The sequence below is a fragment of the Microcystis sp. M015S2 genome (assembly GCF_020245945.1).
Taxonomy (GTDB): Bacteria; Cyanobacteriota; Cyanobacteriia; order Cyanobacteriales; family Microcystaceae; genus Microcystis.
Genome location: NZ_JADBTX010000034.1, coordinates 1 through 57,671, shown reverse-complemented (window position 1 = coordinate 57,671; position 57,671 = coordinate 1). Strand labels below are relative to the sequence as shown.

At 43.5% G+C, this 57,671-nt stretch carries 49 protein-coding genes and 2 tRNA genes (1 of these 51 running past the window's edge); 23 read left to right on the top strand and 28 right to left on the bottom strand.

All coding sequences use genetic code 11. The features are described from left to right. The 4 genes from ileS to IM473_RS07735 all read left to right on the top strand — a co-directional run. Positions 1–65 carry the 3' end of an isoleucine--tRNA ligase gene (ileS, locus tag IM473_RS07750; protein ID WP_287658293.1) on the top strand. Its footprint begins 2,794 nt before the window's first position, so only the last 65 of its 2,859 coding nucleotides appear in the window; its start codon lies off the left edge, out of view; the stop codon is at positions 63–65. Positions 66–156: 91 nt separating this feature from the next. Further along, a complete protein-coding gene (locus IM473_RS07745; RefSeq protein WP_287658292.1) occupies positions 157–1,188 on the top strand; it encodes a restriction endonuclease in 1,032 nt (343 codons plus the stop codon). Further along, on the top strand, positions 1,172–2,938 hold the full coding sequence (locus IM473_RS07740) for a DNA methyltransferase (RefSeq protein ID WP_287658291.1): 1,767 nt from the start codon (positions 1,172–1,174) through the stop codon (positions 2,936–2,938). Before IM473_RS07745 ends, IM473_RS07740 begins: the two co-directional genes overlap by 17 nt. A 115-nt stretch (positions 2,939–3,053) precedes the next feature. After that, positions 3,054–3,470, top strand: a complete 417-nt coding sequence (locus IM473_RS07735; protein WP_002762767.1) for a RidA family protein — start codon at positions 3,054–3,056, stop codon at positions 3,468–3,470. Between the two features lie 40 nt (positions 3,471–3,510). On the opposite strand, the gene IM473_RS07730 is transcribed toward IM473_RS07735, so the two are convergent. From IM473_RS07730 to psbU, 10 genes are all read right to left on the bottom strand, one after another. Continuing rightward, entirely contained in the window at positions 3,511–5,391 is a 1,881-nt protein-coding gene (locus IM473_RS07730; RefSeq protein WP_004163413.1) for a DNA-directed RNA polymerase subunit gamma, read from the bottom strand. Between the two features lie 180 nt (positions 5,392–5,571). Further along, positions 5,572–7,083 (bottom strand): WD40 repeat domain-containing protein, encoded by a 1,512-nt coding sequence (locus tag IM473_RS07725; RefSeq protein WP_287658290.1) that lies wholly within the window; start codon positions 7,081–7,083, stop codon positions 5,572–5,574. A gap of 42 nt (positions 7,084–7,125) precedes the next feature. Then, a complete protein-coding gene (locus IM473_RS07720) occupies positions 7,126–8,706 on the bottom strand; it encodes a photosystem II high light acclimation radical SAM protein (RefSeq protein ID WP_287658289.1) in 1,581 nt (526 codons plus the stop codon). Between the two features lie 309 nt (positions 8,707–9,015). Continuing rightward, positions 9,016–12,546, bottom strand: a complete 3,531-nt coding sequence (gene smc, locus IM473_RS07715; RefSeq protein WP_287658288.1) for a chromosome segregation protein SMC — start codon at positions 12,544–12,546, stop codon at positions 9,016–9,018. A 173-nt stretch (positions 12,547–12,719) separates the two neighbouring features. Continuing rightward, positions 12,720–12,989 carry a YciI family protein gene (locus tag IM473_RS07710; protein WP_287658287.1) on the bottom strand — a complete coding sequence of 90 codons (270 nt, stop codon included), beginning with the start codon at positions 12,987–12,989 and terminating at the stop codon, positions 12,720–12,722. Positions 12,990–13,126: 137 nt separating this feature from the next. Beyond that, complete coding sequence (locus IM473_RS07705; protein ID WP_287658286.1) at positions 13,127–14,575, bottom strand: SAM-dependent methyltransferase; 1,449 nt, start codon at positions 14,573–14,575, stop codon at positions 13,127–13,129. A gap of 155 nt (positions 14,576–14,730) precedes the next feature. Continuing rightward, positions 14,731–15,804, bottom strand: a complete 1,074-nt coding sequence (locus IM473_RS07700) for a glycosyltransferase family 4 protein (RefSeq protein WP_287658285.1) — start codon at positions 15,802–15,804, stop codon at positions 14,731–14,733. Continuing rightward, complete coding sequence (locus IM473_RS07695; protein WP_287658284.1) at positions 15,801–16,895, bottom strand: HEAT repeat domain-containing protein; 1,095 nt, start codon at positions 16,893–16,895, stop codon at positions 15,801–15,803. Before IM473_RS07695 ends, IM473_RS07700 begins: the two co-directional genes overlap by 4 nt. A 206-nt stretch (positions 16,896–17,101) precedes the next feature. Further along, positions 17,102–18,769 (bottom strand): L-aspartate oxidase, encoded by a 1,668-nt coding sequence (gene nadB / locus IM473_RS07690; protein ID WP_287658283.1) that lies wholly within the window; start codon positions 18,767–18,769, stop codon positions 17,102–17,104. Between the two features lie 192 nt (positions 18,770–18,961). After that, entirely contained in the window at positions 18,962–19,369 is a 408-nt protein-coding gene (gene psbU / locus IM473_RS07685) for a photosystem II complex extrinsic protein PsbU (RefSeq protein WP_079208983.1), read from the bottom strand. Between the two features lie 532 nt (positions 19,370–19,901). Between psbU and IM473_RS07680 the strand changes: the two genes are divergently transcribed. The 5 genes from IM473_RS07680 (at position 19,902) to IM473_RS07660 (ending at position 24,929) form a co-directional block, all read left to right on the top strand. After that, positions 19,902–20,537, top strand: coding sequence for a peroxiredoxin (locus IM473_RS07680; RefSeq protein ID WP_287658282.1), 636 nt, complete (start codon positions 19,902–19,904; stop codon positions 20,535–20,537). Between the two features lie 591 nt (positions 20,538–21,128). Then, the gene (locus IM473_RS07675) at positions 21,129–21,425 is read left to right on the top strand and encodes a ferredoxin (protein WP_287658281.1); all 297 of its coding nucleotides are present in this window, start codon (positions 21,129–21,131) and stop codon (positions 21,423–21,425) included. 137 nt (positions 21,426–21,562) lie between these two features. Beyond that, positions 21,563–21,647: transfer RNA gene (locus IM473_RS07670), tRNA-Tyr, on the top strand. 8 nt (positions 21,648–21,655) lie between these two features. Continuing rightward, a tRNA-Thr gene (locus tag IM473_RS07665) sits at positions 21,656–21,727 on the top strand. 193 nt (positions 21,728–21,920) lie between these two features. Beyond that, positions 21,921–24,929 (top strand): alpha-mannosidase, encoded by a 3,009-nt coding sequence (locus tag IM473_RS07660; RefSeq protein WP_287658280.1) that lies wholly within the window; start codon positions 21,921–21,923, stop codon positions 24,927–24,929. Here the strand turns inward: IM473_RS07660 and psbN are convergent. Next, complete coding sequence (gene psbN / locus IM473_RS07655) at positions 24,926–25,057, bottom strand: photosystem II reaction center protein PsbN (RefSeq protein WP_002761150.1); 132 nt, start codon at positions 25,055–25,057, stop codon at positions 24,926–24,928. The genes IM473_RS07660 and psbN overlap by 4 nt on opposite strands. Before the next feature lie 168 nt (positions 25,058–25,225). On the opposite strand from psbN, the gene IM473_RS07650 reads away from it, so the two are divergent. The 4 genes from IM473_RS07650 (at position 25,226) to IM473_RS07635 (ending at position 28,290) form a co-directional block, all read left to right on the top strand. Further along, positions 25,226–26,074: a carbonic anhydrase gene (locus tag IM473_RS07650; protein WP_287658279.1), complete on the top strand. Its 849-nt coding sequence runs from the start codon at positions 25,226–25,228 to the stop codon at positions 26,072–26,074. Positions 26,075–26,157: 83 nt separating this feature from the next. Beyond that, positions 26,158–27,174: a glutaminase A gene (gene glsA / locus IM473_RS07645; protein ID WP_287658278.1), complete on the top strand. Its 1,017-nt coding sequence runs from the start codon at positions 26,158–26,160 to the stop codon at positions 27,172–27,174. A 390-nt stretch (positions 27,175–27,564) separates the two neighbouring features. Beyond that, entirely contained in the window at positions 27,565–27,924 is a 360-nt protein-coding gene (locus tag IM473_RS07640) for a YtxH domain-containing protein (RefSeq protein ID WP_287658277.1), read from the top strand. Continuing rightward, a complete protein-coding gene (locus IM473_RS07635) occupies positions 27,925–28,290 on the top strand; it encodes a hypothetical protein (protein WP_002735843.1) in 366 nt (121 codons plus the stop codon). Between the two features lie 205 nt (positions 28,291–28,495). On the opposite strand, the gene IM473_RS07630 is transcribed toward IM473_RS07635, so the two are convergent. Then, positions 28,496–31,261 carry a leucine-rich repeat protein gene (locus IM473_RS07630; protein WP_287658276.1) on the bottom strand — a complete coding sequence of 922 codons (2,766 nt, stop codon included), beginning with the start codon at positions 31,259–31,261 and terminating at the stop codon, positions 28,496–28,498. Between the two features lie 536 nt (positions 31,262–31,797). Here IM473_RS07630 and IM473_RS07625 point away from each other — a divergent pair. Together IM473_RS07625 and IM473_RS07620 are read left to right on the top strand one after the other, a co-directional pair. Then, positions 31,798–32,604 (top strand): TPM domain-containing protein, encoded by an 807-nt coding sequence (locus IM473_RS07625; RefSeq protein ID WP_002754361.1) that lies wholly within the window; start codon positions 31,798–31,800, stop codon positions 32,602–32,604. Positions 32,605–32,959: 355 nt separating this feature from the next. Continuing rightward, the gene (locus IM473_RS07620) at positions 32,960–33,664 is read left to right on the top strand and encodes an LmeA family phospholipid-binding protein (protein ID WP_287658275.1); all 705 of its coding nucleotides are present in this window, start codon (positions 32,960–32,962) and stop codon (positions 33,662–33,664) included. Between the two features lie 51 nt (positions 33,665–33,715). Here IM473_RS07620 and IM473_RS07615 read toward each other — a convergent pair whose 3' ends face one another. From IM473_RS07615 to IM473_RS07605, 3 genes are all read right to left on the bottom strand, one after another. Then, positions 33,716–34,954: a DUF445 domain-containing protein gene (locus tag IM473_RS07615; RefSeq protein ID WP_194017798.1), complete on the bottom strand. Its 1,239-nt coding sequence runs from the start codon at positions 34,952–34,954 to the stop codon at positions 33,716–33,718. 35 nt (positions 34,955–34,989) lie between these two features. Further along, positions 34,990–35,688 carry a bifunctional demethylmenaquinone methyltransferase/2-methoxy-6-polyprenyl-1,4-benzoquinol methylase UbiE gene (gene ubiE / locus IM473_RS07610; RefSeq protein WP_287658273.1) on the bottom strand — a complete coding sequence of 233 codons (699 nt, stop codon included), beginning with the start codon at positions 35,686–35,688 and terminating at the stop codon, positions 34,990–34,992. A gap of 106 nt (positions 35,689–35,794) precedes the next feature. Beyond that, the gene (locus IM473_RS07605) at positions 35,795–36,664 is read right to left on the bottom strand and encodes an MBL fold metallo-hydrolase (RefSeq protein ID WP_287658272.1); all 870 of its coding nucleotides are present in this window, start codon (positions 36,662–36,664) and stop codon (positions 35,795–35,797) included. 137 nt (positions 36,665–36,801) lie between these two features. Between IM473_RS07605 and IM473_RS07600 the strand changes: the two genes are divergently transcribed. Next, the gene (locus IM473_RS07600) at positions 36,802–37,122 is read left to right on the top strand and encodes a methyltransferase type 11 (protein WP_287658271.1); all 321 of its coding nucleotides are present in this window, start codon (positions 36,802–36,804) and stop codon (positions 37,120–37,122) included. A gap of 1 nt (position 37,123) precedes the next feature. Here the strand turns inward: IM473_RS07600 and IM473_RS07595 are convergent, their stop codons facing one another. The 5 genes from IM473_RS07595 to IM473_RS07575 form a co-directional block, all read right to left on the bottom strand. Further along, positions 37,124–38,110, bottom strand: coding sequence for a DMT family transporter (locus tag IM473_RS07595; protein WP_287658270.1), 987 nt, complete (start codon positions 38,108–38,110; stop codon positions 37,124–37,126). A gap of 67 nt (positions 38,111–38,177) precedes the next feature. After that, positions 38,178–39,221, bottom strand: a complete 1,044-nt coding sequence (locus tag IM473_RS07590; RefSeq protein WP_287658269.1) for an AI-2E family transporter — start codon at positions 39,219–39,221, stop codon at positions 38,178–38,180. 29 nt (positions 39,222–39,250) lie between these two features. Further along, positions 39,251–40,111: a shikimate dehydrogenase gene (locus IM473_RS07585; protein ID WP_287658268.1), complete on the bottom strand. Its 861-nt coding sequence runs from the start codon at positions 40,109–40,111 to the stop codon at positions 39,251–39,253. Positions 40,112–40,176: 65 nt separating this feature from the next. After that, positions 40,177–40,554 (bottom strand): hypothetical protein, encoded by a 378-nt coding sequence (locus IM473_RS07580; protein ID WP_287658267.1) that lies wholly within the window; start codon positions 40,552–40,554, stop codon positions 40,177–40,179. 274 nt (positions 40,555–40,828) lie between these two features. Beyond that, positions 40,829–41,824 (bottom strand): amino acid ABC transporter permease, encoded by a 996-nt coding sequence (locus IM473_RS07575; protein ID WP_287658266.1) that lies wholly within the window; start codon positions 41,822–41,824, stop codon positions 40,829–40,831. 85 nt (positions 41,825–41,909) lie between these two features. On the opposite strand from IM473_RS07575, the gene IM473_RS07570 reads away from it, so the two are divergent. After that, on the top strand, positions 41,910–42,425 hold the full coding sequence (locus IM473_RS07570) for a single-stranded DNA-binding protein (RefSeq protein WP_287658265.1): 516 nt from the start codon (positions 41,910–41,912) through the stop codon (positions 42,423–42,425). Positions 42,426–42,971: 546 nt separating this feature from the next. On the opposite strand, the gene IM473_RS07565 is transcribed toward IM473_RS07570, so the two are convergent. Further along, the gene (locus IM473_RS07565; protein ID WP_287690401.1) at positions 42,972–43,196 is read right to left on the bottom strand and encodes a hypothetical protein; all 225 of its coding nucleotides are present in this window, start codon (positions 43,194–43,196) and stop codon (positions 42,972–42,974) included. Between the two features lie 52 nt (positions 43,197–43,248). Between IM473_RS07565 and IM473_RS07560 the strand changes: the two genes are divergently transcribed. After that, positions 43,249–43,770: a hypothetical protein gene (locus tag IM473_RS07560; RefSeq protein ID WP_287690399.1), complete on the top strand. Its 522-nt coding sequence runs from the start codon at positions 43,249–43,251 to the stop codon at positions 43,768–43,770. A gap of 516 nt (positions 43,771–44,286) precedes the next feature. Here the strand turns inward: IM473_RS07560 and IM473_RS07555 are convergent. Then, on the bottom strand, positions 44,287–45,858 hold the full coding sequence (locus tag IM473_RS07555; RefSeq protein WP_147072914.1) for a Na+/H+ antiporter: 1,572 nt from the start codon (positions 45,856–45,858) through the stop codon (positions 44,287–44,289). 135 nt (positions 45,859–45,993) lie between these two features. On the opposite strand from IM473_RS07555, the gene IM473_RS07550 reads away from it, so the two are divergent. Continuing rightward, positions 45,994–46,533: a DUF3038 domain-containing protein gene (locus tag IM473_RS07550; protein WP_287658309.1), complete on the top strand. Its 540-nt coding sequence runs from the start codon at positions 45,994–45,996 to the stop codon at positions 46,531–46,533. 145 nt (positions 46,534–46,678) lie between these two features. Then, a complete protein-coding gene (locus IM473_RS07545) occupies positions 46,679–48,016 on the top strand; it encodes a DUF4335 domain-containing protein (protein ID WP_287658263.1) in 1,338 nt (445 codons plus the stop codon). 56 nt (positions 48,017–48,072) lie between these two features. Here IM473_RS07545 and IM473_RS07540 read toward each other — a convergent pair whose 3' ends face one another. Together IM473_RS07540 and lexA are read right to left on the bottom strand one after the other, a co-directional pair. Beyond that, complete coding sequence (locus tag IM473_RS07540) at positions 48,073–48,339, bottom strand: TIGR02450 family Trp-rich protein (RefSeq protein WP_002737176.1); 267 nt, start codon at positions 48,337–48,339, stop codon at positions 48,073–48,075. A gap of 129 nt (positions 48,340–48,468) precedes the next feature. After that, the gene (gene lexA, locus IM473_RS07535) at positions 48,469–49,083 is read right to left on the bottom strand and encodes a transcriptional repressor LexA (protein ID WP_079209078.1); all 615 of its coding nucleotides are present in this window, start codon (positions 49,081–49,083) and stop codon (positions 48,469–48,471) included. Between the two features lie 453 nt (positions 49,084–49,536). Between lexA and nifJ the strand changes: the two genes are divergently transcribed. From nifJ to IM473_RS07520, 3 genes are all read left to right on the top strand, one after another. Further along, positions 49,537–53,091 carry a pyruvate:ferredoxin (flavodoxin) oxidoreductase gene (gene nifJ / locus IM473_RS07530; protein ID WP_287658262.1) on the top strand — a complete coding sequence of 1,185 codons (3,555 nt, stop codon included), beginning with the start codon at positions 49,537–49,539 and terminating at the stop codon, positions 53,089–53,091. Positions 53,092–53,093: 2 nt separating this feature from the next. Next, positions 53,094–54,119: a dihydroorotate dehydrogenase-like protein gene (locus tag IM473_RS07525; RefSeq protein ID WP_287658261.1), complete on the top strand. Its 1,026-nt coding sequence runs from the start codon at positions 53,094–53,096 to the stop codon at positions 54,117–54,119. Positions 54,120–54,417: 298 nt separating this feature from the next. Then, a complete protein-coding gene (locus IM473_RS07520) occupies positions 54,418–55,626 on the top strand; it encodes an ATP-dependent 6-phosphofructokinase (protein WP_287658260.1) in 1,209 nt (402 codons plus the stop codon). 818 nt (positions 55,627–56,444) lie between these two features. On the opposite strand, the gene IM473_RS07515 is transcribed toward IM473_RS07520, so the two are convergent. The 4 genes from IM473_RS07515 to IM473_RS07500 are packed head-to-tail and all read right to left on the bottom strand — an operon-like array spanning position 56,445 to position 57,443. Next, positions 56,445–56,735, bottom strand: coding sequence for a hypothetical protein (locus IM473_RS07515; RefSeq protein WP_061431800.1), 291 nt, complete (start codon positions 56,733–56,735; stop codon positions 56,445–56,447). Then, positions 56,723–56,950, bottom strand: a complete 228-nt coding sequence (locus IM473_RS07510) for a DUF8778 family protein (protein ID WP_287658259.1) — start codon at positions 56,948–56,950, stop codon at positions 56,723–56,725. Before IM473_RS07510 ends, IM473_RS07515 begins: the two co-directional genes overlap by 13 nt. 34 nt (positions 56,951–56,984) lie before the next feature. Continuing rightward, positions 56,985–57,209, bottom strand: a complete 225-nt coding sequence (locus tag IM473_RS07505; protein ID WP_002742721.1) for a DUF2283 domain-containing protein — start codon at positions 57,207–57,209, stop codon at positions 56,985–56,987. A gap of 3 nt (positions 57,210–57,212) precedes the next feature. Next, positions 57,213–57,443 (bottom strand): hypothetical protein, encoded by a 231-nt coding sequence (locus tag IM473_RS07500; protein WP_002742722.1) that lies wholly within the window; start codon positions 57,441–57,443, stop codon positions 57,213–57,215. Between the last annotated feature and the right edge of the window lie 228 nt (positions 57,444–57,671).

Sequence of the window (57,671 nt, the reverse complement as noted above, 5' to 3'; positions counted from 1 at the left end):
GAAAATTTGCCGATGATCCCACTATTTGCGAGCGCTGTAATGCCGCTTTAAAAGGAGAGTTCTAAGCTAAATTAAAAGGGTGCTTTATTGTCGAATAAAGTACCCTTAGTTGCTTCTACAAACTTAAACTTATGGAAATTCAAGATCAAGAAAAATATGGATGTTAGCGATCTTAAGAAAACTGCCTTGATATATTGGCCAGTTGAATTAGCAGAAAAAGAAAAACTATCTAGTATAATTCCCTTACTAATACGAACTCAAGAAAGTTTTATCAGTATATTAAGAATAGCATCTAAAGATCCATTCTCATGGATAACAGCCTTAGATTTATGTGATGAACTTTATCCTAATCTATTTTTAAAACATCTCTGTGTTCTATCTGATATTGGTGGAGAAAATTTAAAACGATTCTCTTCAGAACTTTCTAGGGATTTTTATTCTAAAGATTTTGAGTTTATATTTCGAGACAAAATTTATCAATACCAGTTTGTTTCTTTGAAAAATAGAGCTACATGGAATAATAAAAATTTGGGATTAGACGGGGAGGGGATATTAAAACCTTGTTCTCTTAGCCAAGAAATCCGAGATGTTATTATGCTAATAATGTTCGGTGGTTTGGCAACCTCTATAAATGTTCCTGATGAAATAGAAGAAAAATGTATTATTGGTGCTATGATAGGTAACATTAGACTTCTGGAAGAATATATTAAGCATCGTTACATCTGGGTTAGTAAAATTACTGGGGGAGCAAAATCGAATAAAATGGGTCAGCTTGCTCAAGAATACATTAGAGAAAAATTGAAAGTATATTTACCTGAGTGGGATTTTTCTAGAAAATCTATACCAGGAATAAGTCAAAATGAGGGTAGAACACTAACCAAATTTGATATAGTGGGAATACCACCTCATGATCAACCACCTTACTGGGGTATTGAAGTATCATTTCAATTTACTACTAACAGTGTTGTAGAAAGGAAAGGAAAATTGGCTAGAGATAGACGAGAAATTTTAAACAGACAGCACCATAAGGTTGCTTATGTAGTTGATGGAGCGGGAAATTTTGACAGAAGTTCTTTTATACAAGACTTAATTGATTTTAGTGACTGTGTTGTTAACTTTAGTGAAAATGATCTTAAGCGTTTAGCTAAAACTATGGAGGATTCAATTAAAAATGAGCCACAAAAGTGAAAATTGTCTACCACTAAAAATTATTGAAATACAGCCCTCTGCGTTAGAAGATAATTATCAAAATATAGGCAAAAACTCTAATGTCTATTTTCTTCATCTTCCGACTATTAAACAATGTAAAATCAAAGAAATATCTAATCTTAAAGATTATTTAATTAGTTTTGCAAATGAATTAGATGATAAAAGTGTATTGTGTATATTGTCCAATGCAGAAATTGCCTGTCAAGTCATATCGTTTTTAGAAAAATCTACATATTTCAAGCTATGGGTTGCTATCAAAAGAAGTCAAGCATTAATGGATGAGAGCTATATGTTAGACAACCATGTATCTTTGACGATGTTTACTAAATACCGTTCACCTTTAAAGCATAATAAAACTTTAATTCAGTATTCTTATTGTCCCTCCTGTAATAAAACGACAAAAGATTATGGAGGTAAAAAACATTTATATAGTCCATTGGGAACATTAATGTCAGATGTGTGGAGGGACATAAGTTATTCTCATCAAAAAATACCTCAAGATATTCTTGAAAGAATAAAGGATCTTTTTGGGTTAGAACCATATCAATTTGTGTACTATATAGATCTACAAAATTATTTTGCCACCATCGACAATAATCAAAAAATAAAACCTCTAGAAAATACAACTAATAATGTCATATACAAACAACCAAGTAATTTGATTAAAAGCAATCTACTAATTAATGATGATTGCTTAAATTATCTACGATTATTACCCAATAATTCAATAGATTTTGTTTTTGCCGATCCTCCTTACAATATCCAAAAAAAATATGATATATGGAATGATTGTCAGGATAATAATCAATACATAAAGTGGTGTATTGAATGGGTCAATGAACTGGCTAGAGTATTAAAGAATGGAAAAACTCTAGCACTCCTCAATATTCCTATATACTTGGCTAAATACTATGAATTTAGTCAAGGAGTTTTAGAATTTCAAAATTGGATAGTTTGGGAAAGTCTTAGTCTTCCTGTAAGACAAATAATGCCTGCACATTATGGTATTTTGTGCCTAGGCAAAGGTGAACCAGAAATTAAAAAAATTAGTAATGAAAGTATTTATGATTATAATTTTTCTTTAAAAGAATGGTATTGTATTAGAGAGCAATGTATCAAAAAAAGAAATAAAGATAAAACAGTAGATAGAGAACCGTTAACTAATATATGGTGGGACATTCATAGACTAAAGCATAATTCAAAACGTGTAGATCACCCATGTCAACTACCTCCAACACTAATGAAACGTATTCTCACTATATTTACCGAGGAAAATGATTTAGTATTAGACCCTTTTAATGGCTCTGGTACAACTACTCTTGTTGCCTCTATCATGAACAGACGATACATTGGCATTGAAATTTCTGAGCAGTATCATTCTTTAGCTGAACAAAGACATACAGAGTTAGAAAATGGTGTTGATCCATTTGCTAAAAGAGATATTATTCCTAAGGCTAAAAATAGTAGAGTTAATCGTATTAAAAAACAAAAATATGATGTTTCTAAAAAAACTTTACAGCTAGAAGTGAGAGATATAGCGGTAAAAATAGGACGAAAACCAACCAGAGAAGATATAGAAAAGTACAGCCAATATCCTTTCAGATACTTTGACGAATATTTTGCTGATTGGGGAGAAGTTTGTAGTGCTGTCGGTGATAAGGGTATGCAAGAAAACAAGGACATAGATAACTATCCAGACTTTAAGCAGCTTGAGCTACCATTTGAGTGATTCTTAATAATGTTGACTTATTTCTCACAGGATCGCTTAGTCAAAATTAAACCCCCTAACCGGCGAAAATTAACTGCAAGCGATCAAAAAACTGGGAAAATATTCAATTGATTCAATGTCATCTTTTTTAACTATCCTGCCCATGAATAATCAGGTCATCCGTACTGATAAAGCTCCGGCCCCTGTGGGTCCCTATAATCAAGCGATCGCCGCTCCTGGTCCTTTTCTCTTTGTTGCGGGACAAATTCCCCTAGATCCCGTCACGGGTGAAATCGTCTCCGGGGAAATTAGCGCCCAAACCGAACAAGTTATGGCCAATCTAGAGGGCATTTTAACCGCTGCCGGAGCTAATTGGTCAAATGTGGTGAAAACTACCGTCTTTCTCTCGGATTTAGCCAATTTCGGGGCGATGAATCAAGTTTATGCCCGTTATTTCCCCCCGGAAACTGCCCCGGCCCGGGCCTGTGTGGAGGTGGCCCGTCTTCCCAAAGATGTGCTAGTGGAAATAGAATGTATTGCCGCTTTAGCCTAAAAATTAAGGTGGGCAATGCCCACCCTAAGGGAATCTCTCTCTAGACCACCAAAGCTTCTAGAATCGTCTTATTGTAGATAATTCGCCCTACAGTAGTACGCACATACTGAGAAATTATCTCACCATCCTTCTCGCGGGTTTTGCGCTCCCGATAATATTTCCAGATGCTGCCATCGGGGAGAGTTTCCGTTTCCAGGACTTCCTCATCGGGTTTATTGGTTTTCACCTTTTCTCCGACCGGTAAACGCAACCACACAGAAGCGTGCAGATCCACCAATCCCTGATCAAAAGCGCGAATAGCGTCATCCATGCTGGCGAAATAACGACCCCCACCCTTTTGGGCCTTGGGATTTTCGGCCGTGAGATAATAACAACCCAAAACCATATCCTGAGAAGGGGCAACAATCGGGCGACCGGTCGCCGGTGAGAGAATATTATGACAAGCTAACATCAATAATCGCGCTTCCGATTGTGCTTCCAGGGAGAGGGGAATATGTACGGCCATTTGGTCGCCGTCAAAGTCAGCGTTAAAAGCGGGACAGACGAGGGGATGTAACTGAATCGCCCGGCCCTCCACCAGTATCGGTTCAAACGCTTGAATGCCCAAACGGTGCAGGGTAGGAGCGCGGTTTAACATCACCGGGTGTCCCGTGATTACTTCATCCAAGACGTGCCAAACATTGGCATCCCCCCGTTGGATCATTTTCTTGGCTGCCTTGATATTATTGACGATGCCTAATTTAATTAAACGATGGATAACGAAGGGTTGGAACAATTCGATCGCCATTTCCCGGGGTAAACCGCATTGATAGATCTTCAATTTCGGACCGACAACGATAACCGAACGTCCCGAATAGTCAACCCGTTTACCGAGGAGATTTTGACGGAAACGCCCCTGTTTACCCTCGATAATATCCGATAAAGACTTCAGGGCGCGATTATTGGCCCCCACCACCGTGCGACCACGACGACCGTTATCAATTAAAGCATCGACGGCCTCCTGTAACATCCGTTTTTCGTTGCGGACGATAATTTCCGGGGCGAGAATTTCTTGCAGACGGGATAAACGGTTATTGCGGTTAATCACCCGACGGTAGAGATCGTTCAGGTCAGAGGTGGCAAAACGGCCGCCGTCCAACTGCACCATCGGGCGTAAATCGGGGGGAATCACGGGAATTACGCTTAAAACCATCCATTCTGCCTGAGAACCGGTGGCGATAAAGTTATCGATTACCCGGAGACGTTTAATTAATTTTGCCCGTTTTTGCCCTTTACTTTCGACAATTTCCGTCCGCAGTCTTTCCGCTTCTTCTTCTAGGTTAATTTCCTGTAAGAGTCTTTGGATAGCCTCGGCCCCGATACCCACTTCAATGCCGACTAATTCCGAATCCTCCGCGTAGATTTCTTCTTCGATCTCTAACCATTGATCTTCGCTGAGGAGTTGTTTATAACTAAGATTGCCCGCGTTACCCGGATCGAGAACCACATAGGCATTAAAATAGACGATCTGCTCCACGTCCCGCAGGGGCATATCGAGCAGGATACTGAGATAACTGGGAATACCTTTGAGATACCAAACGTGAGTGACGGGGGCAGCTAATTTGATAAAACCCATGCGATGACGACGTACCCGGGACTCGGTGACTTCCACCCCGCAACGTTCACAGACAATTCCCCGGTGACGGACGCGTTTGTATTTACCGCACCAACATTCCCAGTCCTTGGAGGGGCCAAAAATTTTCTCGCAGAATAACCCATCCATTTCCGGTTTGAGAGTCCGATAGTTGATCGTTTCTGGTTTGGTTACTTCTCCGACGACTTGACCGTTAGGTAGGGTTCTTTCTCCCCATTGTCGAATTCTCTCGGGGGACGCTAAACCGATTTTGACGTAATCAAATCTTTGATCTGTTGGAGTCTTCATTCTCAATTTTTTACTATGGGTAATGATTCTGGGATAAGCGATCGCTCTCGCGTTCTCGATGCCCCGATGACAACTATTGGGCAGAAACGACAGTTAACTCAGTCACTTTTTCTTGGGGTCAAACTGGCCTGACCGAGTCCGGGACATTACATTATACAATTTTTCTAGTTTGATCGACCATTAAGTGATATTTTCCCAGATGGTGATGCTGCCGTCGGCCGCAGCCGCCGCTAGGTGGCAATAATCGGGGCTGAGAACTAAACTGGAAATTGGCGATGATCGCTCATTGGCATGGATGAGAGTGGCGATCGCCTGTTGATAATTGGCTAACCAGATTTTAATCTCTCCGTCGGTTCCCCCCGTAAATAACCACTGACCCTCCTCTGCGAATACCAAGCTTGTCACCTGACCATTATGGGCATTAATCACCCGAATTGGCGCAAAATGACCGCTTTTCTCGGGGTCGTATTGCCAGATTTTCACCGTACCATCCACACAACCGGCGGCAATAATCTGACTATCGGCAGCGATCGCCAGACTCTGCACCGAAGAAACGTTACCGGATAAGACGGCGATTTTTGCTCCCGATCCCAACTGCCAGAGGGTGACAGTGCCATCACCTCCAGCTGCGGCGATAAAATCTTGATTAGGAGCCACTGCTAGGGCATAAATTGCCCCTAGACTGTCATAGGAGCTAAATTCTTCGGTTTCCTGCTCTAAATTCCACTGTTTTAGGGTTTGATCGTAACTACCACTCACCAAAAAATGCCAACGGGGGGCAAAATCCAGGCCATGAATCGAACCGAGATGACCGAGGAAAATTTGATTTAATTCCAGATTACTGGCATCGGCGGCTAAAGTCCATAATTTAACGGTTTGATCGAATCCTCCCGTCGCTAGATGATAATCGCCGTTTCCAGTCACTGCTAGGGCTAAAATGCCCTGATCATGAGCTTCCACCGTATTAATCAGGGTTCCCCTCGCAAAATCCCAGATTTTTAGGGTACGATCCCAACTAACGCTCATTAAAAACCGTTGATCCTCGGTAATTGCGATCGCTGTAATCATTTCCCGATGGGCGCTCAGACGGCGATAATAGTGCCAATGGGGGATAGGGACGGGGGGGGAAGTGGGAGTTAAATTAAGGGCGGGTAGGGTGATTTGTGGCTCATTTTCCGCTTTTGTGGCGGGAATATCGGCTGATTCTTCGTTAATCGGCAAAATCTCTCTATGTAAGCGACTGTAGGATTTTTCCAGATGTTCGATGCGTTCGAGCAGCGCGTTACGGTTGATATATTGAATAATTTGATTGTAGGACTGTTCGAGGGCGAGAATATTCTCCTCTAATTCTGCGACCACACGGGCGTTATTCCTGGCCGCTGCGGGACTGAGGGACTGTATTTGTGCCGATAAAGCTTCTTTTTCTTCTTCCCACTGCTCCTGTAAATGACCGGTTATCTCGGTTAAGCGTTGAAGTTGCCTGGTTCTTTCTCGGAGACGATTGAGAATATTCAACCCGAAAGTCACGACTAGGAGGAACAAAGGCAAAAACCCCGCACCCATGGCGATAAGGGTAAGCAGGGTTAATCCTAGGGCGATATATTCCGCTAATTCTAGCCCATGGAGGCGATGGTCGGTCATTTTGCAGTTACCGGTAAAGGGATTTTGATCATCTCCTGATTTCAGACTCATGGTAACGCTAATTGCCGCCTTGGGATTGACTAAAATTAATTTTTAAGCAGGAATTAAGACTTTTTCCTTAGTTTCTATGGGTGCGGTCAGAGCGGATTCTAAATCGGCTTTCCCTAGTCTTGCTTCCAAAATTTTCAGCACTTCCCGTCCAAAATCATCGGGATTTTGTCGCCATGCTTGCAGACAAACTTCACCAAAAAATGACCCCAAAGGTTCAGGATTCCAGAGCAGTTTTTTGGCTGTCCAGGGCATTAAACTCATGGGATCGTAGTCGGGTTTAAGAATTTCTTTTTTGATGGCGTATTCTTCTAGATGGGTGTGGGGTTGTAGTCCGATAAAAAAGATGGCTGGTTCCACTTTATCGACTCCAAAAATGTTTTCTAATTCCCGATGATAGGCGATAGTTTGACGAATAGTTTCTAGGGTTTCATCAATAACATTAAAAGAATAATTTACCGAAACTAGATCATTAAAACCCGCCGCTTTTAAGTCTCGACAATTTTGCAGAACTGTCCGCAAATTATAGCCCATACGCATTTTTCGGACTAATTCCTGAGAACCACTGGTGATACCAATTTCAAAGTAGTTCATGCCTGTTTTTACCATTAAATCGCACAGTTTCGGGGTGAGATTATCGGCGCGAATATAGGCAGCCCAATGGATATCTTTCATCCCAGCGGCGAGGATTTTTTCTAATAGTTCTTCTACATCGTCGATAAATTTTCTGGCGGGGATAAATTGGGCATCGGTAAACCAGAAATTGCGAATGCCGCGGTCGTATAATTGGCGTATTTCCTTAACTACTTCATCGGCGGGATTAATCCGTACTTGTTTCCCTTCGACAACGGTATAGATGCAGTAGCAGCAGTTATGGGGACAGCCGCGCTTGGTTTGTACCCCGATATAAAAGTCGTTTTCTTGGAAATAGTAGGAAAATTCTGGCCAAATACTGGCGATATAGTCGTAGTTACAAGCGGATTTTTCTAACGGGGTGGGGGATTCGTGGATTAAACGCGGCCGGGGTGTGGTTTCTCCGACGACATAACAACGTTCATCGCTAAAGTCCCGGCCAGAGAGGAATTTTTCTAGCAGCGTTTCCCCTTCTCCCACTGATACAATTGTTCCTGTGGGCAGTTTGGTTTTTAGTTGTTCATAGAAAACACTGACGGCACCACCCCCGACGATAACTCGCGCTTCGGGATGGTATTTTTTGGCCTGCTGCAACCCGCGGCGAATTAGTGCCTGATTGCGCCATAATTCGCCGTAGTAGGCTGTTGTCACCTTTAAACCTCCTAAAGCACCTCGCAGCTTGATTAGGGGGTTTTTAGCGTAGTAAAATTCAAAGGCGTTTTGCAGGGGATTACCACCGCGACCACCGACGGGAGCATATATTTGAATATCCCGCCAGGAGAATACTAGCAGGGTGGGCCGAAATTCGTCAACACAGCGATCGAGTGCTTGGTTAAAGTCTAAGGGTGGGACTGCACCAAGGTCAAAAATCCTTTGTTCGATGTCGGGGAATAGTTTATGAACGTGGTCGGAAAGATAAACGACACCGATGGGGAAAATGGGGTTACAGGGGAGTCTAACGTAGAGGATGCGTTGTGCTTGCGGTTGAGTCATGAGATTTCTGAATGGGACGAGGACGCATTCTGAGTAATCTTAATATAACTTAACTTTGTCCGGCTTGTCTGGCAGTTATCAGTTATCAGTTATCAGTTATCAGTTATCAGATGTGAGTTTTCAGTTCACTGATTACTGTTTACTGATAACTGAAAAGCTTCCCACACCCCACTTCCCCACTTCCCCACTTCCCCCCTTCCCCACTTCCCCACACCCCACTTCCCCACACCCCAATTCATAATTCATAATTCATAATTTATAATTCATAATTCATAATTTATAATTCCCACACCCCACTTGCGTCTAAGGTTAAACTTTAATTCCTAGTACCTGTGTATGGGTTCCCCGCGCTTGGGTGACACCGATGGTTCTTTCCGATGCTTCAATCATCGGCCGACGCAAACTAACGACAATAAACTGCGCTTGTTGTGCTTGTTTTTGAATCATTTTGGCCAATTTCTCTACATTGGCCCCATCTAAAAACATATCCACTTCATCAAACGCATAAAAGGGAGAAGGACGATATCTTTGTAGGGAAAAAATAAAGCTTAAAGCGGTTAAAGATTTCTCACCCCCAGACATGGAACTTAATCGCTGTACGGGTTTTCCTTTCGGATGGGCCACCAGATTTAAGCCACCATTAAAGGGGTCATTTTCGTCTTCTAATTGCAAGTAACCATCACCATCGGACAGGGTAGCAAATATATTCTTAAAGTTTTCGTTAACGGCAGTAAATGCTTCCTGAAAAGCATTAAATCTGAGGGTGGTAAAGTTTTCTATGCGTAAAAGTAGTTCGGTTCTTTCTCCCTCTAGAGTTTGCAGTTTTTCTGATAGTTCATCTAATCTCTCTTTAGTTTTTTGGTGTTCTTCTAAAGCTAACATATTCACAGGTTCTAAAGCTGCTAATTTCTTTTGTAACTGCCGAATATCGCTTTGAATTTTCTCGAAATCTCGCTCACTTTCGGGAATTTCGGGCAAGGGATTGGGTAAGTCGCTTTCTAGTTGACTAATTTCTGTCTGTAAAGTGGTTAGTAATGCTTGTCTTTCCTCTTGATTGTTGACTAACTTTTCCGATTGCCAGATAGCCTGTTGTTGTTGGTTTTGTTGTTGTCGCAAAACTGTCTCTAATTGGTCTCTTTTTTGCTTGGTTTCCCCTAGTTGTTGCGATAATTGCTGTAAAGCTTGATTGATTTCTAAAATATGGTGATCAAGTTTTTCTATCTCCAGATTACCGATATTTCTCTGATTAACTGCATCGGTAATTATCTTGTCAATCTCAATAATTCTATCCCCAGACTCTTGACTTTTTTCTTCTAGTCTGATCTGTTGACTTTGTAAATCTTTCAACTGTTCGCGGACTGTCGCGAGGTGATTTTCTTGGGTTTGTAACTCTAATTCTTGAGCGCGAATTATTCCCTGTACCTGTTGCCATTCGCTATGGGTATGATTGGCCTCTAAAGCAGTTAATTTTTCCTGTTCTTGCTGTAAAGATAACTCTAACTCAGGAATTTCTCTGGTTAATACCTCTAACCGTTGACGAGAAATAGTAATTTCCTCTTGCTGGCCCGATAATTGACGGGTTAAATCCTCTTTTTCTGTGGTTAAACGTTGTAAATCCTTGCTTAATTGTTGTAGAGATAATTGATTTTCCCGATGACTTTGACGGGTTTCGGTTAACTGTTGGGTTAACTGACTGATAAGATTATTAACTTGAGTAATTTTTTCTTCGTTGCGGGTAAGAATGCGATCGATTTCTGCTAATCTTTCCCGTAGAGATTCCACTTCACTAGACTCCTTAGGAGAAATTTTACCAAAACGCAGCCCCGATCGCGTCGGTTGGCTGCCTCCAGTCATAGCGCCAGTCATCTCTAATAACTCGCCATCCAAAGTAACGATGCGATATTGATTGATATAATAACGGGCAGAATCTATATCCTCGAAAACCACCGTACTGCCAAAAATATAGTTAAAAACCTCCCGATACTGGGGTTGAAACTTAACCAAATTCACCGCTAAATCCAGATAACCCCGCGCGTGACGCAGAGAGGAAATATCCTGGGGACGGGGAGGACGAATTTTATTCAGGGGTAAAAAAGTGGCCCGACCGATGCGACGCTGTTTTAGCAAGGCAATTCCGGCAGCCGCAACGCTATCATCTTGGACGACTACATGACCTAAACGACCTCCGGCGGCGATTTCAAGAGCAATTTGATAACGTTCTTCTACTTCGCCCAATTGTGCCACTAATCCGCAGATTCCGGGCAAATCTGACTGTAATAATATTTGAGTGGCATAGGTTCCCTGGGCCTCCTGTTGCGCTTGCTTGGTCGCTTCCAGTTTATCTAATTCCCTCTGTTTGTCCCGTTGTTCCTTGAGCAGACGTTTTTGGGTGTCCTGACTGATAACGCGATTTTGTTCGGCAATGGTGAGTTTTTGGGCTAAATTTTGGATATCGGGGGCCAATTGATTAATTTTTTGTAATATTTCTTGACTTTCTTCTGTTTTTGTGCTAATGACTTGCTCTAATTCTTGCAGACGTTGACCAGCTTCTACTATATTAGTTTGCAATCGATCGCATCTTTCGGTCAATTGGGCCCGTTGGCTAAGGTAGGGGTTTAATTGTTCCTGAAGACGGGTAATATTGCGGGAAAGGTCACTTTGTTCTTTTACCCAAGCTTCTGACGCTTCCGCGAGACTACTTGCTTGCAGACGATGGTTTTCTAGGGTTTCCCTTGCGGTTTGGGTTGTCAGTAGGAGATTGGGTAAAATTTCAGTTTCTAAACGGCTTTTTTGGGCAGTAATCTGATTTAATTCGAGATTGTAGCGATTAATATCCTCTAAAAGTCTGTTTTTCTGTGCCTGAGACTCTTTTTCAAGGTTTTCTAACTCTTTTTGTCGTTCTTGCTGTTGTTGTCGTTTGGCCTGTTGACTCGCTAATCGGGAAGTCAGGGACAGGTGTTCATCTTCCCCGAAAGCTTTAACCTGTTGATTGAGTTTCTCTAATTCTTGACTATTTTGGGCGATTTGTTCGGATAAATTGGCGATAGTCTCGGTTAAAACCTGTTTTTCCCTTTCCCCAGCTTGAATTTGTCCTTGTACTTGCTGGCAGCGCTGCTGGAGATTTTGCCAATGGAGGACAATTTCCCATTGTTGTTTTTCTTGGACTTGGGCCTTGAGTTTTTGGTATTTTTCGGCTTTAATGCGATCGAGTGCTAATTTCTCGAGAGATTTTTGCAATTCTGTGGCAATAATTTGGCAGCGTTCTTCCCTTTCTTTAACCGAATCGATATTCTCCTTAGTTTTCTCAATTTTGCGGTCAAATTCGGCTACTCCTGCCAATTCGTCGATAATTTCCCGTCTTTCCTTGGCATTCATGCTGATAATTCGGGTTACGTCCCCCTGTAACACCACGTTGTACCCTTCGGGATAGATGCGTAAACGGTTTAACTGGTCGTGAAGTTCGCTAACCGTACAGGTTTCCCCATTGATATAGTAGGTAGAAGTATAGCTGCCACCCTTAGCCACTTTTAAGCGTCGGGAAACCGTCCAATCCCTATCGGTTGCGTCGGGAATATCGCTAACATCAAAAGTCACCGAAACACTCGCTTCGGTGCTATGACGTTGACTGTTATAGCTATGATTGACTAAATCCGGTAATCTTTCGGCCCGCATTCCCTTGGAAGTAGCTAATCCCAAGCAAAATAGCAATGCGTCGAGAATATTCGACTTTCCCGAACCATTTGGACCAGAAACCACCGTAAACCCCGGTAAAAAGGGTATAGGAGTCGTTCCCCCGAAGGATTTGAAGTGTGAGAGTTCGACCTTTTTGATGTAAACCATGGCGATAAGCAAAAAGTAGGCAAGCTATCAGCTGTCAGCTGGAATCGATAAGGGATAACTCCGGTTTATCCTTGACAATATCCTCAGACTTGACCGGAGATGAGTTTGATTAGTTGCGTAGTTGGAAAATTTTATGACAACACCCTTATAGAAAAATATAGCTGATAGCCCCCTTAGATGACTTGAATCCATTCCTTGACTTGGTACTCTGTCCAGATGCCATTTTGCCAGTAGGGATCCGCTTCGATTAATTCTCGCACTTCTGACTCACTGGCTGCCTGATAAATTGCGAAAACTTGGCTTAAATCTGCCGTTGGTCCGATAGTAATGAGAATTCCCCGTTCTTTCTGTTGATTTAATCCCTCTAGATGCGCTTGACGATAGGGAGCGCGTTTTTCCACCACGTTTTCACAATAACTACCCCAGATAACAAATTTCGGCATATTTGACCTGTACTCTCTTGATCTGTTGCTATTTTACGATCGAATCGTCAATCAGACTAAATCGTTACAGTGCGATGCCGAAGGCACTGCATAGCAGATCACCGATCTTGTCGGGTGGGTCATTAACGCAGCTAAAATTAAAGCTTATAGGATAACAACTTCTCGGCTAAAACTGATAAATTTAAACTATTTAAAATACGGGTTTTTATCGGTCGTTTTTCATCCCAAAATATTAAGGATGAATAAAATTCTCTGCCTAGGGAAGAATTGAGAAGCTGTAAGGTTTTTTGAGCGGTATCTAAATCATCGAAGCTTAGGAAGTAAACAGTATCATCGAAAATAACGGGTTGATTTTGATAGGGTAATATCAGGTTAAAATTCAGTTTTTTATAAAGTCCAGAAATGGCAATTTTAAAAGGTGAGAAGCTGTAAGAACCCACGCCAAATATGCAAAAGTCTGGCTGATTTTGATAAATTTTGCTCTTTCTGTCTAGAAAATAATTTTTATGATCAACTAAATATTGCCAAGTTTTTGGTGCTATATCGCGTATATTTTCTGTAGATTCACCGATAAACTTCTGAGTTACCAAAATGTATTTATTGATAACCTCTAGGCGATTTTGTGCCACATCTGAACCTTTCAGGAGAGGATAAAGATAGGTGGGTTCAATATCAACGACTTCCTTTAAACCATTGAGAAAAATTCCATTAACTAACTGCAACTCCATGACTTTTGAGCAATCATGTTTAATTCCTGAACGCCATTTTTCCTGAGGATGCCGATGATATAAATATTCTAATCTAGTAAAAGCATTTAAATCTCTGACTAGGATATTATTTTGATAACCAATGCGCTGAAATTTCCCTTCTTCAAAACTATTGAAAACATCACAAAAGTAATTTTCTGAATGAGAATCAAATTGACAAAATAGAAGACAAGCATCTACATTTGCTTGAAAATATTTTTGAGTATTGATCGGATAAATTGCCGAGTAAACGAGATGAATTTTGTGAGTATAGATATAGTTTAAAATTTTTCTAGATACGGCCGTTTTACAAATAATTGCCAGATAAGCTGAACGTCGATCAAGACATTCGATCAGCTTAATTAACATCCACTCTGAAATATCAAAATTACTTTTTCCCGTCATGGCATCTAAACCATGATAGCCTTGAAAGTTGCTTTTGTGAGGTAAATTTTTTCCGTTAATAAGCCCTTGTTTTGAGTTGGTTATCCAAGGCAGATTCCCCAAAAATAAAATATTTTCTGTCCATGGTTGAGTCAGAGAATACCAGTCACAATCAAAAAAATTCTTCTGTTCAACTTGTATTCTTTGATCTTGGGATATTTGCCGATCTTGATTAATCTGAGTGATATAATTAGGATTAATTTCAAAGCCGAGGATTTTTTCAGTTTGTTTAAAGGTAAGTGCTGCTGCTTTTAAAAAGTTACCTATACCACAAGTTGGCTCAATAATAACATCGGGTTTAACATGAATTTGCCATAATTTTTGACAAATCTTTTCGGTTAACTCCGGGGGAGTTTGAAAGTCTCCATATTCAATTTTAACCTGAGAAGCTTGCATGACTAATTCTCTCTATAAATGGCTATTAATCCTTCTTCTTGACCGGCAAGATCGATTACCCTAGCTTTTTTCACTTTGTGTTCTTTGTGCCTCTGTGGTTGATCCCGAACCCTTCTGGGATAAAGATTTAACAGGACTAAACCAAGAGAGCCTATTTATTTTTGACTGCGAGCAAAAATTTCTTCAAACCAATTAATAGCTCGATTTGCCAAAGCTTCTAGGGAATATTTTTGCTCGACTACTGCACGACAAGAATATCGATCAATCCGGTCTAAATTTTTAATTCCTGTAACTAATCCCTCGATACTATCGGGTTCAACTAAAAAACCAGTTTTTCCATCTTCAATAATTTCTACTGGACCACCGCGACGATAGGCAATTACGGGAACACCACAGGCCAAAGCTTCAATAGCCACGTTACCAAAAGCCTCAACCCAGCGCGGGGTCATCAACAGGCCAAAACAGTCGCCTAGCTCTTTTTGTAGGCTCTCGGTGGGCAAAAACCCGCGATAATCGACTAAATCGAAACTGTAGGTATCCTGTAAATTTTGCCAGTAGAGAGGATCGGAAATATGACCGAAAACGCGTAAAGGCACACCTAACTGTTGACAAGCAGCGATCGCATCTTCCAAAGCCTTTTCCGGGGCAATCCGTCCCACCCAGGCTAGACAGGGGGAGGAATCGGCCCGAAACTGATACAAAGATAGGTCTAAACCATTAGCCAAACAGCGATAGGGGGGAGAGAGGGAGAAAGTTTCCGCTTGGGCGAGGGTGTGAAAAGCGAGTAAATGGGGAAAACTGCTATAGGTTTTTTCAATAATATGATCCATCGCCAAAGAAACGGAAGCCATGCTGACTAAATGGGCGACGGGAGTGGCAAAAAAAGGAGTGAGATAAAAAGGGAGCCAATCGTAGGCAAAATTAACAATCAAATCATACTGACTTTGTACTGATTGGGCGTAGTGCCACATATTGGCCAAAACGGCATTTTCGGGCATTAAAATCGGGGCTTGCTGGCCCTGACTTTGGGCGGAAATCTGGGCATTTCCTGCTATAGTGATTAAGGGAATATCATGCAACTGCGAGGCTTCTGGAGCCACTACCCGCACCAGATAGCCTTGCCTGGTCAGAGTACGAGCGAGATTATAAAGAGTTAATTCTACGCCACCGCCGCCCCCCGAACCCAGAAATCCCACGGGGGTGGAGATAAATAACAGTTTTCGACTCAATTTTGCACCTCAGTGGGTGTGGTTTCAGTGAAGGAAGTATCCTGTACGTCATCATCTTCCGGTTCACCAGTGGTTTCTAGGGGAGCAATATCTAAACGGGGAGCTAATTGCAGATTTAACTGTCTAATTGCCCAGCGTGCCGTTTCTTGCACTTCCTCATCGGAATCATCGAGGGCATGACAAATTAATTGACTGATCTGAGACATGATATCGTAGAGTCTGGTTAAATCCCGAATAGCATTTTTCCGCACCTGGGGATTTTTATCCTGGAGAGAGATAGCCAAAGCTTGGTTCATCGGTCGCAGGGAGCGGGTGCAGATTTGAGCGAGGGCTTCTAGGGTTAAACTGCGTTCGTAGGAATCCCCATCCACCATGCTATCGACTAAAGGCTGCATTGCCCTAGAATCGGACATCTGTGCCAGCTTCCAAACCGCCCGTCTACGGGTACGGGGATCGTTATCGCGAAGACTTTCAATTAAACTCAGGATTAAGTCGGCGTTCGGGATACGGGAGGTAGCTTGTACGGGCAAAGAAGGCTCGAAATCCTCTTCACCACCGCCATTAATGTCACTGCCCGTCTTGGTGTCCGCATCGAAGGAATTGCCATTGCCCCTAGAAAAGTTGTTGAGTGGGTTTTTAGGATTGACATAAGTTGTCTTTTTGCGGCGTTTTGAGGCTTTGCCCTTGGGACGGTATTGAAGGAAAAGCGATAGTAAAGCTGCCAATAAAGCGATGGATAACAGGGCTGAGCCAGCAATTAATGGTATTGGCAAATTCTCATTTTTGGCGGCTGCGTTGGCGGCCGCGGCGTTTTGACCTAAATACTTCTGCATATTAGCGATCGCATTTTGAGCAAATGTATTGTTCGGACGTTGTGCCAGAGCTTGTTGAAATTTTTCTAGGGCGAGTTGGTAATTTCTTTGGGCTGTGGCTTCGTAACCAGCTTTCATCAACTGATCGTAAGTGGCGACAGTCTGGGGTTGCTCTAACCTAGGTGGAGTTTGAGCGTTAGCCTTGGATAAAGCCTGAAAATCATGACCCCAAATGCTCACACCGATAGCTAACAACAATAAAAAATTAGGTTTGATCATAGAATTTATGTAACTGTTTAGGGGTGGGTAAAAGTATGATAGCCTAAAAGCCATAAATGACAAGCACTGAACCCCAGAGATGGGTCATAGACCACGATGATGGGGAAAAGCCACCAGTCAGCGTCGGGCAAATAGTGCCGCTACTGGGATCGGGGATAGAGTCCACTGTTTAGAGCTTAGGGATTATCTGTGAAAAACTGGCTTAATTAAGCTTGCACAGGCGTTTTGCGCCACGTTCGACCTTGAATAGTCGTGTGGAATTGCCAATTAGCTACAGTTTCTGGATAATCGCCCCGATAGTGACCGCCTCGGCTTTCTGCTCGTAATAAGGCACTTTCCAGAATTAAGTCGGCGATATCTAGAAGATTTAATGTCTCGATCGCTATTCTTATTTCTAACTGCACCGAGGGACACAAAAATAATTGTCCTTTGTCGGGGAGAAGATTCTGGAGAAATTGGCCCATCTTTAAGGAATGTAACTGTTGTTTCCACTGCTGCACCTGTAGGATAGCAGTTTCTAACTCATTTTGAAATCGGCAAATTCCCGCATTTTCCCACATTAAAATCGGTAATTCTCTCCGTACTTTTTGCCAGTATTCCTGTTCTTCCTGCCAATTTTCTGCGATTTCTAGGGGTTTTTCTGGTCTTTCCCCCAGAAAGTTTTCTGGCTCTAGACCTATTTCAACTAAACTTGCCGCAAAGACAATACATTCCAAGAGAGAATTACTGGCTAAACGATTGGCTCCATGAACACCTGTACTAGCGGCTTCGCCGATCGCATACAAACCGGGTAGAGAAGTACGGGCGTTTAAATCTGTGGCCACTCCTCCCATCCAATAGTGAGCGGCGGGGGCGACGGGAATCACATCCTCAAGCACATTAATGCCCCATTTTTGACAGATGCGGATAATATTGGGGAAACGATAACGCAGACGCTCCGGTTCGATCGGTCTTAAATCTAGATATACTTTGGCATGGGCGGGATCGTCGGAGGTTTTCTGCAAATGGCTAAAAATCGCCCGACTCACCACATCCCGGGGGGCCAATTCTCCGGCCGGATGATAATCGAAGGCAAAACGCCGCCCCTGGGCATCAATTAAATGCGCTCCTTCGCCGCGCACCGCTTCACTAATTAAAAACCGCGGCGCCCCCGGCACAGTCAAGGCGGTGGGGTGAAACTGAAAAAATTCTGGGTCGCGAATCACTGCCCCAGCACGCCAAGCCAGGGCGACTCCATCCCCGGTGCTAACGGCGGGATTGGTAGTTTGGGCGTATACTTGACCGCCGCCTCCCGTAGCCAGAATGACTGCTTGCGCTCGCAGCCAACAGAGATGATCTTGATGGAGTAAACAAATACCTTGACAGCGTTGCCCTTCCGGGTCAAGCCAGAGTTTCAGCGCAATCGCTTGGGGAATAATGGTAATATTGGAGCGCTCGGTCACTTTTTCCATCAGGGTACTGATGATCGCTCTCCCAGTGCGATCGGCTGCGTGTAGCACCCTGGCCTGGGAATGGGCAGCCTCAAGAGTGCGGGCTAAGTCGTCTCCAGAGCGATCAAAACTAACTCCTAACCGCAGCAAATCAGCGATCGCTTGAGGGGCCTTCTCAACTAAAAACTGGACGGCATAGCGATCACATAAGCCCGCTCCGGCCTTCAGGGTATCTTCTAAATGGAAAACGGGGGAATCTGCCGGGGACGTGGCCGCCGCAATTCCTCCCTGCGCCCAATCACTAGCCCCGGTTTTTAAATCTTCTTTGGTAATTAAACCCACCTTTAAGTTAGGGGGTAAACACAGCGCGGCATACAATCCCGCCGCTCCCGAGCCGACCACTAAAACATCTTGATAACTCGGCAGTTGCCAGGAAACGACCATTGAGGGATGAATTGATAAATTCTATTTATTCTAGCATTTCATTTCTCTATAGTTCTGGCAAAAATCGCCAGTTTTTACCTTGGGGCAGTATGCCAGATTCTTTCTTTTGCCTCTTGCCTTCAGAAGCTGATCACTGAAAAAGGTGAGCGATCGCCCACCTAGAAATTTTTTTAAAACCGTAATTAACTGGATTTAGTAAACTCCGGGGTTAAAACGGTCATCACCCTCGATAAATTCTTTAGAAGGCTCAGTAACGGTAAATTTCTCCAGATTAGCCTGTAAACGCTCTTTTTGAGTGGCCGAGAGTCCGGGGATATTGAGGACATCTTCCACTTCTTCGTAGGGGGCGTTTTTGATGATTTTACCGGCTAAATTGGGATAGAACCCTCTCAAGTCCCGGAAATCGCGAATATCACTGTTATTGAGGTCGATTTTCGCCCCAAATTCTGTAGTTAGTTTGGCATCGGCCGCATTTAAGACCGCCACAGGAAGAGAGGGAAGGGCGATCGAGGTGAGATTGAGAGCTTGAGCGGGAACTTTGCCCCAAAAACTCCCGATAATCAAGGCAATTACCGCCAGCAGACGAAAAAGATTCTTCATTGCAGTTGTGGTCTCCTAAAACCAAGGCAAATTAACGATCAGGACAAGAAATGAAGCCGTCAGCCTTCAGCTTTCCGACTAGGCATAGGGTGGGGAATTGGGACTTACCACCGCAGCTGACCTATTAGCTGAACGCTGATAGCTAGTTAAAAAAGTTATATCATGCCATTAGACCGGATCTTAACCTAGTTTGCCGCCCTAGGGGAAGGGTTTTGAGGGTTGGGGGATGGGGTTTTAGGGTTTTAGGGGTTTTAGGGTTTTGCGGTTTTGGGGTTTGATGACAAAGAACAAGTTGGTTAGGACAATCTAAATCGCTAAAACCCTTTTCTGGCAAGGATTTTCCTGCCGCCATCTGGCTGCTGCTACAGTTGAATTTCCCTATTTCCCTATTTCCCCACTTCCCCCATTTCCTCATTCCCCTATCCCCTAACCCAATTATTATAAATCCCTAAAATTATCGCTGACGAACAGCACTCCTATGGCATCATAGACTGTTGCTTGTCTTGAAATACATAATAAGGAAGACACAATTATGGCTCTCCAATTGGGTGATATCGTTCCAGATTTTACACAAGATTCTAGTGAAGGTCCGATTTCTTTTCACCAGTGGGTAGGAGATAGCTGGGTGGTGCTGTTCTCCCACCCGGCTGATTATACCCCCGTTTGTACCACGGAATTAGGTACGGTGGCTAGTCTTAAGTCAGAATTTGAGCGACGCAATGTGAAAGTGATCGCTTTGAGTGTGGATAGTGCCGAATCCCATCTGGGTTGGATTAATGACATCAACGAAACTCAAAACACTACCGTTAACTATCCGATTATCGCCGATGGCGATCGCAAAGTGTCGGATCTCTACGGCATGATTCACCCCAATTCCCTCAATAATCTGACGGTACGTTCGGTGTTTATCATCGATCCCAACAAAAAATTACGTTTAACCATTACCTATCCTGCCAGCACGGGACGCAATTTTAACGAGATCCTGCGCGTGATTGACTCCCTGCAGCTCACCGATAACTATCAAGTGGCTACCCCGGCTAACTGGACCGACGGTGGCGATTGTGTGGTGGTTCCCTCTATTCCCACTGAAGAAGCTCGCAGCAAATTTCCCAAAGGGGTTGAAGAAATTAAACCCTATCTACGCATGACTCCCCAACCTAATAAGTAATTAGTGATTGCTAATCGGTGAACCATATCCTGGAAAACTGACAATCCGAAAACCATAAAATCGTCAGGGAGGGTTAGCCATCCGTTACAACGGATGCTACCCCTGGCCACAGGGGATTTATCTCCCTCTATCATTTATTGGTTTGATTGTCAATATATTTTTTCCTAGTTTCCCTAGATGTGTTAGCGGCAGTAGTGCCGAAAAGCAATTTCTTGGCTGGGTTAAAGACAATTCATCGACATCTATCTTAACTATAAGTTAAATTAATATTTGACAAAAATCGGCTTAAGACGAAAAGAACAATTAACATTATGGCTCCAAATGCTTAGTAGGGGTTAGTTTAGCTAGATTGTAGAGGGATGAAATTATCTAGAGATCGAGCAAGGAGCGTCCAGAATTCTGGGTTAGATCTATAAGTAAATTTTATTTTAAGTTTATTTAAGACTGTCATTACTAATGCAAGGCTGAGTCAGGCAGATTTTCCCGTAGTATCAAAAATGAAACTCGCTCCAATCGTTCACTCTGAGGACGGGCGAGAGGCAATTGTAGAGACTGCCGCTTTCACTAGCATTTAATTAAGAGGAACAACCGATGGCAACCTATAAAGTCACCCTGATAACACCCGATGGCAAGCATGAAATTGATGTTAAAGATGATGATTACATTCTCGATATAGCTGAAGAGCAAGGAGTGGACTTACCTTATTCCTGCCGCGCAGGAGCTTGCTCCACCTGTGCAGGTAAACTTGAATCCGGTACTGTCGATCAATCCGATCAATCCTTCTTAGATGACGATCAAATTGAAGCGGGTTATGTCCTCACCTGCGTCGCCTATCCCACCTCTGACTGTGTGATCCTCACCCACCAAGAAGAAGCTGCTTTGAAGTAATCTCTCTCCAGATCGTCAGAAAACTCCCGTTAAAGCCATGGCTTTAATGGGACTTATTTTATGGCTCAAAAATTTTTTTCCCTAAACACTTGTGTGTTTTAGCTAAGGGTGCTATGATTGTTAATCGTGGAATTAATGGGTCGGTGCCCGAGTGGTTAATGGGGGCGGACTGTAAATCCGTTGGCTACGCCTACGCTGGTTCGAATCCGGCCCGGCCCACCACGATCAATGCCCGTGTAGCTCAGTGGTAGAGCACACCCTTGGTAAGGGTGAGGTCATGAGTTCAATCCTCATCACGGGCTTTCTCTAAAACCCTCTCCCCAAAGAGGTTTTCTGCCTAATACTAGGTTTTTGCTTTCCCTGCTCATTCTCAATCAGCCGTTGAAGGATGAGATTAAGTAAGTCTTCAGCACTATTGCGTTAACAAAAGTTCTCTTCTAGGGCAATTAGTCCTCGATCGCCTAAAATAGTCAAAATTAACTTATTTGTTGGCTCATGTCTCCCCTCGACAACATCGCTAAACTGTCTCACCTCACCCGCAGAGATGTTCAGAAAAATTGGTTGATCGCTACAGCAGCGGGAAAACCAATTCAACCCGTCACCCTCAATGAAAAACAATACATTATTTGGCCGGCCGGCAGACAAATCCAATATCTAACTCAAAAAATTATTGTCCCCGAACATTTAGCCGGTTATCCTTTAGCGGGAATGGAACTGAGATTAATCTTAACTTGGTGGGCGGAAGATGTCAAAATTTATGTTAATAATCAATTTATCCAAGCAGGAGACCTCTTTGATTCTTCCACCCGCATTTTACTTTCCAACTCGGTCTCTACCGGTCAAGAAATTCTTGTTACTCTCCGTTTAGTCAGTCCCAATCATGATATTGGTGGTTTGATGAAATCCCAGTTAATCTATGAATATAGCCAAGCGATCGATCCTAGTTTTGTTGCTGATGAATTAACCATTATTCATAATTATCTACAAACTTTTTATCCTGAAAACGTAGCGGCTTTTACCGCTACTCTCGATAATATCGACTGGGATAATGTCACCAACAAAGATAAATTTAATCAATCCCTAGAATCAATTCGTCAATCCCTGCAACCCCTCGCTCAACCTCTCAAAGAACGCAGTTTTCATCTTCTCGGCCACGCACATTTAGATATGGCTTGGTTGTGGCCGTTGGCAGAAACTTGGCAAGTGGCACAAAACACTTTTATCTCGGTTTTAAACCTGCAAAAAGATTTTCCTGCCCTCATATTTGGTCATTCTAGCCCCCTAATTTACGACTGGATAGAAAAACATCATCCTGACCTATTTCAAGCAATTCTAGAGGCATATAAAGGGCATTACTGGGAACTTTTGGGCGGGATGTGGGTAGAACCAGAAGTCAATTTAATCTCTGGGGAATCCCTATTTCGACAACTGCTTTATGGACAACAATATTTTCAAGCAAAATTTGGACAAATCACTGAAACTGCTTGGCTGCCAGATACCTTTGGGTTTCCCTACCAATTGCCGCAAATTCTTAAATCCTTTGGCATAAAATATTTTGTAACCGGGAAACTGCATTGGAATGATACGACTAAATTTCCCCACGGTTTTTTCTGGTGGCAATCTCCCGATGGTAGTAAAATTCTTTCCCTCATGTCTCCTCCCAATGTTGCCGGAGTTATGGATACTAATCCAATTATTATGACCGATCATGCTCTCAATTGGGAACAGCAAACCGGCTTAAAAGATATTTTTTGGCTGCCGGGAGTTGGTGACCATGGCGGCGGTCCGACTCGTGATATGTTAGAAGTAGCCCAACGTTGGCAAAAATCTCCTTTTTTCCCCCAGTTAAAATTTAGCCAAGTAACAACTTATCTGGACAGTCTAGAGACAAGTAATCTTCCTATCTGGGATGATGAATTATATCTAGAATTCCATCGCGGTTGTTATACTACCCACGCTGACCAAAAAGCCTATAATCGTTACTGTGAAATCCTCTTGTATCAAGGAGAATTATGGTCTTCTCTGGCTAATATCTTACTAGAGATTCCCTATCCGAAAGTCGAGATAGAATCCGCTTGGAAAAAGGTTTTATTAAATCAGTTTCATGATATACTCCCGGGTACTTCGATACCCGAAGTATTTAGGGATGCTAATCAGTTATGGCGGCAAGTTATCAGCACAATTGAAGCAATTTTAGAGCAAGCTTTACAGGCAATTGCTAATCAAATTAATTTACCTAATCCCCCCCATCCCCAAGCAAAACCTTTTCTAGTTTTTAATTCTCTTAACTGGGAAATATCCCAAGTTATCTCTTTAGCTGTAGAATCTGTAAATTGCTCGGTTTATGACTTAAATAATTGTCTCTGTCCTTCGCAATTATCCCACGACAATCACCTATTATTTCTCGCTGAAAATATTCCTGCTGTGGGTTATAAGTTATTTTGGTTAGTTCCCAATCAGCAAACAACGGAGAAAAATTTAACTAACTGCCAATTTATTTTAGATAATGGCTTACTTAAAGTTACTATTAACTCGGAAACGGGGGATATAGATAGTATATTTGATATAATTAATCAAAGAGAAATCCTGCAAGCTGCGGGGAACCAATTACAGGCATTTAAAGATCAAGGACAATATTGGGACGCTTGGAATATCGATCCGAATTATCAACAATATCCTTTACCAAAAACAGTATTAAAATCGATCGAATGCTTAGAATATGGCCCCTTGCGCTGGCAGATTCGCGTGATCAGAAGTTTAGCTGATTCGCAATTTTGTCAAGATTATATCTTAGAAAAAGATTCTCCTATTCTCCAGATTAAAACTATTGTTAATTGGCAGCAGGAACATACTTTAGTAAAAACCGCTTTTCCTCTCACCCTAAACAGCAATTTTACCACCTATGAAATTGCCTGTGGTGCGATCGAGCGTTCCCACGAACCAGAATCACCAAAATGGGAAGTTTACGGTCATAAATGGGCGGATTTAACCGATACAGAGGCAAACTACGGGGTTAGTCTTTTAAATAATAATAAATATGGCTATGATGCTACTAACCGGCAACTGCGATTAACTCTGTTGAGAAGTCCCCGATGGCCCGATGCCGAGGCGGATCTGGGGAAACAAGAATTTACCTATGCAATATATCCCCATCAAGGTAACTGGAAAACGGCGAAAACTGTCCATCACGCTTGGCAGTTAAACTCACCTGTCACCGTTGTTTTTATTACTAATTCTTCTCAATCAAACCAGTTGCCACCCGTGGCACAATGGTTAAAATTCTCGGCCGATAACTTAATTTTAATGAGTTTCAAACAAAGTGAAACATCCTTTCGGGGTTGGGTAATGCGCGTTTATGAATGTCAGGGAGAAAACGCTGTTATTGATTGGCAAAATCAATTACAATTAACAATAAAAGAATCGATCGACGGTTTAGAAAGAGCGATCGATCCTATTGAGCAAATTTCTCCTTGGCAGATAGCCACATGGTTATTAAAGAATTAATCTTCGTGATCTTCAAAAGGATCGCTTAATTCTGCTGCCGGCGGTCCAAAAGCAGTATAAAGAGCTAAAGCGGTAATCCCCACCAAAGCGGCAGCGATCGAAATACCCAAAATTGTTGCAGTTTCCATAAAATAAAATTTGCTTAGATACAGTCCGTATCCTATCTTAACAAGATATAACCGATCTCGCAGCCGACAGCGATCGCTAATCTGGCCGGTTGCATTGCTGTTATCTCATGCCCGATAATGGTGAAAGGATCGACTAAATAGCGATCAAACTAAACTAGAAGAATTATTATGAAGAAACTCCTACAGGGACTAGAAAAGTTCCAGAGTGGTTATTTTGATGAACATCGGCAATTATTTGAGCAACTCTCCCACGGACAAAAACCGAGAATCCTGTTTATCACCTGTTCCGATTCCCGTATCGATCCTAACCTAATTACCCAAGCGGAGGTGGGGGAATTATTCGTAATTCGTAATGCGGGAAATATAATTCCTCCCTACGGAGCAACCAATGGTGGTGAAGGTGCATCTATAGAATATGCTATCAACGCTCTCGGCATCGAGCAAGTGATTATCTGCGGTCACTCCCATTGTGGAGCGATGAAAGGTTTGTTAAAATTGCAGAGTCTGGCCGATGAAATGCCTTTAGTTTACGATTGGTTAAAACAAGCAGAAGCTACTCGACGTTTAGTTAAGGATAATTACAAGGAACTAGAAGGGGAAGAACTGATCGAGGTGACAGTAGCAGAAAATGTTCTCAATCAGTTAAGTAATTTGCAAAGCTATCCAATTATTCGTTCCCGATTACATCAGGGTAAATTGTCCCTACACGGTTGGATTTTTCGGATTGAAACCGGCGAAATTTTAGCCTACGATCCCATCCTACATGATTTTGTCGCTCCCCATAGTAAAATTACCCATCCCGAACCGGAAGAAAATTTACCCCCCAGTCGTCATCTTCCCAATAGTCATCCCTTCAAGATTTCTGAGGATTATATCAGGACTCATGCGGACTTAAAAAAAGCGACTCCTGCGGTTAATACTGTGGCCAAAAAGAATGGCTCCTCAACCCAAAAACCGGGGTATAATTATTTAGAACCCTCCCAAGCTGATCGCATTTATCGCGGTTCGAGAAGTTAATTAGGGATTACAGAAATTCTCTAGAGATGTGCTTATTCCCCGTCTCTAGAGGGGCAATTAAACGATAACTGCTATACTCCTCTATGGCTTCCCCAAAAGATTTTATTAGTCCCGTCAATTCCGAGAAAGAGTTAGTCTATCCTTTTCGGAACTATCTTAACTATCTGCACGCAAAATACTCTGATTTACAGACGGGGAATATCGCCGATTATATTCCGGAATTAGCCCTAGCAGCTCCAGAATGGTTTGGTATTTCTGTAATTAGCACTGACGGTCAGATTTTTGAGGTGGGCGACTGCCAGCAAACCTTTACAGTACAATCGATTTCTAAAGCTTTTGTCTTTGGATTAGCTCTAGAAGATCACGGACGGGAATACGTTAATAGTAAAGTCGGTGTTGAACCCACGGGAGAAGCTTTTAACTCGATTATTCTCGATGAAAAAACCAATCGTCCCTATAATCCTATGGTTAATGCTGGTGCGATCGCTACCACGGATTTAATCACCGGACAGAATGCCACGGAAAGGCTAAAACGTATTTTAGAGATGTTTAAACGCTATACGGGTAGGGATCACGAGATTAATGTCCCCGTTTTTCTCTCGGAAAAATCCACCGGCAATCGCAATCGGGCCATGGCTTATCTGATGCTAAATTTTGGCATGGTTAGCGATAAAATTGAAGAAACCCTCGATCTTTACTGTCAACAATGCGCCATCCTCGTCCATGCTCACGATTTAGCCCTCATGGCTGCTACCTTAGCTAATGGGGGTGTCAACCCAATCACAGGAATACGGGCGATCGATGAACACTACGTTCAAGATGTGATCAGTGTTATGCTTACCTGTGGAATGTACGACGCTTCAGGAGAATGGGCCTATCGGGTAGGATTACCGGCAAAAAGCGGTGTCGGGGGCGGAATTACGGCAGTAGTTCCCCATCAGTTGGGAATTGGGACCTTTTCGCCCCTTTTAGATGAAAAAGGCAACAGCATCAGAGGAGTGAAAATTTGTCAAGATATTTCAGAGGATTTTGGTTTACATTTATTCAATGTGGCTAAACCAGAAAGAGATTTAAAAACATGGCTTGAAGGTAATAGTTGATATTGATAGCTGTCCCCGACAAGAGCGCCTAACGGCCCTGGGAAATTAATTTGGCCAGAGGTCTGTGGAAAAAAATGTCATAAACCTCTTGACAAAAGCAGCGGATTGTGTGTATTATTACTATTGTGTGAGGAGTATAAGTTCAGCATAAGAAGAACCTTTGGGGTCGAAACACGGCAAGACTCCCAGAGGTTCTTCTTTTTCACTTCCTTATTTGCTCAAAGTCAGCCATAAAATCAGGTTTTACCCGATCGCTAGTTTTTTCTCAAGTTATCCCTTCTAGGTCTGTTGCCCCTTGCCAAGAGCAACAGTCCAAAATTTTGCCGAAGAAACTGCACAAGAGAAGTGTAATTGCTCGTAAAATTGGGAATTAAGTACAAGGGCAATCCTATGGCAGATAAAAATAACGGTAACGGTGGCTTATTCCTCGTCGGGGTTTTAGTAGGCAGTGCGATCGGAGTAGCGGCGGGTTTATTAGTAGCGCCGAGATCTGGAAAAGAAACCCGTCGAATTCTGCAAAAATCCGCGCGGGCTTTGCCTGAATTAGCCGAAGATCTGACCACGACGATGCAATTGCAGGCCGATCGCCTATCGGAATCGGCCCGGCGTAATTGGGATGATACTTTAATCAGATTAAAAGAGGCGGTGACAGCCGGAATCGAAGCTAGTCAAAGTCTAGCCACCGACAATCCTTTCCCCGACTCGCAAGAATCCCCCCAAGGCGATAATCAACACTCGAATCACTACTAAATGACCGAACCTATTTTCTGGCTAGGATGTTCTTTACTGCTGGTCGCCGTTAGTTTAACGGCGGTTTTCATCGCCGCTTTACCTGCCCTGCAAGAGTTAGCCCGGGCAGCCCGGAGTGCCGAAAAACTATTCGATACCCTCCATCGGGAATTTCCCCCGACTCTAGAAGCAATTCGCCTGACAGGGGCGGAAATCAGCGAATTAACCGACAATATCGATGAAGGGGTCAAAAGTACCCGCCAAGTTGTCCAAGGAGTCGATCGCAGTCTCGGTAGTGCTAAAGCTGGTCTTAGCAAGCTCGATCGTGGCAGCCGTCGCCTCTTGATCGGTTTTAAAGTCGCTTGGAATACTTGGAAACGCAGTTAAGGAGATGGGGCAGTGGGGTGTAGGGTGTGGGGAAGTGGGGAAGTGGGGAGATAGGAGAATTTCGACTAATACCCCAAAACCCTCAAACCCCAACTCCCTAAAACCCCAACTCTCAACTCCTAACCCCACCAACAAACTTTTTCAGCAAACCCTAAATATTTGTAAACTTTTTCGTCTAAGTTACTTTTCTGTGGTAAGCAAATCTTTACTGCTCCGATTCGGGGGTTTCTTGGGAGGTGTCATCGTTCTTGGTTTTTGGTTCTTGTCCTTTAAAAATCGTGATGGATCGCCAAAAACCCTCTAAAAACTGATTGAAGGTCGTTTCATTGATTTTACCCGTCAAGAGCAATCCCACAATCACAATCAAAGCAAAGATAAAAATAATTGCCAAAACGCTGGTAATAAACTGTACCACTGGCACAGTATTGGCAAGCACCGCAAAGATAAAAGCAACCACAGCTAAAACCAGCAACAAAGCGAGACTAGGTTTCAGGAGATTGCGATTTTCTGGCGTTTTGGAACCTATAGGGCGATTTTCTCGGCTTTTGCGGCTAAGTTGCTGTCTTTCGTCGAGATCTCCTTCTCTTTCTGTCTTAGATTCCACCCCTTCTAAGATATCGCGGATATTGTATTTGCCGCGCAAACCGGGGAGAGTTGCTTCGACGCTGCCTTGGCGATCGAGTTTTATCAGATAGAGATAATCGACGGGAACTTCTACCCCGGTGGGTTTTTCCCCTTGCAATTCTCGAATCACTAACTTTTCCTGTACGGCTAAATTAGGGATAGTAGCGTGAATTTTCTGAAAATCTGTCTTAATAATAGCTAAAAGCGCACTAGCACGCTCGCCCTCGGCTTTTATGCTAATGTAGTTATCTTCCTCGTCGGCACGCACCAAAGCTTTGTTAAGATCCATTGTCAGAACCACACCACTACGCCAACGCATGGTTTTATAGATCATCTGGTGATTGCGGACGATAAAGCGGGAAATGATGCTACCGGGCAGGATATCATAACGGTACTGGAAGTGTAAAGGTGCGTTTTCGTAGATATCCACATCTGGTTCATCGATGGGTAGAAGATCGGTGATTAGATAGCGATCGGGACTGTAACCATCAAGGGGAAAACAGAGTTCAAATTTTCCCATCAAATCCATCAAAAATCGGCGTTTATTTTCGGGATAACGTTGGGGTTGTTTGAGAATATTGTGCAGTTCTGGCAGTGAGAGAATGCCCTTTTTTTGCACCATCAAATCGTGATTATTGAGAATATCGTAAACACCGTCAGTTACCCATTCCGGGTTCAGGACATTGGTTTCATTCAGTCGCGGATCATCTTGGTAGTTGAGGACAATACCGAGATCGTGGAGAAACTGCACTAAACTTTTTTGAGCGCTGGCCTCTTGAATCTCGGCTTTCTGACACATTTCCTGATACTTTTCGTAGGAAATAAAGTCATAACTCTCTTGCATTGCTTCTAGTTGAGTTTTGATCTGAAACCAACTATTAGGAAATAAATCTTTGATATGGGGAATAGCATCGATTTGGGAGGCGATTTCTTGCACAAGTTGCTCGATTCCCACACCGGTTTTACAGGAAGTGGCGATTAGCTTGGTAATTTGGGGATATTTTTTCTGGAGGGTGCGGATCTTAACTTGGGGGGGATGTTCATCGGCACAATTACCCACGATAATCACGGGAGAATTGCCTCCGTAGGTTTCAATGAGTTTTAACCAGTATTCCAGACGGTTTTGCTGTTCGTTTTTGCGGTTGTCGAGGACAAGCAGATAAAGACTGCGTTTAGTCAGAAAAAACTGATGGGTGGTTTGCATCACTTTCTGACCGCCAAAATCCCAGAGATTGAGGCGAATATCGGGTTTTTGGGGCAGTTGCCACTTTTCAATATTAATGCCGGGGGTCTTGGGTTCTTCGGAATTAAAGGTATTGTGCCGTAACCGCTTTAACAGGGAAGTTTTCCCCACATCCCCCTCCCCCACCAATAAAACTTTAAGCTCGTTAAGAGGGCGTTTTTTTCCTTTATACTTGAGATAACTGAAAATCGCCTGCGGGTTGCCATCCTCCCATGTTGTTTTACCCCATCCCTGACGAATAATTTCAAGAGGAACGTTGGTAATCGGGTTATTTTTGAGGACTAATCGCTTCAGGTTGACTAGGTGAGCGAGTGCTTCTGGAATCTCCCTCATTTGGTTATTGTTGAGATAGAGGCTTTGCAGGGAGGTGAGTTGAGCGAGTGCTTCTGGAATCTCGCTGATTTGGTTATTGTTGAGATAGAGGCTTTGCAGGGAGGTGAGTTGAGCGAGTGCTTCTGGAATCTCGCTGATTTGGTTATTGCTGAGATAGAGGCTTTGCAGGGAGGTGAGTTGAGCGAGTGCTTCTGGAATCTCGCTGATTTGGTTATTGCTGAGATAGAGCATTTGCAGGGAGGTGAGGTGAGCGAGCGCTTCTGGAATCTCGCTGATTTGGTTATTGCTGAGATAGAGGTTTTGCAGGGAGGTGAGTTGAGCGAGTGCTTCTGGAATCTCGCTGATTTGGTTATCGCTGAGGTCGAGGGATTGCAGGGAGGTGAGTTGAGCGAGCGCTTCTGGAATCTCCCTGATTTGGTTATAGCTGAGGTCGAGGTGTTGCAGGGAGGTGAGTTGAGCGAGCGCTTCTGGAATCTCGCTGATTTGGTTATAGCTGAGATCGAGGGATTGCAGGGAGGTGAGTTGAGCGAGCGCTTCTGGAATCTCCCTGATTTGGTTATTGTGGAGATAGAGGACTTGCAGGGAGGTGAGTTGAGCGAGCGCTTCTGGTATCTCCCTGATTTGGTTATAGCTGAGATCGAGGGATTGCAGGGAGGTGAGTTGAGCGATTTCGGGGGGAATTTCTGTTAAGTTTCTGCCGGACAGAGCCAACTCCCTCGCTCTTTCGTCCTTTGCCTGTTGAATCAACTCTAATACTTCCTGTGCTGTCATGGACCATCCCCCCGCTACTATATTTACTCCATTTTGGCAAAAGATCCAGTTAATGCCACTGGTTGAGACCTCATCAGCTTGAGTTGAGTTTCTGGAGAGTGAACTGAAAACTCGCATCTGATGACCGATAAGGGACTTGCGTGGGAATAATATCCTAGCCAGAAAATCGCTCTGTAGAAGAATCAGGCCGGCCAGATGGCATATTATCAAAGCGCAAGTCCCTTAGCTGCGGGGACTCTCAAAGGCTCTCCCCCTACTTAGGGTGATCAGCAAACCTGGGCGATCGGAGGGCGCAGGTTCCTTGCGCCCCTACAGTAACGGATTTTGTCCACAATGTAGGGGCGAACTGCGTTCGCCCAAAAGGTACATTAATGTAGGGGCGAACTGCGTTCGCCCAAAAGGTACATTATCAAAGCGCAAGTCCCTAACTGGGTGACTAAAGTTGAGAATTCCCTTAAGATAAAGTAAATAAGTGTAAAGAAACTGAAAGTTAGCCTACACCCTTGCTGAAAAAATTCTCATTGTCTAGAAGTGCTATGCTCAATCGTTTTTGCCGAGGAATCTCGATCGCTCTTGTAATTGGTGTCATTAGCTGTCTGGGTTGGATTATCTGCCCAAATCAAGCTCTAGCGGTGAATAATCCCGAATTACTGCCCAATCAAGCCACTCCGATCGTTGATTTAGCCAATTATCTACCCGCAAAACAGGAAGAGGCATTAATCCGAGATATCGAGACATTTCAAGGGGAAACGGGCTGGAAAATGCGAGTTTTAACCCAATATGACCGCAGCCCCGGCCGGGCCGTGATTAATTTCTGGGGATTGGATGATAAAAGTATTCTCCTAGTGGCCGATGGTCGCGGCGGTAATCTACTATCTTTTAGTATTGGTGATGCCGTCTATGAATTTTTACCCCGCACTTTTTGGATCGAATTACAGGCCCGTTTCGGTAATATGTATTTTGTCCGGGAAAATGGCGAAAATAACGCGATCGTACAATCCTTAGACACGGTAAAAGGCTGTTTAGTTAAAGGTGGTTGTGCGGTAGTCCCCGGCCTACCGAAGGAACAGTGGATTTTAACTTTAATTACCTCAATTGTCGGCGGTTTAGTCTTCGGTTTTGCCGGTATTCCCCGCAAAGAAGGACAGGTTTTCGCTTGGCAATGGGTTTTAATTGTCTCTCCCCTCTGGTTTATCCTCTTTGTTGCTTTTGGCATCGGACCGGTGGTTACTCGCACCAGTGAATTACTGCCCCTTTTCCGCAATTTAATCGGTTTTGCTCTCGGAGTTTTAGTCGCCTATCTTTCCCCTCGTTTTAATTCCCTCAACGCCTCAAAAACCTAAAAATTAGCGGCTTTTCAGTGATCAGTGATCAGTAATCAGTGAAAAGAAAGTAGCGAAGTTTTTATCTATAACTGATACCAAATCTGGTTATTAAGTTGTTGGTTATAATTAAATTAAAAATGAATTTTAGGTTCGATCCCCCCTTAATCCCCCCTTAATCCCCCCTTGATAAGGGGGGCATCTGATGATTTTTAACGCCTACCTACTTAAAAACTGATTATTTATTCCCCTTTGCCTTTTGCCTTTTGCCTCTCCTCAACGGATTTAGTATGATAGCTGACGGCAGCCCCTCATGGTTCGATCGATCTAGCTCTGTTACAATTAGAAACATTGTGGAGTGAGTGAGATAACGTTTATGTGGGTCAATACTCAAAGTGAGATTATTAGTAAGGTTTTGCCGCCAGCAGTACGTCTGTTCTTAAAAACGCAAGTAGAACAGATAGAAGATTTAGAAATGCAGCTGCAAGGTCATGATCGGCAAATTTTGCGCGGTTATATCCCCGGGGTATTTTTAGCCGTAGGAAGAGCGATTTATCAAGGTTTACATCTAGGTAAAGCGCAATTAAGAGGGGAAAATATTCGTCTTAATATCGGGCAGGTTTTGCGAGGGAAACCCCTAAAAATTTTGGAACCTATTCGGGTTAGCGGTGAGGTGGAAATTAACGAACAGGATTTAAATAATTCGATCGCCTCGACTATTTTAATTAATGCTTTTGCCGATTTACTAATTTTTTCCCTAGAAAATAACGGAGTTGTTAACGCCAGAGAAATTATCTCACAACAGCGTTTTAACTGGAAAAATGTTCTCTTAAATCAGGGTTATTTCTCTCTTCTCGGCCATAGAGAAACAGGTGCAGAAGTAATTTTTAGCGCTGATATTACCTTAAAAGATGCCCGCACTTTAGGGATTAGTCCCCGACAATGGCAAGGTTTAGCCCCAGATTTATCTATTGATTTGCAACCCTTTACCGTCGATTTAGGTAAAGATGTGGAGATTAAATCTTTTATTCTCGACGATCAAACTCTTTTCTGTCAGGGAAGTTTTTTGATTTTACCTTAAAAATAAACGGGATGATTCCGGTGGGTTAAACTAAGTTAACCCACCTAATTATTACCCCGGATTCTGTGCGATTAAAATAACTGTTTGCATTAGTCCGACGAGAAGACCGAGAATCCCACCGAGATTAACAATTCCCTGTAATTCCTGTTTAACAATTCCTTGAATAGCATTTTCTAGATCGGCCGGCGAAGTGGCATTTACCCGATCGCGGATTACCTGATCGATGTTGAGAATCGGGATAATTTGGGCGACTAATTTCTCTAAATCTTCCTCTAGATAACGCTCTAAAATTAACGCTAACTCTTGACTAATTACCCCTAATGATGTAGTCATTGACCCCGAAGATTGCAGACGATTAATAATTAAATTAGCGATTTGATCCCAGTCGATCGTTTGTCCAAAATCTTGCAGAAATTGTTCGCCACTTTCTTGAATATAAATTCGCACCGTATCCCTAGTGGTTTTACGCAATTGTCTGACGGTGGAGATAGGTAAATTTTGCAAAGAGATACCTTGTAACCAGTTTTTCAGACGATTACGCATCTCTAAAGATAGTAATAATTCTTTGATTCTGGTATTAGCTAAATCCTTTTCATCAAGGCAAAAAGTGCGTAAGCGAGCGAGGGCATTGCGTAAACCGAATAAATTGGCTACTACCCAATAGGTTCCACTGGTTTTTTCCCGAAATCCTTCATCGATAACTTGAATATTGCGATCGGTTAAAAAATCGATTAAAGCTAGACGGATAACATCAGCAGGTAGGACGGTTTCTAATAGCCAATCGGAGAATTGTCGCGCCTGTTGTTCACTGAGAGAAAATTCTAAGACTAGGCGATCAAAAATTTGATTGATCTGTTTTTCTAAAAAGTCCTGCCGTCGGGCTAAAACTTTTAGTAATCTCGCTAAAGATTCCCCGAATAAATCGTGAAGAATCGCCGCCAAAATCTCGGCGGTTTTTGCTTGCCGATCGCCTTTTATTTGTTTTAAAGCTAATTGTAACAGCCAGAGTATCGCCCCCTGTACCCTTTCGGTGTCGAGGAGTCGTTTAGCCAGTTTTTGTAGTTCCTCGGGGGTTAACAGGGAACCCATGATCGTATCCGATACCCGGACAGCTAATCGATCTTGATTGCGAGGAATTAACCCCGGGGTGAAGGGAAGAGGACGCTTACCGATATAAATCGCCTTGTAGGGACGAAATAGCATTTTTATGGCTACATCGTTGGTAAAATAGCCAATAATTGCCCCCGCGATCGGCGGTAAGATCCATGTCCAAAGAGTAGGGAGATTCAATTTAGCAGCAAAAAATAAACGGAAATGTGAGTAGGTTATTTCTTCAAGACTAACACTCCCATCAGTCCTGCTAGGAGTGGATAGTGAACAGCGCTGGAAAATCCCGACTGATAGCCTAATTTTACCTGTTCTGGGCCCCGGGGAAAGCGATCGATACTCGGACTAATATAAGCGTACTGGTCAGTTAAACCGTAGCGCTCGGCAGCCGGAACGACGATATGATCGAGATACCAGTTTTGGAATAATTTGGCGATGGTTTCGGTGGGTTGATGGAAGTCCAGAATCGCCGCTGTAGCGCCCGGTTTCAGGACTCGGTATAATTCCCCCAAACATTGGGCAATATCCACCACATTGCGTAATCCATAGCCAATAGTGGCACAATCAAAGCTAGAATCGGCAAAGGGTAAATTGAGGGCATCCCCCTCCATCCAGTTAATATTAGTGGCGCTAAAACGTTGACGGGCGATTTTTAATTGTTGTGGGGAAAAATCTAGTCCGATCACTTGGCCGGTTTTACCCACTTGTTTTGATAATAGGTTAGTTAGGTCGCCGCTACCACAACAGATATCGAGGGCAAAATCCCCTTTTTTGGGTTGACACCATTTGACTGTCATTAATTTCCAGACGCGGTGTAATCCTAAACTTAATTCTTGATTAAGTCGGTCATATTCGGGAGCGATCTGATCAAAAATTGCTTGTATTTCCCTAGAGTTAGGTGAGGATTGATTGGACATTTTTATAATATGGCATCAGAGAAAATCCCAGATGAAGTTATATCATTCTATCTTATCTGCGCTCACGGGGAGCAGTTATCTTCATGGTGGGGAACAGTGACTTAGGTTACACTTCATCTATCTGATTATCTCCCGGCCGCAGTTCGATCGAGAGGCCTTCCCGGGCGAGAATAGTTTGAGGCAGAATCTTTCTTGCCTGTTCACCAATGCGATCGAGAAAATCGTCATTATGGCCGGGATCGTGATGAAATAGAACTAACTGCTTAACTTGCGCTGCCTGGGCGATTTTGACTGCTTGCTGCCAAGTGGAATGGCCCCAACCCACCTTAGAATACTTAGGATCGTTGTATTCCTCATCGGTGTAGGTAGCATCAATAATCATCACATCCGCTTGCCGGACTAAAGCCAAAACGTTATCATCAAAGCGATCAGGAAAATGTTCGGTATCGGTAATATAAGCTGCCGATAAACCCCGCCAATTTACCCGATAACCCACCGCTTCTCCTGGATGGTTTAAAGGACGGGTTTCGATGCTGACATCGCCATAGTGGAGGGTTTCGCCGATTTCTAGATCATAAAATTCTAAATCGGCCCGCATAATCTGCAAAGGCACGGGAAAATTAGGGTGTGACATCTGATCGTCTAATCTTTGCTTGATGGTTGCTCCGTTGGGGGAGGGAACCCCGTAGATTTTAAAAGTATTGCCCCTGATAAAAGCAGGGGTAAAAAAAGGAAAACCTTGAATATGATCCCAATGGGAGTGGGTGAAAAATAAATGGGCTTTCGCTGGACTTTCTGCCATCAAAGACTGTCCTAGGATGCGTAACCCTGTACCACCGTCAAAGATTAATCTTTCTCTACCGACTTGCATCTCCACACAGGAAGTATTACCACCATAACGAACCGTTTCCGAACCTGGACAGGGAATACTTCCCCGTACTCCCCAAAATTTGATCTGGAAGCAGTTGTAGGGCATATCAGAAGTTGGTCTACTTGTGCTGATGGGCTAATAGATCAGATTAGCACTCTTCCACAATTAAGTCTGTGACTTCATCCCTAACACAACGATCTATGATTAAGGGTGAGGATCGTCACTTTTGCAAGAGCTAAGGTATGGATTTACAGAAATTCTTAGAAAAACTGCCCCAACAGTATCAGGATTGGGGATCGCCTCTAATGTCGCCTATTTCCGAGCAATTAACCCTTTTAAGCCCAAAAACCGCCTCCTATCCCGATCGCAATCTCTTTCCCCTGCTCAATCTCGCCGTTGCCTGTCTGCAACCGGACGAGGTTTACTGTCAGGTGGGTTGTTTTCGTCGCGGTAGTTTAGTCGCCGCTTTCTGCAATAATAGCGATCGCTACGGTTATGGCGTGGAAGCTTTTTTTAAATACGATCCATCGGGAGAAAAACTAACTATATTATCTGAGGATTGAGTTAGTTGCTTTTGGGTATAAGTGAGGAAAGATTAGCAAAAATTGCCCGCAATTGTGGGGATATTCTTTCCCTTTGATTGATTAAATAAATACTAACAAGGGTTAAAGATACCCCCACCCATTGCAATACACTTAACATCTCACCGAGGAATAAATTCCCGAAACTGAGGGCAAAAACCGGAGTTAAAAAAGTTAAAGAACTTAAACTGGTTAAATTGCCCTTGGCGGCTAAATAAAAGAATATTCCATAGGCGATCGCACTACCAAAAATAGTGGCATAACTTAAAGCTAACCAACCATTTAAATCTATATTTTGCCATTGATGGGATTCGGTGAAACCTGAAGCTAAAAATAGCGGCAATCCTCCTAAAATCATGTGCCATCCGGTGGCGCTGACGGGATCCGCATGACGACAGACAAACCGGATTAAGACTGTTCCCACCGCCATGGATAGGGAAGCCAAAAGCATGAGCATTTCGCCGCTATTTAGTAATTCCTGCCAGCTAAAGTCAATATTTACCGCTTTTTGTCCAAAAAAGTCATAAAACCATTGATCGGGCAAGCCAATTAAACTAATTCCCCCAATTCCTAAACCCAATCCCAACCACCCCCAGACACCGATAACTTCTTTAAATAGCCAACTGGACATTAAAGCCACCGCTAGGGGTTGGGAGTCAATAATTACCGAACCTAATCCTGCCCCGGTGCGATTTAATCCCAATGCCAGAAAACCTTGAAAAAGAGTGGCATCCATCAGAGCAAAAAGGGCAATCCATAGCCACGCTTGCAGGGTTTTGGGCTGAGGACGACCTAAAAACCAAGCTACTATTAAAACTAACATTCCGGCGGGGACAAGGCGAATTCCCGCCATAAATAAGGGGGTGGTGTGGGGGATAACACCCTTCATCGCTACCATCGCTGTTCCCCAGAGAAAAAACGGTGAGATAAATAAGAGGGGCGAGGATTTCTTTAAATCTAGGTTTTCCATAGGTAGCGATCGAGTGTTGTGGATAACAAATTTCTCTAATTGTATAGTAGAGACTGGGGATCAGCCCTTAATTCTCCTGACTTTCTCCTAACTGATTTTCCTCTAAATCTGTTATTGGTTTTTCTTCACTCGATCCGATCCAGATCGCAATCATTCCAGCAATAGGAATGGAGAGAAAAATTCCTAATAATCCCGCAACTCTTTCGCCGATAAAGAGAGATAAAAATAAAATTACTGGGTTTAATTCTAGGGCATTACCCATAACTTTAGGGCGAAGAATATTATCTTGAATTTGCACCAAGACAACACAGACAATAAAAGCTTTAACGGCAATTGCTAGTCCCTGGGAGGTAAAAGTCAAGATAGTTACCAACAAAATGCCCAAGGTTGCCCCGATACCAGGGATAGCATCGATAACACCGAGAATGCTCGCTAAAATTAGCCCATATTTGATTCCTAATAGGGAAAAACTTAAGAAACTCGTCACCGATAAAAAGAGCATTAACAACAGTTGCCCGCGAATAAATCCCAGAAAACTTTGTCGAAAAGACTTGGCAAAACGCTCCCGGTATGCTATGGGGAGAAGTTGCAAAAAACTTCGCCAGAGTTTATCACCGTCGATGAGCATATAAACACTGATTACCGCCCCGAAAACGCCCGTAAAGACACTGGAAAAAACTCCCTGTACGAGCGATAAACCCGTGGCTAAACCGGTTTGTAAGCTTCCCACCATTTTATTCAAATCTAATCGATCGAGAAAGTCTTGAAAGGGTAAAAAATCTTTTTGACTAAGGGCATCGGTAAGATTGAATAGTAGTCCTCTCCCCTGATTAACCGCTTCTAATCCTATGCCTGTGACTAATCTAAATAGGAGGATAAAAGCTACTAGGGTGGTAATAGCAATGGCTAGTCCTCTCGGTAGATAACGGGACAACCAAACCACGGGATAATTTAATAGAGCGGCCAGGACTGCCGAACCAGTAAAAATAGCGATCATCCCGTAGAAATAGTTAATTAAGATAATTAGACTCCAGCCACAGCCAAATAATAATAGATAGCGCACTAGAATCGAGTTATTCAGAGTTTTCCAAAAGGAGCTAGAAGGGGGCATAAATAAAGCTAGAAATAGGATTTTAGCATTTAGAATTGTTTTAACAAAGCTTCCCGCATGACCGAGACGGGGACGGGTTGACCTAACCAGATTTCTAGTGCGATCGCTCCCTGATTAACTAACATTTCTAACCCATCAATAATTCTTATCCCTCTAGTCTGGGCTAACCGGAGAAATTTGCTCGGCCGGGGATTATAAATGAGATCGTAGGCGATCGCCGATGGGGGTAAAAGGTCTAATAATTCTAACTCAACTGGGGATTGTTCGCCCTGGGGGGACATTCCGATCGGGGTAGAATTAATCAGGAGTTCTGTGGTGGATACCAGCCCTTCTAATTCGTCCCAGCTATGCACTTCTAGGAGGTCATAGAGGCTTGTATTCGCCCAACTTTCTTTAAAAGGATCTAATTTCTTTTGATTGCGTCCTACCACATGAATTTCGCCACAGCCCAACTGGGCGCAAGCCACCACTACCGCCCGGGCAGCGCCGCCATTGCCTAAAATAACTGGATTCACCCGACTCCAATCTTTGTCAAGGGATTTCAAGGGTGCGAGAAAGCCATCCACATCGGTATTCGTTCCCTGCCAGCCGGTTTCCGTGCGCCAGACGGTATTAACTGCGCCTACTAGCCTTGCTTTCTCCGTAATTTGCGATAATAAGGGAATAATTGCTAATTTATGGGGAATCGTGACGCTAAAACCCTGTAGATCGATGGCATCCAAGCCAGCGATCGCAGTTGCTAAATTTTCCGGGGCGATAGGTAGGGGAAGATAGACATAATTTACCCCCAAGGCATCGATAGCGGCATTGTGCATGAGGGGAGAAAGAGTATGGCCGATGGGATCGCCGATTACGCCTAATAACTTGGTTTTTCCGTTAATAATGGTCATAAAAAAAGGTGGGCCTTCCCCACCAAAGTTTGATCTCAAGGGTGGCCAATGCTCACCTTACTATACTATTTCTTGATTTCGCGGGCCATTTTCAGGAAAGGATTGATATTGTCATCGTTAGCGCGACGAACGTTATCATTAGCAGCGTTAGCCTTACTATTAGCCTCGGAAGTGGCCGATTTTGCCACAATACCGTTATCGGTGACTTTGCTGACTTCCATGGAAGAAATCTGTTTAATCGATTCGCCACCCTTTTTATTGGAGGCAGTTTTCGGGAAAGTACGTCGGATCGTGATCGGTGTCCGCATAAAGTCGATATTACCGAGAGTTTTAGCATCATCGGGTTCCAAGTAGAAAGCCTCTTGCGGTTCCGGTGCGCTCATATCCATCGGTTCATCGACGTATTTCGTCTTATTGCCAAACAGGCCAAAGAATCCAGCCATTTTCTCCCTCTCCTAAATAAATATATTTACCATAAATTGCTGCTGATTGTTAAATAATATCAATATTTATGACAAAAAGCTAGGTAGGGTTTGCTGAATAAGTCTGTTGGTGGGGTTAGGAGACGGGAGACAGGAGACAGGAGACAGGAGTCAGTATTCAGGAGACAGGAGTCAGTATTCAGGAGACAGGAGTCAGTATTCAGGAGATTATTTTTATTTGTTCTCCCCACACCCCAATTCATAATTCATAATTCATAATTCCCCCACACCCCAATCAACGCTGTTCTAACCTACGACTGGCTAGGGACATAGAATAACAGAAAATCCAGTAAATAAACGCCAAAAATAGATAAACCTCTGGATAATCGCCGATAAATTTCGGATTAGCTAAAACCGATCCTGCCATACCCAAGAGATCCACCAGTCCCACGATCGCCAGTAGAGAAGTATCCTTAAATAAACTGATAAATTGACCAACAATAGCGGGAATGACCGCTTTTAAAGCTTGGGGTAGAACGATCAATAATAAAACGAAAATCGGTTTTAAACCCAAAGCTTTGGCCGCTTCAATTTGACCCTTGGGAATCGCTTGTAAACCACCCCGGACATTTTCGGCCAGATAGGCTGCTGCAAAAAGGGTAAATCCGGCGATCGCTCTGATCACCCGTTCCGGTCTCGTCCCGGCGGGTAAAATTAAAGGTAACATCACCTGGGCCATGAATAAAATTCCCAACAAAGGTAAACCGCGCAATAATTCGATATAACCAATAGATAGCCAACGAATTGCCGGTAATTCACTCTGTCTCCCCAGGGCCAATAATACCCCCAAGGGGAAAGATAAAATCATACTTGCGATCGCTACTAATAAAGTTAAGATTAAACCACTGAGATCATCGAGGGGGATTGTCGTTAAAAATAATCCCCCCAATAGCAACCAAGCGATTAAAGGTAAAGTCAATAACCAGAGCAATCCCCACCAGCGTTGGAGAAAAGCGGGGCAATCGGGGAAGCGACCCCGGTTTAATTGCCAAGAAAACAGTGATAAAGCCGCAATTATCGTTAAAATCAGCCAAATTCGCCATATTGACTGTTCTGGATAACGACCGACCACAAATAAACCGATATTTTCCGTCACTACAGCCCATTTTGCCTGATTTATCGCCCAATCGAGAAAACTTAAGCCCCCCCAGAGGCTGAGAAATAGACCCGCAAGGGTTAAGATGACGTTGTACCAAGTGTTAAAGAGATTTTTTCTTAACCAGAGTCCCATAAAATTCCCTAACCTCCCCAGTGGTGATCATTGTACTTTTTCAGTACAATGGTGCTATTAGAAAAATTCAGACTGATTTTCGACCATGAACAGTTGCATTTTAATGGCTAAAATTGTCCGTCGTCCCGAATTACGTTATACCCAAGATAATCAAACTCCCTACGCTCAAATGTTAGTCGAGTTTTCTCCCAATCGTGCCGAGGCAACCCCGACTAATTTAAGGGCCGTAGCTTGGGGAAATTTGGCCTCAGAAGTCGCTCAGAATTATCATGAAGGTGATCGGGTAATTTTAGAAGGTCGTCTCTCGATGCAGACGATCGATCGTCCCGAAGGTTTTAAGGAAAAACGGGCCGAATTAGTCATTAGTCATCTCTATCATCTTGACGGCAGCGTGAGTAGCGGTGAAATGGCAGCCCCGACTCCAGAAAAAGTCGTGCCAATCAATACCCACAAATCGAATAAAACCGAGGTGGAAAAACCCGTCGCACCCGTCTCCCCCGGGGACTTTGAATACGACGCATCCTATGAACTTTCTAACCCTTCCGCTTGGCAACCTAGCGACACATCGGTGGAGGAAAATTTAGACGATATTCCTTTCTAAGTACCCCGACAGAATTAATTACAGATATTTTCCCCTTTTTTGTTCTGGTTTTCCCTCTTTCCAGAGTGTGAATTTAATTTTGTCATTCCTGAAATGGCACTGGTTCAGCCGCTACTGTGGGGAGGGCCAACATGGTCGAGAAGACTTGGGGCAGCAAGTCCAGTCGCCCAATGGGTTCTGGCCCAATCAAGCAAGTGCTGTTAGTGACAGCATCCCTAATCAACAGTCCATCTCCCGTTCTAATTCTTCAGGGGGATAGTCGATGACCGCTTCGGCTCTGAAGAAGGTGCTGCCGAAGACACCGCGGATCAGACCGCCCGATCAAGTCCCGCAAGTGCATCCCCAAGGAGAAGGTGGCCGCCATCCAAGACCCGCAAACCCAGAACGGGAGATTTTGCGGGTGTTGAGTTAGTATTGATTTATAGCGGTTTTCTGTCTAATAATGTATAGTAAATCCCTTGATAGATAGGCGTTTCAGCGTTTCAATCGGGACTCACTTCTGTGAAAACCGCTATAGCTATTTTTGTTAAGCCTAGCAGCAGGAGCCTAGATTATGGACGCATTCATAGTTTCTTCTTGTATTTTATTTGGGGTATCATTGATAACGGCAGTAAGATCTCGCCCCCAAACAATTAGAGCAATCACTAACGAAATTACTGAAATAACTGAAACACTTAAATTTTCAGTTTCTGTTCTTTCGTTCTTACCTTTCATATCAAATTTTCTATCATTACATTTGTTTCTATCGGGATACCCTAATTCTAATTTCAACAATCTCCAGCTTTTCTATACGAGGTTTCCGCTCACAACAGGCACAGGACCTGTGGCAATAACAACAGGACCTGTGGCAATAACAGATGAATTGAAACAATTGTATTCTACTCTTAAACTTCTCGTATCCGTAATCTTCTTAATCTTTTTAATTCCTTTTATCCTCATTATATTAGGATTGATACTTTGGTATGGCTTCTATCTTTTCCCCCAACTATTACCCCTGCGAAACGGATTTATTGGCGGCTTTGGGCTTTTCGTATTTATGTTAGCTGGAATGTTTGCAAGAACGTTATGGGATGCTATCCACAGTCGAGTCGGCGTTGCTCCTGTACATCTTGATGTATGGAAATTGGTTCTACCTACACTTATTTCTCCCATCATATTTTTGGTCGTGTGGAATTTTAGTAAAGGCCAATACGATATTTTGACATTCACCTTTTCCTTTCAGAACGGGTTTTTTTGGCAGACAGTTTTTGGAAAAGTGGTTGCACCTTCTCCAGTTTCTACGACTCCACCTTCTTCAATCGGAACAACGCTACAGCAGCCAGAAGAAAATGTCACCGAAAAATAAATCTGCTTTTTACCTCACTGCCCCAATTTCTTACTTACCCCCCTCACATTCCCAAGCTGTTTCAGTGCCATCCCTGCCACCAAACAGACCCCACCTATAATATACAACCTTTTATTCCCCGTCCCCAAACCCCCAAACCGCACCACCGCAAAGGAGAACAACATCTGAGTAAAAAGCGCAATTTGTGAACGTGTAAAGTAGATTAGAAAAGAGAAAGGAGTGAGCAATCGCAAACTGAAAACCCTAGTTAAAAACACAAATGGTCGAGAATTATGATCCTAATCACCAGAGGACTTAGCCGATGAGTATAGATGCGATCACAACTTAAACTATCCCGATTTAGATAATTCCGATTTTGAAAATGAGAGGTTCTATCTTTTACGTCTCAACTTATTATGGAGTCAAGAAGAAGAAATGGCTTGGTCAAGATTCTTTGTAGCGGTTTTTAACTTGTAGTTCTGGGTTTGTACCACTTAATAAAGGTAGTTCATTTAGTGTATATACCCCAAAATAGTCCTACTGTTCACTGATTTTACTTTCAGCGAGAATTTCTTGAAGGACGGGGGATAAATTGCTAGTTAAACGACCGGATCGAATAAATTCAGCGTAGGTATCAGCTTCGATATCTAGGAGGGTTTCCCGAAGTTGTTCCATTGTTAATAGCTGTAATTGGGGATAACTATCGTTGAGAGATTGTATTTCCGCTTCTACAGTCTTTAACTTTTCTTTGACGAGATGCTGCTCATAACTAAAAAATTCGGGGGCAACATCGGGAGATTTATCTAACTTAGAAAGATAGTCTAAAACCCTTTTTAAAGCTACCCGTCGGGCTAAAAGTTCCGCATAGTTTTCTCGAATTGGTTGATCACCGATCAAGTCTAATCTCGATAGGAAAGTTTGAATAGTTAATCCTTGAACCAACAGGGTAAAGAGAACAACTCCGAAAACGATATCGATGATATCCTGACGATTGGGAAAAATAACCGGCACACTTAAAGCTAGGGCAATAGAAACGGAACCACGCAAACCTCCCCACCATAAAACCGTTTTTTCCCGCCAATTAATTTTAGTTTCCATCAAGGCATTACTAACAGTTGCTAAAGCAAAGGTAGCCAGAAAACGGGCCGCTACTACGGCAGCGATCGTGATAAAAATTAAATTGAGATTATCGGCTAAACTGGAGAGACGGATCTGATCGCCGATGAGGAGAAAAACGATCGAATTGACAAAAAAAGCGAGAAACTCCCAGAATTGCGTGACTAATAGGCGGGTACGGGGACTCATACTAATTCTAGAGCCAAAATTACCTAAAATAATCCCCGTAGTCACCACTCCGATTACCCCCGAACCCCCGAACTCCTCGGTTAATAAATAAGCACCGTAGGCGGACACAAGAGTTAAAGACTGTTCCACTAGGGGTAAATCGAGACGTTGAGTCAGATAGGAGATACCAAAACCCACTAAACAACCCACTGCCACCCCGATACCGATAAAAGCCGCAATCCGGCTAATGGTTGTCTCTAAGGATAGACCACTAGCACCGAGGGGAATTTCCACCAAAAGAGCGAAAGCGACCACAGCGACCCCATCATTAAATAAGCTTTCCCCTTCCAAAAGCACGGTGAGGTTTTTACTGGCCCCCAATTCGCGAAAAAGAGCGACAACAGCGACGGGATCCGTAGAAGAAAGGCTCGCACCCACTAATAATGCCGTAAATAGGGGCAAATTGGTCAATTCATCGAGGGCAAAGCCAACCCCGAAAATCGAGATAATTACGCCGACAATAGCGAAAAGACTGACGGGAATCCAATTATCCTTCAGATCTCGCCAGCGCGTATTCCAAGCGGCTTCAAATAGCAAAGGGGGCAGAAAAATTTCTAGAATCAGTTCGGGGGATAGGTTCACCAGACGGATATCGATGAAGGCTAAACCTAAACCGACTATCACTAACAATAGGGTGTAAGGAATCTGGCGAAACCAGCTAAAAATCCTCGAAACCGTCGCCACACTCAGGGAAACGGACAAAACAATTAGAAATTGTTCTAAATTTTGCTTAATGACTTCATCGGTAGCGGATTCTAAACTCATTGGGTAGGAGGCAATCGGTGAGCGGACGTGCAAGAAAAGAACAATCTCAATTATTATGACACTTTAGAACCAGTGATTTTTTCTCCTAAACCCAAGTTTTTCTCCTGGCAATTCCTTTTATCTATGTCCTTGACTATGCCTCAGTCTGCCGAGTCCTCCACGGGTGAGGATTTACCCCTAGCTATCTCACCCAGTAACGAGCAGTTAGAGAATATTAATAGCTATTTAAACCTGATTTTGGTTGCTTTAGTCTCTCTAGCTAATTTAGACTCCGATTCTATCACCCAAGCAGCCCAAGAATTAGCCTTAGATGCAGATACAAGCGATCGCCTAGTTGCCCACCACTGGCAACCCCAGTCAAAACTTTCCCTAGCGGACATCCGTTCTCTAGTTCTCCTCCTCTGTCATCTCGCCCAAAAAAAGCAAGAGTTAATCCGTCGCGCTGTAATTCTCTTGGAACAAGTGGGAACTCAAGGAGAAGAACCGGTCAAAACCACGCTTTTGGGCAATTATATCGATAATTTTCGCTTAAAATACCCAGAAATATCGGAAAATAATCTCATTGATTCTAGCCTAACTTCCCTAGCCTGGAAATTATTAATCGATTTATTGTTCTACAGCAGCCCCCGCAGTCATCTCCTTCTTTGGCACACCCTTTTGGCAAGTAAAAAATAAAAAGCCTATCAGTTATCAGTTATCAGTTATCAGTTATCAGATGTAAGTTTTCAGTTCACTGATTACTGTTTACTGATCACTGAAAAAAAGCTTCCCAGTTCATAATTCATAATTCATAATTTATAATTCCCACCGATAACTAAAAATGAGTAATCTAATTCGCAAATATACACCTCCCACCTGTACCCTAGAAATTTGGGGAAATAGTTCGCCTCTAGCGGTTTGGTTAGGTAAAAATGTCTTAAACGATGCCCACTTTCAATTGCGCTTTGATGATCCTAGATTGAGTGAGGAAAAACAGGTGACGATCAAAGGCGATCGCACACAATTACAACTCCTAGGGGAAATTGTCGCTAATTATGTGCAGAATTTACTCTCTAGTCCCGTTTCTACCCTCTCTTTCGTGGCTAGTGGTTCCCCCGAAAGCCATCTCCCCTCCTTACCCTCTCTCCGTTGTCAGGGACTTCTGCAGCATCAATTATTTTTAGGTTCCCTGCTAACCGATCAGGATAAACAGGAGATCGAATTAACCACATCGCAATTATTCGATCTAGCCAATGCTTTAGGGGAATATAACCATGAAAGCCCCCTAATACCCCCATTAATTCGCCAGAAAACTCGAAAAAATGCCCTGATGTGGACGGGATTAATCGCCTCAGCCCTAATAACTATCGGGGGAATAGCGATCGCATTTTATCAACAGCAACAAGCAGTCAACAATGATTTAACCACCGATCCCAATAGCGCCAAGATTCCCCAACCCTTGCCAACGCTGCCTTTACCCCCCACGGGAACAGCCGCCCCAAACCCGCAGTTACCGGCAAATTTGGGCAATAAAACCCCTTTACCGCCACCGCCACCCGTGGCAACCGTTCCAGCCCCAGTGCGCCCCTCTAGCGTCCCCCTAGTGATTCCGCCGCCCACTTTACCGCCGCCACCAGTCACGGGTTCGCTTCCAAGCGGCACGGCGATCGTAATTGAACCGAATAATCAGAAAATCCCGATTACTGCCCCCCCCGTCACTGGCGCTCAGGGTACAAATGCACTGGTAAATGTTCCCCCCACCACGATGAATCCGACTCCAGCACCGCCAAAATTGCCCAATTTACCGCCTCTAAGCCCTATTAACCCCGAAAATGTCAATTTAGACCCCAAGCCGCCCACAAGCACCGCTAAAGCCCCAGAGACGAACTTACTAGATACAATTCCCCAAGTGGCAGAAACCAGAGAATATTTTCAATCCCGTTGGCAACCGCCGGAAAGTCTCAAGCATACTCTAGAGTACCGTTTGGTCTTAAATCAGGATGGTTCCCTAAAACAGATTATTCCCCTGGGACAGGCGGCGAAAATCTATCTCGATCGCACTAATATGCCGCTGCTCAATCAACCTTTTGTTTCTCCTCTCGATATCTCCGGTAATCCCCAATTGCGTCTGGTGCTTGGTTCCGATGGTACGGTGCGGACTTTTATGGAACAGCAATAAAAAGCTCTCGGCGTGGCTGATGGGCAAAGAGTGAAAAATTAAAAGGTTTCTTAATATTAATTTACAATAATCTCGTCGGCGCTGTCGGGTTGGTTCATTTCCGTTAGGGTTTGCCAACCTGATTGCCAGAGATTCGCGTCTTGCAACTGTTTAGCATTAATCCAGAAGCGGACAGTCGGATCGCAGGAAGCGACTAATTCGGCAAAAACCCATTGACCGCGATTTTGACGATTGACCACTTGAAAATGTCGCCAGCCCCATGTTTTTTGTTTTGCCGTCCATTTTGATCCCAAGAGATGGGGATATTTCTGTTTTTTGGGCATAAAAGTTAAGACATCTGAGTTCGGGATAGGCTAAAACCCTTATATTATCCTATGTCTGCCAACCCGATTTTTTTCCTGGAGCAAGGAGAGGAAAAATTATCGGGGCGCTTAAGTGCGCCCCAGTTTTGGCTAATAACCGCGCCAAACACCAACCAAAACCCCTTGTACTTGTACTTGTTCAGTATTGGCTGTAATTGGTTGATATTTTTGATTGGAGGGTTGGAGAGTGATGATTTCTCCTTCTTGGTAGAAACGCTTTAAAGTAGTGCCGTGGCCTTCGACTCTAGCGGCGACGATTTCCCCATTGGACACCGCTTCATTACCCGTGAGAGAACGCATGATCACTAGATCCCCATCGGCAATATGATCCTCGATCATACTGTCTCCGGAAACGCGCAGGGCATAACAGTCTTGACTGCGTTGCAACAGGTTAGAAAGATCGAGTTTTTCTTCCACATCGGTGAAGGGTTCCACTAAACCACCAGCAGCGATCGCACCTAGAACCGGTAAACCTTGCACTGGTTGTTTGAGAATCCTCAGGGTGCGTGCTTTTCCTTCTGTCCAATCAATATAGCCTTTGGCGCGTAAACGTTCTAAACGGCTTTGAATCGGTGCAGGAGAGCGTAAATTCATCGCTCGCATCATTTGCCGGATGGAAGGGGCGTGTTGAGTAGTGCGAATATACTCAATTAGCCAGTCGTACAACTCCTGTTGCGCTTGAGTAAGGGTTTCGAGGTTAGTCATGATCTATTTTCCTATCCTTGGGTTAAGATAATTTGTACTTTAGTTCATTTGTGTTCAACCTAGTACATCTTAACTTCATCGGCCGACTAAATCAACTGGTTATTAGACCGCTGGCAAAAATCAAAAATTTAGGAAATTAATTCTGCACGATTACTTATCAATTCTCAATATTAATTAATCCCAGTGTCGGTTGCTGGCAAACTCAGCAGCGTATTAAGAAAAAATAACGAATTGCTAGAAAGCCAAGAATCTGGATAATGATCGAGGTGGAGACAGAAAAATCGCTCTACTTAAGCCTGTCTGCCGTAAGCGTCCAATAGTAGATAGGGAGTCAAAAGCGACGCTCAAAGAAGATCCTTCGGTTGTCAGGGAAACGAGAGGATATTTAGTGCGAAATTGAGCCGTAAAAAAACTTAAAATCCCGACAAATATCGTAAAAACTAAGGGGAACACATGACCACAAAAACCTATGCAACCATAGACGGTAACGAAGCTGTTGCACGCGTTGCCTATCGTCTCAGTGAAGTAATCGCTATTTATCCTATCACTCCCTCCTCGCCTATGGGTGAATGGTCCGATAGTTGGGCAGCCGAACGCAGAGCTAATCTCTGGGGAACCATCCCTTCCGTAATCGAAATGCAGAGCGAAGGAGGGGCAGCGGGAACCCTGCACGGAGCGCTACAAACAGGCTCTTTAACTACTACTTTCACTTCCTCCCAGGGATTACTATTAATGCTCCCCAACTTCTACAAAATTGCGGGGGAATTAACCTCTTCAGTGGTTCATGTGGCGGCCCGTGCTTTAGCAGCCCAAGGGTTGTCAATTTTTGGGGATCATAGTGATGTCATGTCTGCCAGAAGTACGGGTTGGGCTATGTTAGCGGCTAATTCCGTTCAAGAAGCTCAAGATCTGGCGGCTATTGCCACGGCTACCACCCTAGAAACCAGGATTCCTTTTCTGCACTTTTTTGATGGGTTTCGTACCAGTCATGAGGTGCAAAAAGTCGAATTAATTAGCGATGAAACTCTCAAAGAACTGATCGATGAAGACCTAATTATTGCCCATCGTCAAAGGGCTTTAACTCCCGATCGACCGGTTTTACGAGGCACGGCACAAAATCCCGATGTTTATTTCCAGGCAAGGGAAAGCGTCAATCCTTTCTATCATGCTTGTCCCGATATCACTCAAAAAATTATGGATCGTTTTGCCCAATTAACAGGACGGCAATACCATCTCTATGAATACCACGGTGCGCCCGATGCCGAAAGAGTGATTATGTTAATGGGATCGGGAGGGGAAACCGTCCATGAAACCGTCGATTATCTCAATCAAAATGGGGCTAAAGTTGGGGTTTTAAAAGTTCGTCTCTATCGTCCCTTTGCCGCCGAAAAATTACTGGCAGCTCTGCCCACCACGGTGAAAAAAATAGCCGTTTTAGATCGCTGTAAAGAACCCGGTGCTGGGGGCGATCCGCTATATTTAGACGTGGTAAATGCCTTTATGGAAGAGTACGAAGGCAAGCTGCCGAAAATTGTGGGAGGACGCTACGGTTTATCTTCCAAAGAATTTACTCCAGCCATGATTGCTGGTATATTTGATAACTTAAGTCTCGACAAACCGAAAAATCACTTCACTATTGGTATCGTTGATGATCTTACCTTTTCCAGTCTGGAATATGACCGCAGTTTTTCCACCGAACCGGACGAAGTAGTGCGGGCGGTTTTCTACGGTTTAGGTTCCGATGGTACGGTGGGAGCTAACAAAAATTCAATTAAAATCATCGGTGAAGATACTGATAATTATGCCCAGGGTTATTTCGTCTATGATTCCAAAAAATCTGGGTCTGTCACCGTTTCTCACCTACGCTTTGGACCCCATCCGATTCGCTCTACCTATTTAATCACCGATGCTAACTTTATCGCCTGTCATCAGTGGGAATTTGTCGAACAATTTGACCTGCTAGAAACCGCTAAATCGAACTCAATTTTTCTCCTGAATAGTCCCTATCCACCGGAGGAGGTATTTAGTCACTTACCCCGCCATCTCCAGCAAACTATCATCGACAAAAATCTGCAAGTTTATACAATTAATGCCACTCAAGTAGCCAAAGAAGCGGGGATGGGCAGTCGGATTAATACCGTGATGCAGGTGTGTTTCTTTGCCCTAGCGGGGGTTTTGTCGCGGGAAGACGCGATCGCACAAATCAAAAAAGCCATCCGCAAGACCTACGGCAAGAAAGGGGAAGAAATCGTGCAGATGAACATCAAAGCTGTGGATTCTGCCCTAGAACACCTCTATCAAGTGCCAATTCCCGCCACTGTCACCCCGGAAGCTTTGCAATTAAGACCTCCGATTCCCGACACTGCACCCGCTTTCGTCCGAGAAGTCCTCGGCAAAATTATCGCCCGTCACGGGGAGGAATTGCCCGTTAGCGCCCTTCCCAACGATGGTACTTACCCCACCGCCACTAGCCAATGGGAAAAACGCAATATTGCCCAAGAAATCCCCGTTTGGGATGCAGATGTCTGTGTTCAGTGCGGTAAATGCGTTCTCGTTTGTCCCCACGCCGTTATTCGCTCGAAAGTCTATGATGAGGCCGAATTAGCCACAGCCCCGGAAACCTTTAAAGTCGCTAATGCCAAGGATCACGACTGGAAAGGGCTAAAATTCACCATCCAAGTGGCCGCCGAAGATTGTACCGGTTGCGGTATCTGCGTTGATGTTTGCCCCGCTAAAAACAAATCGCAACCGCGTCTAAGAGCGATTAATATGGCTCCCCAATTGCCCCTGCGGGAACAGGAACGAGTTAACTGGGATTTCTTCCTTAATTTGCCTAATCCAGACCGATCAAGCCTAAATCTCAATAAAATTAACCATCAGCAAATGCAGGAACCTCTCTTTGAGTTTTCCGGCGCTTGTGCCGGTTGTGGTGAGACTCCCTACGTTAAATTAGTCAGTCAGCTATTCGGCGATCGCATGATAGTGGCTAATGCCACCGGTTGTTCATCTATCTACGGAGGTAATTTACCGACAACACCCTGGGCAGTTAATGCCGAAGGTCGCGGTCCGGCCTGGTCGAATTCCCTCTTTGAAGATAATGCCGAATTTGGCTTAGGATTCCGAGTTTCCATCGATAAACAGGCAGAATTTGCCGCAGAACTGTTAGCAACCCTCGCTAGTGAAATCGGAGAAAGTCTAGCGGCAGATATTCTCAATTGTCACCAAGTGGATGAAGCAGAAATTTACGAACAACGGCAACGGGTAGAGGCCCTAAAATCCCGTTTAGGGCAATTAACCCCGACCACGCAGGTGAAAATGTTGTTATCCGTGGCCGATTATCTGGTCAAGAAAAGCGTCTGGATTGTCGGGGGTGACGGTTGGGCCTACGACATCGGTTATGGTGGCTTAGATCACGTTTTAGCCAGTGGTCGCAATGTGAATATTTTGGTTATGGATACGGAAGTTTACTCGAATACGGGCGGCCAGGCCTCGAAAGCTACTCCTCGGGCCGCCGTAGCTAAATTTGCTTCTGGTGGCAAACCGGGACCGAAAAAAGACCTCGGTTTAATGGCCATGACCTACGGTAACGTCTATGTGGCCAGCGTGGCTATGGGGGCAAAAAACGAGCAAACTATCAAAGCTTTCCTAGAAGCGGAAGCTTACAACGGGCCATCGTTAATTATCGCCTATTCTCACTGTATTGCTCACGGGATCAACATGACCACCGCCATGAACCATCAAAAAGAAGTGGTGGAAAGCGGTCGCTGGTTAATGTACCGTTATCATCCCGATTTAGCTAAAGAAGGCAAAAATCCCCTACAATTGGACAGCCGTGCGCCTAAGCTTACCGTAGCGCAAACTCTCTACTCGGAGAATCGCTTTAAGATGTTGGCCACCAGTAAGCCGGAGGAAGCTAAACGTCTGCTCAAAGAAGCACAAGCAGATGTGGATACGCGCTGGCAAATGTATCAGTATTTAGCAGCAAAAGGTACAGGGAGCAACGAATAGTTATGAATCTACACACTACCTACATGGGTTTACAATTGCGATCGCCGCTAGTCATCGGTGCGGCCGCACCCTTGAGCGAGGATATCGACAATATCAAGAGAATGGAAGACTTTGGGGCCGCTGCCGTGGTTTTACACTCCTTTTTCGAGGAGCAGATTAAACACGAAAGACTGGCTTTACACCATCATTTTACCCACGGAGCCGAGAGTTTTGCGGAAGCTTTGACTTATTTTCCCGAACCGGAGGTTTTTCACGTTGGTTCCGACGAATATCTCAACCATATTCGCAAAGCCAAAGAAATGGTCGATATTCCCATTATTGCCAGTCTCAACGGTGAGACCTCTGGGGGATGGTTGGAGTATGCCATTCAAATTCAACAAGCGGGCGCTGATGCTTTGGAGTTGAATGTTTATTATGTTCCCAACGACCTGGAATTAACCGGAAATCACGTCGAACAAAACTATATTGATATCCTCAAAATTGTCAAATCGGAGGTATCGATTCCCGTCTCGATGAAGTTAAGTCCCTACTTTAGCAATACGGCCAATATGGCTAAACAATTAGCGGAAGCAGGGGCCGATGGGTTGGTATTATTTAACCGTTTCTATCAGCCGGATATCGACTTAGAAACCTTAGATGTTCACCCCAATATTATCCTCAGTAATCCCCAAGCAATGCGTTTACCCCTGCGCTGGATTGCCATGCTTTACGGTCGTGTAGCGACGGATTTTGCCGCTACCAGTGGTATTCATAACGCCATCGACGTGATCAAAATGATGATGGTGGGGGCAAAAGTGACTATGTTAGTTAGTGTTTTATTACGCCACGGTTTGGAGGAAATTATCAAGATCGAACAGGGTTTATTGCATTGGTTGGAAGAAAATGAGTATGAATCGATCGAGCAGTTAATTGGCAGTATGAGTCAAATGAATTGCCCAGATCCCACTGCTTTTGAACGGGTACAGTACATGAAAGCTCTGCAAAGTTACGAACCTGTTTGGAAACGTTTTCAAACCACCAGCAAATAAAAGTGGGAAATGGGGAGCTTTTTTCAGTGATCAGTAAACAGTAAACAGTAATCAGTAAACAGTGAACTGAAAACTTAAGTAGATAGGCGTTAAAAATTATCAGACACCCCCCTTATCAAGGGGGGATTAAGGGGGCATCTGCACCCCCCTTATCAAGGGGGGATTAAGGGGGGATCGAACCTAAAATCCATTTTTAATTTAATTATAACCAGCTACTTAACTGAAAACTGAACACTTACATCTGATCACTGGTAACTGATAACTGATAACTGACAAAAAAATCCTGGAGGATATAACCATGAACGAGAATCAAAGGAAAAAAATCGGTATTCTGACCAGTGGTGGCGATTGCCCGGGGTTAAATGCGGTAATTCGTGCCGTGGTGAAAGCATCAAAACTCAAGGGTTGGGATGTGTACGGCATCCCCTACGGGACCGACGGTTTTATGCAGATTGCCGAGGGAAAATATCACGCCCAAGATTTGATCCTGACTCAGCATGGCTATAACCTGCCAGGGGTCTTGAAAGGATTAGACGTTTTGCAGTTCCTTAGTGGTAGTATCTTGGGTTCTTTGAGCAAAGGACATCCCGAAAACCCAGAAATTGCCACGAAAATCCTGCAAGGATACGAAATGCTGGGATTAGATGCCCTGATCGTCGTCGGGGGCGATGGGAGCATCGATATCATCTACGATCTCGCCCAGAAAGGCAATTGGAATATTATCGCGGTTCCCAAAACCATCGATAATGACGTTCCCTATACGGAATGGGCAGTCGGTTTTACCACTGCCGTCGATATCGTTACTCAAGCTTTGTATGATCTCACCTTTACCGCCGCTAGTCACGAAAGGGTGATGATTGTGCAGGTGATGGGTAGAGATGCCGGTCATCTAGCTCTTCATGCCGGAATTGCCGGGGGGGCCGATGCGATTTTTATTCCCGAATTAACCCCGGCTCTCACTCCCGAAATTATCGACGGTTGTTGTCGTCATTTGGCACAATTACGCGCTCAAGGTCGTCAATTTGCTCTTATTGTAATTTCTGAGGGGGTTAAAAACGAAGATAACCAAAAAGAGAAGTATATTGCCGATTATTTAGAAAAATTAATATTTGACAAAACTCGCTCTTTGTGCGTTACCGATCCCGTCTTCTGTTATCTCAATTCCATGGATGTGCGGGCCATGTCTTTGGGACACCTGCAAAGAAGTCGTCCTCCTTTGGCCATGGATCGACTGTTAGCCACGGCTTTCGGCATTAAGGCCGTAGAATTAATTGAACAGGGAAAACTCGATCGCGTGGTGATTTGGCGCGGGGGACAAGTGCGTAGTTTGCCCCTGAAACCGGTGATCAAAATTATCAAACAATGTCATCAAGAGCATCGCTGTGCCTATCCCGTGGATCCTAATGGTTTTATCGTCAAAACAGCCCGTTCTTTGGGAATTTACCTAGGGGAAAATCCCACGACCGAGACGGCAGTAGTTCCGCAAGCTGTGGAGGTGTTGGTTTAGTTATAATAAAGCGAGAAGGGTTGCTCATACTTTCTCGCTTTGTTAATTGGTTAAGATTAGGCATTTCTAAACGCTACAATTACGGGAGATACTGACAGCTACTGTCGAAATAAAGAAACTTTTTAAAAGAGTGTAATTAGGGCTTGCTGAATAAATGTGAAATATAGACGAGGTAAGGGTTTTAGGGGCCTATTTTGCGAAACAGGTGCAAGATTTTGAGAGAATCGTGGTTGAAAACCTTGCATCTTCGGGGCGAAGCATTCGGGCATAACCTATCGCTGAAACCGTAGATTTCCTATCCGAATGCTTCGCCCCTACTTTTTCAGCCAGCCCTAATTAATTTTCTGAGCATAAACTTTTATCATTATAAACCCGAACTGTATATCCTTCTCAACCCGACGAATCAAATTCTTTTCTGTCAAATTTGTGGCTTTTCTCGCGAAACAGGTGCAAAATTTTGAGAGAATCGTCGTTCAAAACCTTGCGTCTTCATCGGTCCGCGTCCTGTAGGGGCGAAGCATTCGGGCAATAACCTATCGGTGAAACCAGAGATTTTCTATCCGAATGCTTCGCCCCTACTTTTTCAGCCAGCCCTAATTAATTTTCTGAGCATAAACTTTTATTATCGGCCCGCGTCCTGTAGGGGCGAAGCATTCGGGCAATAACCTATCGGTGAAACCAGAGATTTTCTATCCGAATGCTTCGCCCGTACTTTTTCAGCAAACCCTACATAAAGACTTCTACTATCAGTAATGAGGTTATAAGATTGAACTATTGGACAAGCTTCAATGAGATGTCTAATCTCTTGAAAATAGTCATTAATCAACAAATTCTATCTCCTCAATTTCTTCTTTGTCTTGCAGTAAAGCTTCTAGCATCCAAGCTTCTCCCATCCATTCATCAAAGTCTAAGGTATGCTGCAATTCATTGTTTTCAAATCGTCTGAGAAATTCTTGTGTCTGCATTTGATACTTATTTTCAAAAAAAGTTATTCGTTCTTGGGTGCGCTTAATTCCTTCTTGAAGTTCTTGCAGTCTTTCGGTTAATGCGTCTTCAATAAATTTTTTTAAGGAGTTTAGATGTTTAGAACTCAGTTTTACTTCAGCCATAATGCTTCCGAGTTGATAATCGCTGCTGTTTGCCATTCGTCAGTCCATCCTAATTCTAGTTCATCTACTGCTAAAAAAGCTTGGGCGAGTTCTTCTGCTTCTTGTTGTTGTCGCCATTGTTGTAAAATTGAGGCGATGAAAATGCTTTTATCTTCTACTTTCTGGTCTAGGTAATTAACCAGTTTATCGGGTAAAAAAATGGAGATTTTAGCCATGGTTATCTCTTTGGCTATTTGACTCTAATATAGACTATTTTGATTGAGCTAAAATAACAGAATTAAGGGGGAAAGATTCAGTTTCTAAACGAGTTAAATCAACAATTTGACTAGCTTGATCAATATCAATTCCAACTAATTTTCCTTCGCTATCAAAATCTAAAACGATATCAGGGGCGATTTCTTGAGAATCGGTGCTTGTTTTTTCTGATAGGCTAATGTATAGAGAATCGGTTTCAGGATAATAACTAAATTTCATTTTTTACTCCTTAAAGTTACGATCTGGGAAGGCGTTATGAATGGTTTCTCCATCATCTAGAGTGACAACTCGCAAGTATTTTCCTAATTCGGGAATGTATAACCAATGACGAATGCGTCCATTTGGTTCTATTTCTCGTCTAACTGGATTCTGGATAGCCTGTTGACACCATTCTCGCTTAAGATAGGGTCTTTTGACCAAGACTTGTTCTTCAAAGTAGCGGGTAGTTTTCATTCATCATTTTTCTGATCTATTCCTTCTATCATAATTTTAACGAAATTTAGATAAATTTCCCCAGATACTAAATTCTCCCCCCTTTTTAAGCTATCCATTAGTCGGAGCTTTCTTAACAAAAAGAGAAGAAACTTAAAAAAAGGGGAAACGATTGATAGGTATAGTTTTGAAAGAAGGAATCAAGGTGGAGGTAAGCAAAAAAATGGAGAAATGGGCAGCCCAAGAATT

What these genes read in the sequence shown, in the direction of transcription:
- IM473_RS07745 (WP_287658292.1), top strand. Translation starts at nt 157, where the DNA reads ATGGATGTTAGCGATCTTAAGAAAACTGCCTTGATATATTGGCCAGTT.
- IM473_RS07740 (WP_287658291.1), top strand. Translation starts at nt 1,172, where the DNA reads ATGAGCCACAAAAGTGAAAATTGTCTACCACTAAAAATTATTGAAATA.
- IM473_RS07735 (WP_002762767.1), top strand. Translation starts at nt 3,054, where the DNA reads ATGTCATCTTTTTTAACTATCCTGCCCATGAATAATCAGGTCATCCGT.
- IM473_RS07730 (WP_004163413.1), bottom strand. Translation starts at nt 5,391, where the DNA reads ATGAAGACTCCAACAGATCAAAGATTTGATTACGTCAAAATCGGTTTA.
- IM473_RS07725 (WP_287658290.1), bottom strand. Translation starts at nt 7,083, where the DNA reads ATGAGTCTGAAATCAGGAGATGATCAAAATCCCTTTACCGGTAACTGC.
- IM473_RS07720 (WP_287658289.1), bottom strand. Translation starts at nt 8,706, where the DNA reads ATGACTCAACCGCAAGCACAACGCATCCTCTACGTTAGACTCCCCTGT.
- smc (WP_287658288.1), bottom strand. Translation starts at nt 12,546, where the DNA reads ATGGTTTACATCAAAAAGGTCGAACTCTCACACTTCAAATCCTTCGGG.
- IM473_RS07710 (WP_287658287.1), bottom strand. Translation starts at nt 12,989, where the DNA reads ATGCCGAAATTTGTTATCTGGGGTAGTTATTGTGAAAACGTGGTGGAA.
- IM473_RS07705 (WP_287658286.1), bottom strand. Translation starts at nt 14,575, where the DNA reads ATGCAAGCTTCTCAGGTTAAAATTGAATATGGAGACTTTCAAACTCCC.
- IM473_RS07695 (WP_287658284.1), bottom strand. Translation starts at nt 16,895, where the DNA reads ATGATCAAACCTAATTTTTTATTGTTGTTAGCTATCGGTGTGAGCATT.
- nadB (WP_287658283.1), bottom strand. Translation starts at nt 18,769, where the DNA reads ATGGTCGTTTCCTGGCAACTGCCGAGTTATCAAGATGTTTTAGTGGTC.
- psbU (WP_079208983.1), bottom strand. Translation starts at nt 19,369, where the DNA reads ATGAAGAATCTTTTTCGTCTGCTGGCGGTAATTGCCTTGATTATCGGG.
- IM473_RS07680 (WP_287658282.1), top strand. Translation starts at nt 19,902, where the DNA reads ATGGCTCTCCAATTGGGTGATATCGTTCCAGATTTTACACAAGATTCT.
- IM473_RS07675 (WP_287658281.1), top strand. Translation starts at nt 21,129, where the DNA reads ATGGCAACCTATAAAGTCACCCTGATAACACCCGATGGCAAGCATGAA.
- IM473_RS07660 (WP_287658280.1), top strand. Translation starts at nt 21,921, where the DNA reads ATGTCTCCCCTCGACAACATCGCTAAACTGTCTCACCTCACCCGCAGA.
- psbN (WP_002761150.1), bottom strand. Translation starts at nt 25,057, where the DNA reads ATGGAAACTGCAACAATTTTGGGTATTTCGATCGCTGCCGCTTTGGTG.
- IM473_RS07650 (WP_287658279.1), top strand. Translation starts at nt 25,226, where the DNA reads ATGAAGAAACTCCTACAGGGACTAGAAAAGTTCCAGAGTGGTTATTTT.
- glsA (WP_287658278.1), top strand. Translation starts at nt 26,158, where the DNA reads ATGGCTTCCCCAAAAGATTTTATTAGTCCCGTCAATTCCGAGAAAGAG.
- IM473_RS07640 (WP_287658277.1), top strand. Translation starts at nt 27,565, where the DNA reads ATGGCAGATAAAAATAACGGTAACGGTGGCTTATTCCTCGTCGGGGTT.
- IM473_RS07635 (WP_002735843.1), top strand. Translation starts at nt 27,925, where the DNA reads ATGACCGAACCTATTTTCTGGCTAGGATGTTCTTTACTGCTGGTCGCC.
- IM473_RS07630 (WP_287658276.1), bottom strand. Translation starts at nt 31,261, where the DNA reads ATGACAGCACAGGAAGTATTAGAGTTGATTCAACAGGCAAAGGACGAA.
- IM473_RS07625 (WP_002754361.1), top strand. Translation starts at nt 31,798, where the DNA reads ATGCTCAATCGTTTTTGCCGAGGAATCTCGATCGCTCTTGTAATTGGT.
- IM473_RS07620 (WP_287658275.1), top strand. Translation starts at nt 32,960, where the DNA reads ATGTGGGTCAATACTCAAAGTGAGATTATTAGTAAGGTTTTGCCGCCA.
- ubiE (WP_287658273.1), bottom strand. Translation starts at nt 35,688, where the DNA reads ATGTCCAATCAATCCTCACCTAACTCTAGGGAAATACAAGCAATTTTT.
- IM473_RS07605 (WP_287658272.1), bottom strand. Translation starts at nt 36,664, where the DNA reads ATGCCCTACAACTGCTTCCAGATCAAATTTTGGGGAGTACGGGGAAGT.
- IM473_RS07600 (WP_287658271.1), top strand. Translation starts at nt 36,802, where the DNA reads ATGGATTTACAGAAATTCTTAGAAAAACTGCCCCAACAGTATCAGGAT.
- IM473_RS07595 (WP_287658270.1), bottom strand. Translation starts at nt 38,110, where the DNA reads ATGGAAAACCTAGATTTAAAGAAATCCTCGCCCCTCTTATTTATCTCA.
- IM473_RS07590 (WP_287658269.1), bottom strand. Translation starts at nt 39,221, where the DNA reads ATGCCCCCTTCTAGCTCCTTTTGGAAAACTCTGAATAACTCGATTCTA.
- IM473_RS07585 (WP_287658268.1), bottom strand. Translation starts at nt 40,111, where the DNA reads ATGACCATTATTAACGGAAAAACCAAGTTATTAGGCGTAATCGGCGAT.
- IM473_RS07580 (WP_287658267.1), bottom strand. Translation starts at nt 40,554, where the DNA reads ATGGCTGGATTCTTTGGCCTGTTTGGCAATAAGACGAAATACGTCGAT.
- IM473_RS07575 (WP_287658266.1), bottom strand. Translation starts at nt 41,824, where the DNA reads ATGGGACTCTGGTTAAGAAAAAATCTCTTTAACACTTGGTACAACGTC.
- IM473_RS07570 (WP_287658265.1), top strand. Translation starts at nt 41,910, where the DNA reads ATGAACAGTTGCATTTTAATGGCTAAAATTGTCCGTCGTCCCGAATTA.
- IM473_RS07555 (WP_147072914.1), bottom strand. Translation starts at nt 45,858, where the DNA reads ATGAGTTTAGAATCCGCTACCGATGAAGTCATTAAGCAAAATTTAGAA.
- IM473_RS07550 (WP_287658309.1), top strand. Translation starts at nt 45,994, where the DNA reads ATGCCTCAGTCTGCCGAGTCCTCCACGGGTGAGGATTTACCCCTAGCT.
- IM473_RS07545 (WP_287658263.1), top strand. Translation starts at nt 46,679, where the DNA reads ATGAGTAATCTAATTCGCAAATATACACCTCCCACCTGTACCCTAGAA.
- IM473_RS07540 (WP_002737176.1), bottom strand. Translation starts at nt 48,339, where the DNA reads ATGCCCAAAAAACAGAAATATCCCCATCTCTTGGGATCAAAATGGACG.
- lexA (WP_079209078.1), bottom strand. Translation starts at nt 49,083, where the DNA reads ATGACTAACCTCGAAACCCTTACTCAAGCGCAACAGGAGTTGTACGAC.
- nifJ (WP_287658262.1), top strand. Translation starts at nt 49,537, where the DNA reads ATGACCACAAAAACCTATGCAACCATAGACGGTAACGAAGCTGTTGCA.
- IM473_RS07525 (WP_287658261.1), top strand. Translation starts at nt 53,094, where the DNA reads ATGAATCTACACACTACCTACATGGGTTTACAATTGCGATCGCCGCTA.
- IM473_RS07520 (WP_287658260.1), top strand. Translation starts at nt 54,418, where the DNA reads ATGAACGAGAATCAAAGGAAAAAAATCGGTATTCTGACCAGTGGTGGC.
- IM473_RS07515 (WP_061431800.1), bottom strand. Translation starts at nt 56,735, where the DNA reads ATGGCTGAAGTAAAACTGAGTTCTAAACATCTAAACTCCTTAAAAAAA.
- IM473_RS07510 (WP_287658259.1), bottom strand. Translation starts at nt 56,950, where the DNA reads ATGGCTAAAATCTCCATTTTTTTACCCGATAAACTGGTTAATTACCTA.
- IM473_RS07505 (WP_002742721.1), bottom strand. Translation starts at nt 57,209, where the DNA reads ATGAAATTTAGTTATTATCCTGAAACCGATTCTCTATACATTAGCCTA.
- IM473_RS07500 (WP_002742722.1), bottom strand. Translation starts at nt 57,443, where the DNA reads ATGAAAACTACCCGCTACTTTGAAGAACAAGTCTTGGTCAAAAGACCC.